This is a genomic window from Erythrobacter sp. EC-HK427 (assembly GCF_902498745.1).
Classification (GTDB): Bacteria; Pseudomonadota; Alphaproteobacteria; order Sphingomonadales; family Sphingomonadaceae; genus Alteraurantiacibacter.
This window is the reverse complement of the sequence record NZ_LR701479.1, coordinates 2817721-2873111: the sequence shown is the minus strand read 5'-3', so window position 1 is coordinate 2873111 and position 55391 is coordinate 2817721. Positions and strand designations below refer to the sequence as shown.

Below are 55391 nucleotides of genomic sequence, written 5' to 3'. Positions count from 1 at the left end.
CTTTATGTCGAGGCGGTGAAGTAGCAGGGCTTTTGGCATTGGCCGCAAGCTGCGGGACGCAATCCCTGCGTTTCAAGGCGAAAAGCGCGCCATGACCAACACCGAACTCTCCGACGAAGAGCGCTGGCAGATCGCGCTCGCCAAGGATCGCCGTTTTGATGGCGCATTCGTAACCGGCGTGCATTCGACCGGCATTTACTGTCGTCCGTCCTGCCCCGCACGCGCTCCGCATCGCAAGAACGTCCGTTTTTATGCCACGCCTGCCGAGGCCGAGGCGGCGGGCCTGCGCGCGTGCAAACGCTGTTCGCCAAAAACGCAAAGCGCGGAGGAAGCCTGTGTACTCGCCGCTATAGCCGCGATCCGCGCTGACGGGGCGATGACACTGGAGGCGCTTTCCGAGCTTACCGGTTATTCGCCGACGCATTTCCAGCGCCTGTTCACCCGCACAGTCGGCCTGTCACCGGCAGCCTTCGCGCGCGCCCTGCGCGAGGAGCGTGTGCGTGAGGCTTTGGCGGAAGGATCGAGCGTGACCGAAGCGCTCTATGCGGCAGGTTATTCTTCCCCATCGCGCTTCTATGCGGAGACGAAAGGACGGCTGGGCATGACTGCGAGCGACTGGAGCAATGGCGGCGAGGGCCGGGTGATCTATTGGAGCGTGGTGCCGACATCGCTCGGCGAAATGCTGGTTGCCGCGACCGATATCGGCGTGTGCTGCCTGAGCTTTGGCGAGGGCGAAGCCGAATTGCAGGCCCGCTTCCCCAAAGCGGAACTGCGCGAAGGCGGCGGGGCATTCGCTGCGCTGTTCGCGCGCGTAACCGCAGCAGTGGAAGACCCTGCTTCCTCGATCAGCGCCGACATCCCGCTCGATGTGAAAGGCACGGCGTTCCAGCAGAAATGCTGGGAGGCCTTGCGCACAATCCCGCCGGGCGAAACCCGCTCCTATGGTGAGCAGGCCGCGATGCTCGGCAATCCCAATGCCAGCCGCGCCGTCGGCAGCGCGAACGGCGCGAACAAGATCGCCGTGCTGATCCCCTGCCACCGCGTGGTGCCCGCGAGCGGCGGGGTAGGTGGCTATGCCTACGGGCCGGAGATCAAGCGCGAATTGCTACGGCGCGAGGGGGCCGGGCGGGCGGATTTGCTTGCATCCGGCGATTTGTTCGGCGACGAGCCGCCGCATGGAAAACCCCGATAGCGCAGGCGATATCGCCAAAACGCAACCCCGCTCGATCTGGATTAGAGTCTGGCATTTCCCGCTGGTGGTGCTGGTGGTCGCAACGGCGATCATCGTTGGAACGGCTTTCGTATCGGCGGCAGTGGGGCAGGAACTGATCGCGCCCAATTTCGGGGAGAACACCGCGATCATCATGGGTGCACTGTTGCTCGTGACGCTGACCTTCCTTGTCTACAAGATCGGCGTCGTTCCGCTCGGCGCCAAGAAGCATGACGATCTGCCGGTCAACCGCGCGGCGCTGCGCGATACGGTTCTGGGATTCACAGGCGGCGCTGCTTTGATCAGCCTATGCGTCGGCCTCGCCGCGTTGGCGGGCGTTTATACGATCAGCGGGCCGGGTGGCTTTACCGACTGGGCCTTTATCCTCTTTGTCACAGGGCTTTACGCCGGGTTCTTCGAGGAATTGTTGCTGCGCGGCATCATTTTCCGCTGGCTCGAGGAATTCGCCGGAAGCTGGATCGCACTCGCCATTAGCGCGCTGGTGTTCGGTTTTGGCCATGCGGGCAATGACAATGCGACGCTGTTTAGCTCGCTTGCCATCGCTATCGAGGCAGGCATCCTCCTCGGCGCAGCCTATATGCTCACCCGCTCGCTGTGGCTGGCGATTGGGCTGCACGCGGGCTGGAACGTGGTGCAGGCGCTGTGGGGCGTGCCAGTGTCGGGCAACCCGGTCGACGGTCTGGTGCGCGCGGAGCTGGAGGGGCCGCCGCTGCTGGCAGGCGGCGGCTTCGGGCTGGAAGCGACGATCTTCGCGCTGGTCGTGGCGACAAGCGCGGGCGTGTGGATGCTGTGGAAGGCGCAGAAGGCCGGGCGCGTTGTGTCGCCGATGTGGAGCCGGAAGGAGGCGGGGATTACGTCCTACTAACCCCGCGCCCAGCCTTCTTTCGCAGGTTCTAGCGTCGTCAGAAACGCCTCCGCGCTGTCGAGATATTCGCGCTGCTTTTCTTCGCCCATCCGATCCCAGGTCGCGTAAATGCGGCCGATGCGATGGTTGCTTTCCAGCCGGTCGCGGTGGCGATCCATGAAGTGCCAGTAGAGCGGGTTGAAGGGGCACGCGCCTTCGCCCGTTTTCTTGCTCACCGAGTAACGGCATTCCTTGCAGTAATTGCTCATCCTGTTGATGTAATTGCCGCTGGCTGCGTAGGGCTTGCTCGCCAGTTTCCCACCATCGGCATACAGCACCATGCCGCTGACATTGGGCAGTTCCACCCATTCATAGGCATCGGCGTAGACGGCGAGGAACCAGTCCTGCACTTCGCGCGGGCGGATCCCCGCCAGCAGCGCGAAATTGCCCAGCACCATCAGCCGTTGGATATGGTGCGCGTGCGCGTCATCATGCGTCGACCGGACGCAATCGGCGAGGCAGCGCATATCGGTCTCGCCCGTCCAGTAGAACTCGGGCAGCGGGCGCTGCGCATCCAGCGCATTGTCGCTCTCCAGCCCCGGCATGAAGTGCCAGTAGAAGCCGCGCACATATTCGCGCCAGCCGATGATCTGGCGGATGAAGCCCTCCACGCTGTTCAAGGGCGCGGTGCCGTCGCGATGGGCTTGCTCTGCCCGGCGACACAATTCCAGCGGGTCGAGCAGGCCGAGATTGAGGCTGGTCGAGAGCATCGAGTGCCACAGATCATCCTGCCCGTGCACCATCGCATCCTGATAGGGGCCGAACTTCTCGATCCGCTCGGCAAAGAAGGCGTCGGCGGCGGCCTCCGCCTGTTCGCGGGTGACGGGCCAGCCGAAATTGTCGAGCGTGCCGAAATGATCGGGGAATTTCTCCGCAACCAGATCAATCACCTCCTGCGTGGTGGCATCAGGAGCAAAAGTGGGGCGCTTTGGCGCGTCCATCGCGCCTTTGGGCGGCTCGCGATTATCGTGATCGAGATTCCATTCGCCGCCCACCGGCGCGTCGCCATCCATCAGCAGGCCGGTTTTCTTGCGCATTTCGCGGTAGAAATTCTCCATCCGATAGGTCTTGCGCGTGCCTGCCCAATCGCGGAATTCGGGGATCGAGCACAGGAAGCGGTCATCGGGCAGGATTTCGATCGGGCAGGGGAATTTGTCCGGCCATTCCTCGATAGCCTGCTGCACCCGCCATTCGCCCGCCTCGACCACGTGGATGGAGCGCGGGGCATGGCGTTCGACGGCGCGGGCGACTTCGCCGGTGAAGCTGCCAGCGTTCTCCGCATCGGTCAGCCGCGTGTAATCGACCCTCCACCCCTCGGCACGCAATTCATCGGCGAAATGGCGCATCGCGGAGAAAATCAGCGCGATTTTCTGCTTGTGGTGTTTTACGTAGGTCGCCTCGTCCCACACCTCCATCAGCAGGATGACGGTATCATCCTTGGCCCTGCCGCGCAGCGAGGCGAGGGTGGTGGAAAGCTGGTCGCCAAGGACGGGGACGAGAACGGGGCCGGAAGTGGTACTGGTCATCCCGCTTCAAATGATTACGGGCGGCGCGTGGTTCCTGTCTGGCCACAGGAATCCGCACACCGCCCGTAGATTGGAGCGACTAAGGTGTTGAACGCTTAGTCCTGCTCGCAATCATACTCGGTGATCAGCGCCTCGAACTCCTCGCGCTCGGCATCGCGGGCCGCTTCGTCGAGATATTCGCCAGGATGATCGGGGCGCACCTGTTCGAGCAGCGGCGCGGTGTTGCCCTCGGCAAACTGGTCATACATCTTGCGGATAACGCACTGGCCTTCGCCCTGTCCGTCAATCCACTCGGCACCGACCACGCGGGCATCCTCGACCCGGTTTTCGGTAAGCAGCCAGTGCACCAGCGCCTGCCGCACATCACGATCATATGCGGCGTAGGAGAAGGCGGCTTCGAGAGCGAGGGTCGCATCCTCGTCCGGCTCAACCGCCGGATCAAGCAGGTGCGCCATGTAATAGCCGTAAAGCGGATAAGCGTGATCCACTTCCATATTGTTGGCTGCGGCGAAGCGGCGACGCGCCTCGGCGTATTGCGCGGGGTCTTCGAACGAGCGGCGCAAGGCGACATCGGCATAGTAGATGGCTGCGCCGGTCGATTCCGGATCGATTGCCATCGCGCGCTGGGCGAGAGCTTCGGCCTCGTCATAATTGCGCGCGTCAAATTCGGCTTCGGTCGCGGCGAGCAACACCGCCACGCTGTCCGGATACCGTTCCACGAGACCGCGGGCCACGCCGACCAGCCGCTCTGCCTCGGTTTCGTCTACTCCGCGCTTGGAACGGATCATCAGATCCATCTGCGCTTCTTCGGCCTCGGTCAGGCGGCGGATTTCCACCGCCGGCTCGGCTGCCACTGCATAGGGAACACGCAGAATGCGAGCACGGCCTTGGCGGAATTCTTCCAGCTCGGCCTCCAGCACATCGAGATCGCCGAAAGCACGGGCAGCGGCTTCCATGCGCGGCAAGCCTTCCGCGATGCCCTGCATGTAGGCACCCATCTGGCCACGCCGCTCGGGGTTCAGATTGAGATGGCTCGCAATCAGCCAGCCATGGGCATAGGTGCGCGCGACATAATAGCGGTCACGCCCCGGCGGCGGATCAAAAGTGGCTTCGAGATCGATCGAGACGGTTGCCAAGGAGGCGCTGCGCGCGGTTGGTACGTCGCCGATAACGAAGTGGTCCTCGTTGAATTCGAGGTTCGAGAAGAGCTCGGCAAAGCCCTCGCTATACCACAGCGGATAGGGTGCATCGCGATGCTGGAACATGAAATAGTGCACATATTCGTGGAACAGTACGCCGCGCGGATCGAGCTGCATTTCGCTTGGCATATCCTGACCACGGCTGCGGCCACGGCGGCGGTTCTGCTGGCGAGGGACGAAAGCGACCGCCCCGGTTGCGCGTGGGATAAAGAACCCGCCGACGCCGCTGTTGCGATTGCCTGCTGCAAGCGCGCTCATGTCCGATGTTTCGCCAAAGCGGAAAACCGTGAGCTTGCTCGATTCGGGCAGGCGCGCATCGTTGCCGACGCCGGTGAACAGGCTCAAAACCTCGTCCAACCGCTCCAAATCCTGCACGAATTCGAGCGTATCTTGCTCTGAATCCTCCGAATACAGGATGAAATGCTCGGATTCGGCGCGGTACCACTGCTGTGCCTGCACAGCCTCGGGCAATACCAGAATAAAAAACGCTACGGCGGCCAGAATGATGCGACTCATTTATGAATACTCCCAGTCCTAAGAGAGCGATCATATGGATTGAGCCGCTATGTGCAACACACCCTTTGGTATTTACCCGCGATTGAGCCAGAGCAGGTAGATTGCCGAGAGGACTATCCACCCGCCATCGAGTGTTTTGAGGCGCCGCGCACCCAGCCACAGGGCAATGGGCCGCGCGAGGAAGCCGCCTAGCGCTGCGGCGGGCCCGGCGAGCAGCACAACTTCCCATTGCAGCGTCGCATTCTCGATATGCCAGATCACCCCGCTCAGCATACTGATCGAGGAAATCAGACACGCTGCGCCGGTGCAGAGCAGCACCGGATAATGCCGGATAAAGAGGTAAAGCGCGACCAGCTCCCCGATCCCGACCGAGAACATTGCAGTCAGAATGCCGCCCGGAATGGCGATCAGCAGCAGAACGATCAGGTCGAACCGTTCGAGCCTGGCCTTCTCGGGCTTGTGGCGGTTCACGGTCCATGTCGTTGCAATCAGCGCGCAGCCGAGCACGATGGAGAACGCCTTGTAACCCATCAGCACCGCATTCTGGTCCAGCGTGGCGAAGCGTTGCGTCAGCAGCATGGCGGGCAGCGACAAGGCAAGAACGGCAAAGGCGGCGGTGAAGAAATCGCGCACGCCAACGCGCGCATGGCCCGGTTCCGGTGCGGGCTGGTGCAGCAGCCGGTCTGTCCAGCGCAGTGCACCCATCGTCATGCCGAAACACTGGATCGCCATGGAGACACCAACCACTTGCAGCGGTTGCAAATCCATCACACCCCATTCGCGCAGGGCATTGAAAACGGGCACGAAAACCACGCCGCCGCCGGTTCCCGAAGTGTTGGCGATAATCGCGCCGAGCACGCCGACAAAGGGCAGGAACCACAGCTGTACTAGCAGAGCAGGGCTGTAGGGCACCACGGCCCAAAGCGCTGCCCACGCGCCCGCCAACACTAGCGCGCCGACCAGCACAAGCCTTCCGGGGGGAGGCTGGCTCAATCGAGATTGGGGCGAAGCCACCGTTCAGCTGTCTCCATATCGACCCCGCGCCGCGCCGCGTAATCTTCCAGCTGGTCGCGCCCGATGCGGGCAACACCGAAATACTCCGCTTCGGGGTGGCCGAAATAGAACCCGCTTACGGCCGAAGTCGGCAGCATCGCGAAATTCTCGGTCAGTGTCAGGCCGGTATTGGCTTCGGCATCGAGCAAGTCGAACAGGATGGGTTTAAGCGAATGATCGGGGCAGGCCGGATAGCCCGGCGCCGGGCGGATGCCGCGATATTCTTCCTTGATAAGCTGCGCGTTGGTGAGGTTCTCGTTCGGTGCGTAGCCCCACAGATCGGTGCGCACGTGCTGGTGCAGCCGCTCGGCAAAGGCCTCGGCAAAACGGTCGGCCAGCGCTTTCAGCAGAATGTCCGAATAATCGTCCTTATCCGCCAGAAAACGCTGCGAATGCGGTTCGATCCCGTGGATGCCGACGGCAAATCCGCCGATCCAGTCGCCCGCCGGATCGATAAAGTCGGCAAGGCACATATTCGCGCGGTCGCGCGACTTGCGCACTTGCTGGCGCAGGAACGGCAGCACGACGTGCTCTTCGCGCCGCACGCGGTGGATGGTGACATCATCGCCATCGCGCGCGCAGGGCCAGAGGCCTGCAACGCCCTTCGCCGTCAGCCATTTCTCGCCGATGATCTGGTCGAGCATGGCATTGGCATCGGCGAACAGCTGCGTGGCGGTTTCACCGACCACTTCGTCTTCCAGAATTTTGGGATAGGTGCCGTGCAGTTCCCACGCGCGGAAGAAGGGCGTCCAGTCGATGCAGTCGCGCAGGTCTGCCAAGTCCCACGCGTCGAACACATGGACACCCGGCTTGGCGGGTGGTGCGGGCTTGTCCGAGAGATAGGCGTCGTAATAATTTGCCCGCGCTTCTTCGAGGGTAAGCAGCACGCTCGGCGTCTTGCCTTCGCGGGCGAGGCGCACTTTCTCGTATTCGCCGGCCACTTCGCCGACATAATCGTCTTTCTGCGTGTCCGAGAGCAGCTTCGAGGCGACACCGACCGCGCGGCTGGCGTCGAGCACGTGGATGACGGGGCCGGGATATTTCGGATCGATTTTGAGCGCGGTATGCACCTTGCTGGTGGTCGCGCCGCCGATCAGCAGCGGAATGGTCATGCCCGCCCGTTCCATTTCCTCTGCCACTGTCACCATTTCATCGAGCGAGGGGGTTATAAGGCCGGAGAGCCCGATAATATCGACCTTCTCGGCTTTGGCAGTTTCGAGGATTTTGGACCACGGCACCATCACGCCCAGGTCGATCACGTCATAGCCGTTACATTGCAGCACGACACCCACGATATTCTTGCCGATATCGTGCACATCGCCCTTCACGGTCGCCATGATGATCTTGCCCTTGGATTTGCGTTCTTCCTCGGGCAGCAGGTCTTTCTCGGCTTCGATAAAGGGGATGAGGTGGGCGACGGCCTTTTTCATCACGCGGGCGGATTTGACGACCTGCGGCAGGAACATCTTGCCGCTGCCGAACAGGTCGCCGACCACGTTCATCCCGTCCATCAGCGGGCCTTCGATGACTTCGATAGGACGGCCCGCCGCTTGCCGCGCTTCCTCGGTATCCTCGACAATATGTGCGTCGATGCCCTTCACCAGCGCGTGTTCCAGCCGCTTGGTGACGGGGAGCGAGCGCCACTCCTGCGCTGCCTTCGCTTCGGTTTCGGTCGTGCCGCGATAGCTTTCCGCCAGATCCACCAGCCGCTCTGCCGCATCGGCGCGGCGGGCGAGGATCACATCCTCGCACAATTCGCGCAAAGTCGGGTCGATCGCGTCATACACGTCGAGCTGGCCCGCATTGACGATCGCCATGTCGAGCCCCGCCGGGATCGCGTGGTAGAGGAACACCGAATGCATCGCGCGGCGCACCGTTTCATTGCCGCGGAAGCTGAAAGAGAGGTTGGAAAGCCCGCCGCTGGTTTTGGCATAGGGACAGCGCGCTTTGATTTCCGCCACCGCTTCGATGAAGTCGAGGCCGTAGCGGTCATGCTCGGCAATGCCGGTGGCGACGGCGAAGATGTTGGGATCGAAAATGATATCCTCGGGCGGAAAGCCCTCGGCCACCAGCAGATCATAGGCGCGCCCGCAGATTTCGATTTTGCGCTCCTTGGTGTCGGCCTGACCCACTTCGTCAAACGCCATCACCACTACTGCCGCGCCGTAATCGCGGCAGACGCGCGCTTGTTCGAGGAACTGTTCCTCGCCTTCCTTCATCGAAATCGAATTGACGATGGGCTTGCCCGAAACACATTTCAGCCCGGCCTCGATGACATGGAACTTCGAACTGTCGATCATCACCGGAACACGGGCGATATCGGGTTCTGCCGCGATCAGTTTGAGGAAGGTCGTCATCGCTTCCACCGCGTCGAGCAGGCCTTCATCCATGTTCACATCGATGATCTGCGCGCCGTTCTCGACCTGCTGCCGCGCGACTTCGACCGCAGCGGGATAATCCCCCGCCATGATGAGCTTCTTGAACGCGGCGGAGCCGGTGACATTGGTGCGCTCGCCGATATTGACGAAGTTTGCCGAACTTGGGCGGGCGGAGGAATTCTGGGCCATTGGTAGTCCTTCTCCCCTCCCGCTTGCGGGAGGGGTCGGGGGAGGGCCTGTAAAGGGAGCGGCGCGCATCACAAGCCCTCCCGAAAGCAGGAGGGGGATTAGGCAGCGATCACAAAGGGCTCCAGCCCTGCGAGCCGCATCGTGTTGTCACCTTTGGGCACTTCGCGCGGAGCCACGCCCGCCACGCGCTTCGCCATCGCGGCGATATGCGCAGGGGAAGAACCGCAGCATCCGCCAAGGATGTTCACGCGGCCATGATCCGCCCAGTCGCCCACCAGGCTGGCGGTCGTCTCAGGCTGCTCGTCATATTCGCCGAGCTCGTTGGGCAGGCCCGCATTGGGATAGATCAGCAGCAGCGTATCGGCGATGGCGGACAGCACCTGCACATGCGGGCGAAGCTGCTCTGCGCCGAAGCTGCAATTTAGCCCGATGGTGACGGGATTGGCATGGCGCACCGCGTTCCAGAAGGCTTCCACCGTGTGTCCCGACAAATTGCGGCCCGACAGATCGGTGAGCGTCATGGACAGCATAATCGGCACCCCATCGTCATTTGGGCGGCCTAGGGCGTGCGACAATTGCCGCACCGCCATAATCCCGGCCTTGGCGTTCAGCGTATCGAAAATCGTTTCGATCAGGATGAAATCCGCGCCGCCTTCCACCAAAGCCTCGGCCTGTTCGCGGTAGACGCCGGTGAGGTAATCGAAATCGATCTCACGATAGCCGGGGTCTTCCACATCGGGGCTGAGCGAGAGCGTTTTGTTGGTCGGCCCGATGGCTCCCGCCACAAAGCGCGGACGGCCATCTTTCGCCGCGTATTCATCCGCCAGTTCGCGGGCGATGCGGGCAGAGGCGATATTGATATCGCGCACCAGATCTTCCGCCGCATAGTCGGCCTGGCTGATGCGGTTTGCGGAGAAGGTGTTGGTGGAAATCACATCCGATCCTGCATCCAGATAGGCGCGGGTGATATCCGCAATCACATCGGGGCGGGTGAGCGCGAGGATATCATTGTTGCCCTTCTGGTCGGCGTTCAGCCCCAGATCGCCGGCATAATCAGCCTCGGTCAGCTTGCGGTTCTGGATTTGCGTGCCGAAGGCCCCGTCAAAAATGAGGATGCGCTCTGCGGCTTGCGCTTTCAGGTCTTCGCGGCGGCTCATCGTGCTGCCTCCATGGGGCGTCGTCCGAGCATATGGCAGATCGCATAGGCAAGGTCGGCGCGGTTCAAGGTGTAGAAGTGGAACTGGCGAACCCCGCCAGCATAAAGGCGACGGCACAATTCGGCGGCGACCGTGGCGGCGACCAACTGGCGCGCGGCGGGGCGTTCGTCGAGGCCTTCGAAGAGGCCGTCCATCCATTCCGGAATGACTGCGCCGCATTGCCCGGCAAACTTGCGCGCCTGCGCCACATTGGTCACCGGCAGAATGCCCGGCACCATCGGCGCATCGATCCCTGCGGCTTTGCAGCTGTCCTCGAAATCAAAGAATTTCTCTGCGGAGAAGAAGAATTGCGTAATCCCGCGCGTCGCGCCTGCGTCAATCTTGCGCTTCAGATTGTCGAGGTCGGATTGCGGACAATCGGCATCCGGGTGCGTTTCGGGATAAGCAGCGACCGAAATCTCGAAATCGGCCACTTCCTTCAAGCCCGCGACCAATTCGGCGGCGTTGCGATAGCCTTCGGGGTGCGGCACGAACGGCGCGCCCGGTTCGCCCGCATCGCCGCGCAGCGCGACGATGTGGCGCACGCCTGCCTCCCAATAAGCCTCCGCAATCGCCTGCGTTTCCGCTTTGCTCGCATCCACACAGGTGAGGTGCGCGGCGGCGGGAATGCCCGCTTCTTTGATCAGCCGCGCCACCGTATTGTGCGTGCGTTCGCGGGTGGAGCCGCCTGCGCCATAGGTGACGCTGACAAATTCGGGCGCGAGCGGGGCGAGTTCCTGCACCGCTTCCCACAGCTTTTCCTCCATCGCCGCGGTTTTCGGCGGGAAGAATTCGAAACTGATGTCAATATCGCCCGGCAGGCCGCTGAACAGCGGGGTTTCGCGCGAGCGGCGCTTTTCCTGCGCTTCGTCGAGCGTCAGCGCGCCGGGGAACGGCGCGAGGGGAGGGGCAGAGCTCATAAGGCTACTTCTCTTTGTGTTGGTGCGGGAGAGGGATGCGCCAGCCGCGTGGCCGACCAGATTTTGACAGTCAATTCACGTCCGGGGACGGAAACGGGAGTAGCAGGCGCAAAGCCCGCTTCGGTTAGCAGTTTCGCCATGCCCGCGTCGGCAAAGCCCAGTCGCGCATGGGCGTGGCGGATGCGCAGATCGTCCAGCTCGTGCCGCGCCAGATCGACCACTGCAATGCGTCCGCCGGGGCGGGTGACGCGCGCCGCCTCGCGCAAAGCCAGCGCCGGGTCTTGCGCGAAATGCAGGACCTGGTGCAGCAGCACGGTGTCGAAACTCGCAGCGGGGAAGGGCAAATCGGTGAAGTCGCCCTGCTGCAATTCCACCCTGTCGGGCACCAGCGCCTGTAAACGGGCGCGGGCGACGCGCAGCATATCGAGGCTCTTGTCGAGCGCGACGATATGCTCGGCGTGTGGGGCGAGCAGTTCGGTGATCCGTCCGGTGCCGGTGCCGATATCGAGCAAACGGCCGAGCGGTTGATCGGCGAGCACGGCAAGCAGCGCCTCCTCGCTTGGCTTCTCGGGGCCGTGGATTTCGCGCAAAGTGTCCCACTCGTCGGCATGGTGAGCGAAATAGCGGTCGGCCTCATCCTCGCGCGCCTGCCGGATCGCGGCGAGGCGGGCGCGGTCGGTGGCGGATTGCGCAGCGAAAGCGGCATCTTCGCGTTCGGCAATGGCGAGCAAGCGGGCCAGTGCATCGCCCAGCGGGCAAGGCGCGGCTTCGCGCAGGAACACCGAATTGCCTTCCTTGCGTCGCTCGACAAGTCCCGCATCAACCAGCTTCGTAACGTGCTGCGAAACGCGCGGCTGGCTCTGGCCAAGCACCTGCGCAATCTCGCCGACGCTCAATTCCATCTGCGCCACCAGCCGCATCACGCGAAGACGCGACGCATCGGCAAGAGCACGGAAGGCGGGTTCGATTTGCATAGCTACATAAGCATATAACGGAATTGTTATATTGCTAGGGAAAATGTGGTTTCTTTGGAAACTTTGCTTAACTCCCCTCCCCTTGGGGAGGGGCTGGGGGTGGGGGTTCCACGCCAATTTGACGCCGTACCCCCATCCCAACCCTTCCCCAAGGGGAAGGGCTATTCGCCTCAAACGAAACTATACGGATCAATATCCACGCCAACGCGCACGCCCGGCGGGTGTTGCACCTTTGCCAGCCAGTCGCGGATCACCGCCTGCAAGTTCGCGGTGCGCTTTGCGTTGAGCAGCAGGCGGTAGCGGTAGCGGTTCCTGAGTAGCGCCAACGGCGCGGGCGCGGGGCCGAGGATCATGACGTCGTCCAGATGCGGGCGGGTGTCGCCGATGCGGTTGGCGGCCTCGCGGGCCTCGCGGTCATCCTCCGCAGAGACGACAATCGCCGCCCAGCGACCGAAAGGCGGCGCGCCTGCATGGCGGCGGGATTCGGTTTCCGCCTCGTAAAAAGCATCGCGGTCGCCCGCTTCCAGCGCCGCGATCACCGGCGCTTCGGGATGCCGCGTCTGGATCATCACTTCGCCGGGTTTGGAGCCGCGACCGGCGCGTCCGGCGACCTGTGCGACTTGCTGGTAAGTGCGCTCCGCCGCGCGCAAATCCCCGCCTTCGAGCCCCAGATCAGCATCGATCACGCCCACCAGCGTGAGTTCGGGGAAGTGGAAGCCCTTGGTGACGAGCTGCGTGCCGACGATCACGTCAATCGCCTTCGCCTCCGCCATGGCAACAAACTCCGCAGCCTTTTCGGGCGAACCCAGCGTGTCCGACGTCACCACCGCCACCCGCGCTTCGGGGAGGATTTCGGCGACTTCATCGGCAATCCGCTCCACGCCCGGGCCGCAGGCGACAAGGCAATCGGGCTCCCCGCACTCGGCGCATTTTTCGGGCGGCGCGGTCTCGTGGCCGCAATGGTGGCAGGCGAGGCGTTTGCTGAGGCGATGCTCGACCAGCCATGCGCTGCAATTGGGGCATTGGTAGCGATGCCCGCAATTGCGGCACAGCGTCAGCGGCGCATAACCCCGCCGGTTGAGGAAGAGCAGCGATTGCTCGCCCTTCGCCAGCCGGTCTTCGAGCGCGGTGCGCAAAGGCGCAGCGATCCACGCGCCGCGCCCCGGCTGTTCCTCGATCAGGTTGATGAGCTTGATAACGGGCAGCTCTGCCCCGCCATAGCGGCTGGGCAGGACGAGCTTCTCGTAGATCCCGCTATCGGCCATATGCAGGCTTTCGAGCGCGGGCGTGGCGCTGGCGAGCACCACCGGCAGCCCTTCAAAATGCGCGCGCATCACCGCCACATCGCGAGCATTGTAGCGCACGCCATCTTCCTGCTTGAAGCTGATCTCGTGCGCTTCATCGACCACGATCAGGCCGAGATTGGCGTAGGGCAGGAACAGCGCCGAGCGCGCGCCGACCACCACCTGCGCCTCGCCGCTGGCAATGGCGCGCCACGCGCGGCGGCGTTCGGTGCTTTTGAGCGAGGAATGCCAGACGATCGGCGCCGCGCCAAAACGGCTCTCGAAACGCGAGAGGAAGGCTTCGGTCAAGGCGATTTCGGGCAGAAGGACGAGTGTCTGGCGGTTGGCCTTGAGCGCCTCTGCCAGAGCCTCGAAATAGGTTTCAGTCTTGCCCGATCCGGTCACGCCGTCGAGCAGGAAGGGCGCGAACTTGGCCTCCCGCACCGCCTCCACCAGCCGCGCTGCAACGCGCTGCTGATCGGTGTTAAGATCGACCATGGCGTGTCCTGCCGAAGCGCGCGGGTAGGGGCGGTCGACATCGACTTCGACCGGTTCGAGCACGCCCTGATTCACCAGCCCGCGCAGTAGGCCCTCGGAAACGCCCGCAATGCCCGCAAGTTCGCGGATCGTGGCTTGCTCGCCTTCCAAGGCCTCTAGCGCCGCCTGCCGCTGCGGGGTGAGGCGTTCGGGCAATCCGCCGCTCAGCCGGTATTCGGTCATCATGGCAGGCCCACGCAAAGCGCCGCCGCTGGCGATCACCATGCGCGCGACCGAAGCCAGCGAGGCGATGTAATAGTCCGCCGTCCATTCGATCAGCCGCCGCAGCTCCGCCCGGATTGGCGGCACGTCGAGCACTGCCAGCAAGGGCCGCAGTTTGGCCTCGGGCACCGATTGCGCGGGGAGCCTGTCCTCCTCCCATACGATTCCCGTCACCTGCCGCGGCCCCAATGGCGCGACCACCACGCTGCCATGCTGCACCGCCATGCCATCGGGCACGCGGTAATCGAGCGGGCCCAACGCGGCGTTCATCACCAGTAGCCTGACGCGAGATATTGCCATCGCACCTATATGGTCGCCGTGCTAAGCCCGCGGCAAGAAGAGGACGCAAATTATGACCGAATTCACTGCCACCACCGCCAATCGCCGCCGCTTTCTGGCGGGCGCAGGAGCCACCGGCGCGCTGCTTGTGCTGCCCGGCTGCGAAAGCATGGGCGGGCTTAGCCTGACCGAAGCGGTGCGGCGGTTGCTGGAGCTTTCCAGCCAGCGCGCGTTCGACCGGATGTTGCAACCGGGCGGCTATTGGGACGAGCAGGTCGCCGCGATTGGCCTCAACAGCTTCCTTGGCGTGCGCGGCAATGCGGTTGCGAATTTCCTCACATCCACCGCGTTTCGCAACCGGCTGGAAGATGTCTTCGCGGCCATTGCCCTCGAAGGCTCGGAAATCGCGGCACCTATCGTGCTTGAAACGGTGCGTGGCATCGGCATCAACAACGCGCTTGCCATCGTCAATGGCGGGCCGACCGCGGCGATGGAGTTTCTGCGCGGCGAAATGGGGATGACGCTGGTGGAACTGATCGTGCCAGAAGTCGGCACTGCAATCCGCATCGCCAACGAACCGGTCGTACGCGATCTGCTGGCGAGCACGACCGGCGTTGATGTGGGCGGCATCTCGCAGAACATGGCGACCCGCATCGACAATGCGATCTGGCGCGAAATGGGGGTGGAAGAAGCCGCGATCCGCGCCAATCCGCGCGCCACCAACGATCCGCTCTTGATCGGCGTGCTGGGTGCGCGTAATTTGTAGCTACTCGCTAGGAAAAAGGGGGTTTCCATGCGCATTGGTATCGAGCTTTTAATGGCAACCGGATTGTTAGCAGTCCCGGCGATGGCCTTTGCGCAGGCGGGCGATCCGACCGCGACCCCCGATTTGAGCGAACTGAACAGCTTTAGCCTTGCCGACACCATTCGCGCAGAACCTGCAGCGGCGGATGAACCGGCTGACGCGCCTGCGGAATTTTCCTGCGAGTCGGCGCGGGCGGCGGCTGAGGCCAACCAGCCCGTTGGCCCCGAATTGGGCGAGAACGGGCAGGTCATCATTCGCCGGGTGAGCGCGTGCGAAGAGGCCGAGCAGGCGCAATACCGCACGCTCGCCAGCGCCCGCCCGGTGGATCAGCGCATCACCGTTGCAGAGGAAGAGCCCGAACTGCCGCCCAATTGCGAGCGGACACCCGACGGTATCCGATGTTCGGCAAGTGTAGGCAGCAGCCCCGAGCAGGAGCGCCGCGCCGCCGAATTGCTCAACGGCTTGCTGAACGACGACTAGGCGGCGCCTGGATCAGGCTCGCCTCAGAACGAAAATTCAATCCCGATGAGCGGCGCATGGCCTACCGTGTCGGGGCCGTTATCGTCGAAGTCCTGCTGCCGCAGATAGGCGAGGCTCAGTTCCAGATTGTCGCTGACTTCGTAGCCGACGCCGATCTGGGTGCGCAGGCCGGTGATCCCGGTGTCGCTGGTTGGGCTGGTACCGCGTAGCGTCCAGAACAATTCGGCATTCGCTTCTGCACTCCAGCGTCCGTCCTCGCCGAGCGGAAGCGCAATCCCCGCACGCGGGCGCAAGCGCAGGCCCATGCGGCCGTCATTGCCTTCGACAAACCGCTGTTCGGCGCGCAAGCGACCGCGCAAGATGCCGCTGCTGGCCGAAAGCTGCTGGATCGTGCGCACTTCGTCGCGTCCGCCATCGTTGAACCGCTGTTCGACCGCGCCCGCCAACGTCAGCCCGTCGGCCACATCCTGCTTCACCCAGCCGCGAAAGAAATAGGTGTCGACACGGCCCCGGTCCAAAGCGCGCAGACGTTGTGCTGTTTCCAGCTCGATCGCGGTGTCATCGTCGATCGAATATTCGACCGAGGGGTTGAGCCAAAGCTCGAAATCCTCGTCCAGCTCCTGTGCCTGAACAGACGCTGGGGCAGCAGCGAGAGACAGAATGGCAAAACCAAATGGCAAGCGCATGGGTAATCCTATGAGATGATGTTACACATAAAGTGATAGGACGCCGAAAGGCCCCCCTTGTTCCCCTGCGCTTTGCCAGTATGTCCGGCGCTGCAATTATGGCTGACGAATCTCCCCTTGACCGTTTCAAACAGGCGCTGACTGGCGCAACCCGGGCAATCGCGCGCGATGCGGAGGTGGAGCTGGGCTTCACTGCCGACAGCGCCTCCGAACAGGGCCGCACCGTGCGCGTACCGATGCCGCCGCGCGATATTCCGGCTGCTGCCGCGCGTGAGGCGCGGGGGTTCGCCGACGCCTTTGCGCTCAAGCTGCGGCATCATAATCCCAAGCTGCATATGGCGCAGCGCCCCGCCGATCCCGATGCCCGCGCCTGCTACGACGCGATCGAGCGTGCCCGGTTCGAAGCGATTGGCGAGCGGAACTTTGCCGGAATGCGCGACAACCTTGCATCGGTGCAGGAACGGCGCGTGGCGGGGAGCGACATTGCCCGCGCGCAGACTTTCGCTGACGTCCCGCTGCACACCGCGCTTGGCCTGATGCTGCGCGAGCAGCTGACCGGCCAGCCGGTGCCAGAGGCGGCGCGGGCAGGGGTCGATCTGGTGCGCGAGCATATCGAGAGCCGCACAGGCGATGATTTCGAGCGGCTGGGCGAGTTGCTTGAAGACCAGTCTGCCTTCCAGCGGCTTGGCCTCGATATGCTGCGCCATCTCGACATGATCCAGACCGAGGCCGAGCCTGAGGACGGCATGGATCTCGACCAAGACTCGGATGAAGACCAGGGCGAGGATGACGGCCCCGAAGAGGACGATCAGGGCGAGGATGCGGGCGCAGACCAGCCCGAAGTCCGCGCCGAAGGTGCCGATGGCGAGGAAGGCGAAGGCGAGGAGCAGGACGAAGCGACCGGGGACGAGAACCTTGCCGAAGGCGATCCGGGCGATGATGGCGAGGAGTTCATGCTCCCCCAACGCCGCAACGCGCCGTGGCAGGATTTGCCTGAAGGCTTCGAATACAAGGCCTTCACCACCGAATTTGACGAAGTGGTTGAAGCCAGCGACCTGTGCGATGCGGAGGAGCTGACGCGGCTGCGCGCCTATCTCGACAGCCAGCTTGCCGGGCTGCAATCGGTGGTGACACGGCTTGCCAACCGGCTCCAGCGCCGCCTGATGGCGCAGCAGAACCGCAGTTGGGATTTTGACCAGGAAGAAGGCCTGATCGATGCCGCGCGGCTCGCCCGCGTGATCGTCAGCCCCGGCCACTCGCTCAGCTACAAGGTGGAGCAGGAGCAGGACTTCAAGGACACCGTCGTCACCCTGCTGATCGACAATTCCGGTTCTATGCGCGGGCGCCCGATCAGCATCGCCGCGATCAGCGCGGACATTCTCGCCCGCACGCTGGAACGCTGCGGGGTGAAAGTGGAGATTCTCGGCTTCACCACCCGCGCATGGAAAGGCGGGCAGGGGCGCGAGCAATGGCTGAAGGACGGGCGTCCGCCCAATCCCGGCCGCCTCAATGATTTGCGCCATATCATCTACAAAAAGGCCGACGAACCGATGCGCCGCGCGCGCCGCAATCTCGGCCTGATGATGCGCGAAGGGCTGCTGAAGGAGAATATCGACGGCGAGGCGCTGCTCTGGGCGCACGAACGCTTGCTCACCCGCCCCGAAGACCGCCGCATCCTGATGGTAATTTCCGACGGCGCACCGGTGGATGACAGCACGCTGAGCGTGAATTCGGCGGGCTACCTCGAAGGGCACCTGCGCAAGGTGATCGAATGGATCGAAACGAAGTCGCCCGTGCAACTGGTGGCGATCGGCATCGGGCACGACGTGACCCGCTACTACAAGCGCGCGGTGACGATTATGGACGCGGAACAGCTCGGCGGGACGATTATCGAGCAACTGGCGGATTTGTTCGAGGCGGAGTGATGGGTGTGTCGCCAAGCCCCCGTTTCGTCATTCCCGCGCAGGCGGGAATCCAGCTTTTTCGTGTGAATCGCCAGCAATTGCAGTAAGCTAGTCCCCCGCCTTCGCGGCGGTGACGAGGGAAGGAAGAGTATTTTGGTTGAAACCGTAACCCTCTGGCGTCCCACCGGCCCTAAAGAACTCAAGCTCGTCGAAGAATCCGGCTGGAAAGCCTGGCCTCCCCGCTTGCCCGAACAGCCGATCTTCTATCCGGTGACGACCGAGGAATACGCGGCGAAAATCGCTCGCGACTGGAATGTCCCCGCCAGCGGCTCCGGCTATGTGACACGGTTCGATGTGCGCAAGGACTATCTCGACCAGTATGAGCCGCAGCTTGCTGGTGGCCGCGATCACGAGGAATACTGGATTCCCGCCGAGGATATCGACGCGTTCAACGCGGCCATTGTCGGCACAATCGAAGTTGTCAGGACGTTTCCCGAAGAATGAAAAAACTCCTCGCCCTCATCCTCCTCGTCGCCCTCCTATTCGGCGGCTGGTATATCGCCTCGCCATGGCTCGCCATGAAGTCGCTCGCGGATGCGGCGCAGGCGGGAGACACTGCCGCGCTGGAGGAGCAGGTGGACTTTCCCGCGCTGCGCGCTTCGGCGGCGGAGCAGATTACCGAGGCGGCGCGGCGGCAGCAGGCGGAGGGTGGTGTTATGGGCCGGATCGGCGGCGAGATCCTCCAGCGCGTCGGGCCGGAAATGACCGAGCGGATGCTCACCCCCGATGCGATGGGCAATGTCGTGATGGTCGGCGGGCTTGCGGCGGGTCTGCTGCCCGAGAGGCTGCGCGGGCAGGAGCTGAGCTGGGATGTGCAGCGCGACGGGCTCGACCATTTTACCGCCGAGGGGACTTTCGAGGACGGCTCGACCGGGCCCGACCTGATTTTCGCCCGCGACGGCATCGGCTGGAAGCTGACGGGATTCCGGCTGAATGATCCGGATGAACCACGCGAATAACCTCGTCATTGCGAGTGTAGCGAAGCAATCCAGTTCAGACGCTAGTTCGTGCATCCAAACGTTGTAACTGGATTGCCGCGTCGCCTTCGGCTCCTCGCAATGACGGTGGGAGGAGAATAGTTGCCCGCCACCGCTCCCCGCTCTAAGCGCGTTTCCGCAATGACCGACCTCAAACTCTTCAACTCGCTCACCCGGCAGATCGAGCCGTTCGTCCCCGTCCATGCAGGCGAGGCACGGGTCTATTCGTGCGGGCCGACGGTCTACAATTATCCGCATATCGGCAATATGCGCGCCTATGTTTTTGCAGACATTCTCGGGCGGACGCTCAGCTGGAAGGGCTACAAACTCAACCATGTCATCAACATCACCGATGTCGGGCACCTGACCGATGATGGCGATGCGGGCGAGGACAAGATGGAGAAGATGGCGGCGGAGAAAGCGCAGTCGATCTGGGACATCGCCAAGCATTACACCGAGGCCTATTGGGCGGACGTTAAGGCGCTCAATATCCGCCAGCCCGCGCATTGGTCGGTCGCCACCGATTACATCGACGACATGATCGCCTTTGCGGAGAGCATTGCGGAGAAGCACTGCTACGAGCTCGACAGCGGCCTCTATTTCGATGTGTCGACGGTGGAGGATTACGGGCGGCTTGCCGGCCGCCACGAGCAAGATCAGCTCGCAGAGGATGCTGAAGCGCATATGCGCATCGATCCTGTGAAAGATAAGCGAAATCCAGCCGACTTCGCGATCTGGCGCAAAACTCCGCCGGGCGAGACGCGGCAGATGGAATGGGATTCGCCCTGGGGCAAGGGCGCGCCCGGCTGGCACCTCGAATGCAGCGTGATGGGCGGCAAATTGCTCGGCTTTCCGTTCGATATCCACACCGGCGGGATCGATCACCGCGAAATCCACCACCCGAACGAAATCGCGCAGAACCAGGCCTTTTGCAGCTGTGGCGGGTTGTCTGAGGCGACCAATTCGGGCGCGAAAATCTGGATGCACAACAACTTCCTCGTCGAACGCTCGGGCAAAATGTCGAAGTCGAGCGGCGAGTTCCTCCGCCTACAATTGCTGATCGACAAGGGCTACCACCCGCTGGCGTATCGGATGATGTGCTTGCAAGCGCATTACCGCAGCGAGCTGGAGTTCTCGTGGGAGGGCCTGGACGCGGCGCTGGTGCGGTTGAAGCGGATGGTGATGGCGGTGGAGCGTGTTAACACCAAAGCACTTCCTGCTCAGCTTGATGTTGCCGCAGCGGTTGAGTCGCGCTTGATGCGTTTCGGCGAGGCGGTTGCAGATGATTTGAATACGAGCGTGGCTCTGACGCTTCTCGAAGGGACATTGGACGCGCAAATTGGTCATGCCACCGTTCTCGAGATGGTGCGAGAGATGGACTCCGTCCTCGGCCTGAACCTCCTCAACCTGACCCGCGCCGATCTCCGCATCCGTCCCAAAGCCGCAACCATCACCGAGGCCGAAATCGATGACGCACTAGACCGCCGCAAGGAAGCGCGTGCGACGAAGGACTTCGCCACCTCCGATGCCATCCGTGACGAGCTGGCGGCGAGAGGAGTCGAGGTAATGGATGGCGACCCGCTCGGCTGGGAGTGGAAGCTGGGGTAACTTGCGTTTCGATGCGGATGTGAATAATTGGTTTCATGCTGCAACGTATTCTTTGGCTCGTTCTTGCGCTCATCCATCTTGCGCCTGCCTTTGCGTTATTCCGGCCCGCGACCCTGACAGAGCTTTACGGCATTGCGGGGAGCGACCCTCTTTTCATGTTGATGCAACACCGTGCTGCGCTTTTCGCTGCGGTCTTCAGTGCCTGTCTGGTCGCTGCTTTTATGCCGGAAGTAAGGCGACTGGCCGTGATTGTGACTGCCATCAGCATGGTAAGTTTCCTTGTTCTGTACGTCATTCATGAATCGCCGGAGGCATATCGCACAATCGCTCTCGTGGATCTCGTTGGTCTGCCAATCTTGATTGTGGTGGCTTGGATGGCATGGCGAGCCTGATGAGCTAACCATCCTCCAACAGCAACAACTCGCACACCACCGTCAGCCGCGCGGGGTCGACCACTGACGCCACCTCCACCACCGCCGCATCGGCGACCAGCTGGCCGGGGATCGCGAATTCGTGTTCGGGCAGGAAAGCGATAAAGCACTCGCCCGCTTCCACCGCCTCTGTGCCCTCGAACACCAGCTCGACGCGGTGCCGCGCTCCGGCGAAGGTGATGCTGGCCCAGGCTTTTTCCGAATGCGCGGTAATGCGGCCATGCCCCCCTGCGAGCGCCAGCAGCACCCCGGCCAGCCTTTCGCGCACGCCCTTGCGGCCCGGTCGGGCGGGAGTGGGAGCAGGCTTGTTCTCAAAATACATCCGGAGTCTCCATATATGTGTTCATGAAATGTTCCACCCGTCTTTCCGTGGCAGCGCGGGGTGAGCGGCCGTTGCGCAGATCGAGCACGAAGCGCGGATCGCTGGTGGCGAGGCGACCGAATTTGGTTGGTGGCATTCGTGTGTGGCGCAGGAAAACCTCGATCTTGCGGATAAGCACGGCGTGAATCCCCTTCAGATGCTGTGAACCGATGGTGCGAGCGACTCGGCGGCGACTCGATGGATGTAAAACAGCGCGCGAAATCCTAGGCGATTATCCCCTTGCGACAAGTAAGGCTTTATGCTACATAATGAGCATGAGCAACAAAGGCCCCACCCTTCGCCAGTTTCAAGACCGCTTCCCCACGGAAGAAAGCTGTCTCGATCACCTTATGCGCGTTCGTTATGGCGACCGCCACGAATGCGATGGTTGCGGCAAGTCTGCCCATTTCTACCGTGTGAAGGCTCGCCGCTCCTACGCTTGCGAGTATTGCGGGCATCAAGTTTACCCCACCGCCGGAACGCCTTTCCACCGGACGCGCACCAGCCTGCGCGACTGGTTTTTTGTCATGTTCCTGTTCTGCACGAAGCGTAACGGCGTTGCCGCAAAAGAAGTCGAGCGCCAGATTGGCGTGACCTACAAAACCGCTTGGCGGATGTGTCACGAAGTCCGCAAATACATGGCGATGCTCGACGGTGACGAGCCGATTGGCGGCGAAGGACAGATTGTCGAAATCGACGAGACGTTTCTCGGCGGCTATGAAAAGGGTGGCTTTGGCGGCAAGGGCAAAACGGTTGTTCTGGGAATGCGCCAGCGCGGCGGCGATGTAGTCACCTGCGTTGTTCCCAACCGTCGCTGGGATACCGTTATCCCCCAGATCACGCAGCACGTTCTCCCGAATACCGAAGTCCACACCGACGAAATGAACGGCTACAGCCCGCTAGTCACCTTCAACGGCTATGAGCACCGCAAGGTCAAGCACAAGGCTAAGGAATACGTCTCCAAAGAGGGCGTGACCGTGAACGGGCTTGAAGGGTTCTGGGCGCAGCTAAAGCGTTCGATCAACGGGACACATATCCACGTCAGCCCGAAGCATCTTCCGAAGTATCTGGGCGAGTTTGAGTTTCGTCACAATCGCCGCCAGCGCCCGCAGACGATGCTTTCCGAGATGATGCTGGGATTTCAGCGTTAGGCCCCGCCATCGCCTTTAGGAGGCGGTCGAATTTGGTGTCATCATGCATCCCCAATACCTTCCGTTAAAACCTCGTGCCCAAGTAGACGCGCCTCTGCATTCAAACCCTTTTCAGTATCAATCTGAACCTTGGCCAAAGTGGGGAACTTGTATTCAGATCGAAGTTCGATGGCCAAAACGTATGTGCTATCCTCTTCAAGAGGTATCATTTCGCCTTCAAGGCATAAGAGAAATGGTTCAGGTGATACTTCATCACTCATATCTCTTTTAACCATCGTAAATTGGCAAACGTTGGTGGTCATATGAGAAACGTGCCCACCCTTGGGCAACTTGAATGCCTTCCCCAGCAATTCGTCTTTGCCGCTGTAACCTTCAATTCCCGCTAGAATTGCAGAACAATTGAGCAAGACGCTCCTGTGATCGTTTTGAAGTTGCGCCGACAGCGCCATTGCGACGGGCGTGCCATCTTCTTTTCCTCTGCGAGTGCCACGCGGGTTTTGGATGCGTAGTTTCAGCACCGCCTTCGGATATGGGTAGCTAAACTGGCTTTGCTTAGATTCGTCAAATCGGGAGCGCGGCAAAACCTCTACCTTTCTACTGGCGGAAGTGCTCGCAGTTGGCTTGGACTTGCCAAAACGCCAAAGCACATGATCCGCTAAAAAGTGGCGGGGCCGATAGTGCCACAAGGCGGCGCACACCCCTACAGCGGCCATAGCAACACCCAGCCAGAATAGAGCCACCCTAACCCAGTCGGGAAAAGCGTCGGGAGCAAAAGCGCTCATCAAGGCAAAACCACCAGACAACGGAAATGCGCTCCACCACGGGAGCTTAGAAAAAATCCCCATCCACCCGTCATATCACTGCCTTTCGAGATTCGGGAGTCGCGGATTGCGCTCCTGTGGATACTTGTCCGAAGGGGATAATCGCCAAATCCTACTTGTCTAGGAAAAATACATCGTGTAGGAAGGTTTTATTCACCACGGGTAGGAAACAGCATGGGCGCGCGGGAAATTCTGGCAGAGGCAGCACGCGAAAAGGGCACCAGCCTTGCCGCCCTGTCGCGCATGATCGGGCGTAACAATACGTATTTGCAGCAATATATCACCAAAGGCAGCCCGCGAAAGCTGGAAGAGGAAGACCGCCGGATGCTCGCGGCGTTTCTCGGCCTGGACGAATCATCGCTCGGCGGGCCGCAGGATAAATCCTATGACAAGCAGCGGGGCGGCGAGTGGATTGATGTGCCGCGGCTCGATATCGATGCCTCCGCCGGCCCCGGCGCGGCGGCGGCGCAGGAGATACCCTTCGATGCCTTCCGCTTCTCCAAACGCTGGCTGAAGGAACAGGGGCTGGACGGCGCGCGGCTCTCCGCCATCCGCGTTGTCGGCGATTCGATGGAGCCACTGCTGCGCGAAGGCGACGAAGTGCTGGTTGACCGCCGCGACCAGCCCTTCCGCGACGGCGTCCATGTGGTGCGGCTGGATGACAGCCTGCTGGTCAAGCGCGTCGCCAGCCAAGGGGCAGGGCGCTTCAGCCTGCTGAGCCAGAACCTCTCCTACCCGCCGATCCAGGTTGCGGCAGAGGATTTGCAGATCATCGGCCGCGTGGTTTGGAAAAGCGGGCGGGTTTAGCCAAGCGTCAGCTTGAAGCCGGTGTGCGTGGGCACAAACCCCAATCGCTCATAAAACCGGTGTGCGCCGCCGCGCTGGCGGTCGCTCGTTAGCTGGACGATGCCGCAGCCGCGCTCTTTGCAGCGCTCGACCGCCCAGCGCATCATCGCCTCGCCAATGCCTTCGCCGCGCCAGTCTGCCAACACGCGCACGCTTTCGATCTGCCCGCGCCATGCGCCGCGGCGGGAGACGCCGGGGAGGAAGCTCAGTTGGAAACTGCCGACGGGTTCGCCGTGCTGCTCGACGATGTAGAGCGCGTGGTTCGGGTCGGTGTTGATGGCGCGCAGGCCTTCCAGCGCCTGCTCCGCGTGGTCGGGGCGCAGATTGTCGCGCGCCGCGCCAATACCGTCCTCGTCCGCCAGCCGATCGAGGAAGGGCAGGTCGGCTTCGGTGGCATATCGATAGGTGAGCGGCTCCATTAGGCGATTGTAGGCGCAAGGCGGGCGCGCGTCATCACCAAGCCGCGCGTGAGAATGCCCGAAGCCTGTTGGGGAGGGCGCGCTTGTGTGATATTTCTCGCAGGATGAAAGCTATCGCCCCGATCATCGCCGCTGCTGCCGTGCTTCTGCCCGTCCCTGTCGCTGCGCAGAAAGTTCCCCCGCCGGCATACGGCACGCCAACCACGAACGGTGAATACAGCGACTTCGTCCGCGCGCTGCAATCGGCGCTGGCAGCGGGCGAGCAAGATGCGGTGATCGGCATGATCCGCCTGCCCTTGCGGGTGAACGAAACCTCCGATGGCCCGGTGCAGACCACCTATATCGAAAGCCGCGAAGACATCGCGGCGCGGTTCGACTGGCTGTTCGATACACCGCTGCGTGCAGCGATCATGGCGCAGGATCCGGACGACGTCTTCGCGCCGAGCGAGGGCGGGATGATCGGTAGTGGCGAAATGTGGTTTACCGCAACCTGCCTTGACGATGCGTGCGAGACGACGGGCCCGGTGCAGATTTTCGCGATCAACCGGATCGCGACGCCATAGCAGGCGCGGCAATGCCCCCTTGCATGACGCGCGCCGCCAAGCCACCTACGCCCGATGACAACCGCATCCCCCATAGCCAGTCCGATCAGGGCTGCCATTCTCCCCGTCACGCCGTTCCAGCAGAATTGCTCGCTGGTCTGGTGCACGAAAACGATGCGCGGTGTCTTGGTCGATCCGGGCGGTGATCTCGAAAAGCTGAAGGCGGGCGTCGCCAAGGCGGGGGTGACGCTGGAAAAAATTCTCCTCACCCACGGTCACGCTGATCATTGCGGGCAAGCGGGGATGCTGGCGAAGGAGCTGGGCCTGCCGATTGAAGGCCCGCATGAGGCAGACCGCTTCTGGATCAGCCGTCTCGATGAAGACGGGCCGCGTTTCGGCATGCGCTGCGAAGTGTTTGAGCCGACGCGATGGCTGGAAGATGGCGACACGGTGAGCTTTGGCGAGGTGACATTGGAAGTCATCCACTGCCCCGGCCACACGCCCGGACACGTGGTCTTCGTGCACAAGGGCCAGAACTTCGCCTGGGTAGGCGATGTGCTGTTCCAAGGCAGCATTGGCCGCACCGACTTCCCGATGAGCGACCACCAGAGCCTGCTCGACGCGATCACGCAAAAGCTTTGGCCGCTGGGCGATGATATCACCTTCGTGCCGGGCCATGGCCCGACCAGCACTTTCGGGCGAGAGCGGGCGAGCAACCCGTTTGTGGGTGATGCGGTGATGGGGAGGCAGTAGGCAGTAGGCAGTAGGCAGTAGGCAGTAGGGGTTTAGATCACCCGCACGCCTGCCAACACTGCTGCCACGCCTAGGGCGAGCAGGATCGGGATCGTGCACAGCACGCCCACCGTTCGCGCAAAGCCGGGGATTTCCGCGTCCATGCCGATGCCGTGGAAGATCCGTCCGGCGAGGAACAGGCCTGCGGCAACGCCCAGCAGCCAGCCCGAATGGCCGGTGATCTCCAGCGCGAAGATCAGGATCAGGAACAGCGGGGTATATTCGGTGAAATTGGCGTGCGCGCGCATGGCGCGGCCCAGCATCGCGTCGCCGCCATCGCCATGCGCGACCTTGCCCTTCATCCGCGCTCTGCCGCAGCGGATCGCCAGCCAGATATTGATGAACGCGGCCAGCCCCGCGCTCAGCAGTGTAATGTGCAGATCAAGCGCATCCAGATTTCCCATTGCAACCCCCGTCGGCAATATCCAATTGGGTTGTCATAGGTGTGAGGGCAGTGCTTGCATAGTTGCAAAACTTCGGTATAGCGCGCGCCTTCGCCGCATCCAAAGGGACGCATCAGCCGCGCTTGCGCGTTGGCTGGGCATCGCCTAGGGCGGCATCCGAAACGAACAGATGTATTGGAACAGGTGCCGCTATGGCTGTCCCTAAAAGAAAAGTATCGCCGCATCGCCGGGGCAACCGCCGGTCGCATGATTCGCTGAAGGTCGAAGCCTTCCACGAATGTTCGAACTGCGGCGAGCTGAAGCGCCCGCACATGCTGTGCAATGCCTGTGGCCACTATAACGGCCGTCAGGTTATCGAACCCAAGGGTCTCTAAGACCCTTCCGGTCTGGAAAAGGATTGAGCGCATGAGCCTACCGCGTATCGCGATTGATGCGATGGGCGGTGATGAAGGTGTGCGCGTCATGGTCAGCGGCGCGGCCCTTGCCCGCCGCCAGCATGATTCCTTCCGCTTCCTACTGGTGGGTGACGAGGCGCAGATCAAGCCGGTGCTCGACGAGCATCCCGGCATGGCCGCTGCCAGCGAAATCCTGCATTGTGACGAGGTTGTGGCGGGCGATGAAAAGCCCAGCCGCGCTATTCGCCGCGCCAAGACCACCAGCATGGGCCTTGCCATCAATGCGGTGAAGGAAGGCGAGGCGGCGGCTGCGGTCAGCGCAGGCAATACCGGCGCGCTGATGGCGATGAGCAAGCTTTCCCTGCGCACCATGCCGGGGATTGACCGCCCTGCGCTTGCCGGCCTGATGCCCACGCTCGGCGATAATGACGTGGTGATGCTCGATCTGGGCGCCAACACCGATTGCGATGCGCGCAACCTCATCCAATTTGCGATTATGGGCGCGGCCTATTCGCGCATTGTGACGGGCAAACCCGCCCCGCGCGTCCGCCTGCTCAATATCGGCACCGAAAGCATCAAGGGCACCGAGAACCTGCGTGTCGCGAGCCAGCGGCTGCGCGATGCGACGGGCCTCGCCATGCAGTTTGACGGCTTTATCGAAGCCGACAAGATCAATCGCGGCGAAGTCGATGTGGTGGTGACCGACGGGTTTTCGGGCAATATCGCGCTCAAAGCGATCGAGGGGTCGGCGCGCTTCGTCACCGATTTGCTCAAAACCGCCTTCACCAGCTCGTTCCGCTCGAAAGTGGGCTTTCTGGTCAGCCGCCCGGCGACCGAATTGCTGCGCCACCATCTCGATCCCAACAACCACAATGGCGGGGTTTTCCTTGGCCTTGGCGGCGTAATCGTGAAATCGCATGGCAGCGCCAATGCCAAGGGCGTGGCCAATGCGGTGCACGTGACCGCGCGCCTGCTGGAAGACGATATCACCACACGCATCGCCGCCGATCTCGCCGAGCTGGGCGAGGATGCCTTGCGCGATACGGGCAATGGCGCCGCTTCCGCTGCCGCCACGACTGGCGAAGCCGCCGAATGATCCGCTCGGTTCTGAAGGGCTGCGGCAGCGCCTTGCCTGCCAACTGCGTCAGCAATGCCGCACTGGCAGAGCGGGTGGACACGAGCGACGAATGGATCCGCGAACGCACCGGCATCACCCAACGCTATCTTGCGGGCGAGGGGGAGACGACCGGCTCGCTCGGTACCGCAGCGGCGCAGGCAGCGCTGGACGATGCCGGACTGACGATTGCCGATATCGACCTGATCGTGCTCGCCACCGCCACGCCCGACAACACCTTCCCCGCCACCGCGACTCGCATCCAGCACGCGCTGGGCGGCAAGGGATTTCCGGCGTTTGACGTGGCTGCAGTGTGTTCGGGCTTTCTCTACGCGCTTGGCACGGCGGATGCGATGCTGCGCGCCGGCATGGCCAAACGCGCGATTGTGATCGGCGCGGAAACCTTCAGCCGCATTCTCGACTGGGAAGACCGCACCACCTGCGTGCTGTTCGGGGACGGGGCAGGGGCCTTCGTGATCGAGGCGCAGGATGTGGCCGAAGACGGCCCCGGCATCCTCGCCACCCGCCTGCACGCGCAGGGCGAGCATGGCGATCTGCTGTATGTCGATGGCGGGCCGTCGACCACGGGCGAGGTCGGCAAGCTACGCATGAAGGGCCGCGAGGTCTTCCGCCATGCTGTTGTAAACCTTGCCGAAGTTCTGGGTGAAGTGCTGGATGAGGCCGGGTTTGTGCCCGCCGATATCGACTGGGTGGTGCCACATCAGGCCAACCAGCGCATCCTTGATGCCACCGCCAAAAAGCTGGGCCTGTCGGGCGACAAGCTGGTGGTGACGGTAGACCAACACGCCAATACCTCTGCCGCATCGGTGCCGCTCGCCTTCGATGTCGCCAAGCGTGACGGGCGGATCAAGCCGGGCGATCTTGTCATGCTCGAAGCGATGGGCGGCGGCTTTACCTGGGGCGCGAGCCTGCTGCGGGTATAGGATTTTTCCCAAATCCATGCGGGCAGACGGCTTGCGTTTACAAACACTCCTGTTCATAACCCCCGGCGTTCGGGTCGCGTTAAAGGGAGTTCAAACGCAATGGAATCAATGCGCTCGGTAGGGACGTTGACACGCGCTGACCTTGCAGATCTGATCAATCGCAAGATGGGTTTTTCGCGTGCGGAAAGCCTCGAGATGGTCGAAGCGATCATGGCCAAGATGTGCGATGCGATGGCTGATGGCGAGAATGTGAAAATCTCCGGCTTCGGCAGCTTTGTGCTGCGCGACAAGCGCGAACGCATCGGCCGCAACCCCAAGACGGGCGTTGAAGTGCCGATCACGCCGCGCCGCGTTATGACCTTCCGCGCCAGCCAGAAGCTCAAAGAGCGGATTGCCAGCGCCGGATGAGCGGGGCGGCCTCTTCCAGCGGGCCGCGCTTCCATGACGGTAAGGCTGTGGGCGCGATGCGCACCATTGGCGAGGTGTCGGCTGCCTTCAACATCAAGCCGCACGTGCTGCGCTATTGGGAAAGCAAGTTCCCGATGCTCGCCCCGCTGAAACGCAGCGGCGGGCGGCGGCTCTACCGTCCCGAAGATGTGGCGCTGGTGGAGCGGATTGACCGGCTGGTAAACCGCGAAGGCTACACGCTCAATGGCGCCAAGAAGGCGTTGCAGGGAGCGGCGAGCGCGGCTCCGGCTCGTTCTGCGATTGCCGCGTCGGTGAGTGCACAAACTGATGCTGATATGGATGCCGTTGCGCGACAATTGCGGTCAATTAGGGATCGTTTGTCGGCTGCATTGAGCGCCTAAGCTCGGAAGAATGCAAGCTTCCAAAAAGCCCTTCCCCTTGGGGAAGGGTTGGGATGGGGGTACGGGATCAAATTGGTGTGGAGCCCCCACCCCCAGCCCCTCCCCAAGGGGAGGGGAGAGACGGCCTAAACCGCCGCCAGCACCGCTTCCACACCCGGCTGCGCGTGCAGAATGCGCCGGTGGCCAAGCCCTTCGAGCTGCTGCAGGGCGACATTTCCGCCCAATTTCGCGAACCGCTCCGCCGCATCGAAGCGCACTTCGTGATCGTCGGTCGAATGGATGATCGTCAGTCTGTTGGGCAGGCCCGCCAGCAGCACATTGGCATCCATCGCGCCCAGATCGCCGCCAAACGGCTCCACCAGCAGTTCCTCGAACACCTGCTGCACATCTGGCGAAAGGCCGAGCGCGCGGGCAAAGTCCTCGGTCACATCGGCGAGCCTGTTGGGGGACGCGATGAACAGCAGGTGGGTTGTCTCCGAAAGCGCGGGGCTCAACTCGCTCACCAGCGCCAGCGTGGAAACCGGCCCGCCGAAACTGTGCGCGATCACGCGGTCTATCGGGCCGTAGCGGTTGGCGACCGCCAGCATGGTCAGCACGCAATCCATCAGCAGCGCGCGGCGGCCGGTGGAATTGCCATGCGCGGGCATATCGAACGCGACGACATCAAAACCGCGCGCGCGCAGCTGGTCGACCGTCGCCGTCATAAAGGCCGCCGTGCTGGTCCAGCCATGCACGAGCAGCGCGGTGCCCTGCCGCTGCGCCGCTGTGTGCGCGAAGAAATACGTGGCGATGCGGAAGCCGCGCACCCGCAAATCGGCCCGCTCGGCCTCGGCCAGCTTGGCCTGCGCCTTGCGCACCAGCCGCCGTTCGGCCTCCGTGCGGATGACCGGCGCCATGGGATAGGTAAACAGCGTGAGCGCGGCTCTGCCCGCAATCTGCGGGTTGGCCGATTCGAGCAATCTGAACAGCCTTTGGATCCGTTCCACGCTTGCCTCCTTGATGATAACGCCGTTATCATTGGCGCATGACAATGGACAAGGTCAAGAGCGCGCCGGTTATGCACAAGCGGGATCTCCTGGTCGAAGCGGCGGCCCATGCGCTGGAGGAACAGGCGGTCGAAGGCCTGACGGTGCGCGATGTCGCGCGGCGGGCGCAGCAGTCGACTATCGGGATTTACCGGCACTTCGCGGGCAAAGACGGACTGCTCGATGCTCTGTTTCGCCGGGGTTTTGCGCAATTGGGCGAGGCGGCGCGGGCGGCGGGAGAGCGGGAGGCGTCTCCGCGTGCGGCCGTTCTGGCCACCGCTGCCGAATATCTTGCGCTCGCCACAAGCCAGCCGCAGCATTACCGGCTGATGTTCGCGCCCGAGAGCGCGGGCTTCACCCCCGATGGCGAGGCGCGCGCGCATCTGCTCGACAATTACGCCAACTGGGTCGCGCTGGTCGCCCGCCTGCCGCTGCCACCGGGGGAAGACCGCCGCGTGGCCGCCGATCTGTTCGCGTTGGTGCACGGCCATGTCGCGCTGCGCGCCCAAGGCTACGGCCCGCCCGCAGCGCCGGAGGAATGGACACAGCGCATCCTGTCGAGCGTCGAGCGGCAACTCGATATGCTGACGGGGACAGCCGGGACGTAGCTACTGCGCCGCAGGCACTGCCAACAATTTGACGCTCACAGAGGCACAGAGGCACAGAGAGGTGGCGCAACCTCTCTGTGCCTCTGTGCCTCTGTGAGCGCCGATCTGCTTGCCTGCGGCGCAAGCAACCTCCTAGCTATCCGGTCCCAGTTCGGGATCGAGATCGCGCGGACGGGCGAAGTGGACCAGCTGGCCGCATCCCGCGTCCAGTTCCGCCCAGCTTTCAATGTCGAGTTCCAGCACCGCGTAGGACGCGGTCGGGTATTTCATCATCACTTCGTTGTAGAGCGCGTTCTCGCCCTCCACCGGCACCAGATCGAGCGCCAGTTCCTGCATCCCGGGATTGTGGCTGGCGAGCAGGATCGCATCGTATTCGTCGGGCATTTCGCGCAGCAGGCCCATCAGCGTGGGCGAATCGCCCAGATAGGCGCGTTCGCGGTAGGAGGTTTCTACCCCCAGATCGGCGGCTTCCAGCGTGCGCTTCACCCGCTCGGCAGGGCTCGCGAGGATGTGATCCCACTTCGCTCCGCTCTCGCGGATATGCTCACCCATCAGCGCGGCGCCGCGACGGCCACGGTCGTTCAGACCACGGTCGAAATCGCGCTTGCTCATATCGTCCCAGTCGGACTTGGCGTGGCGCAGCAGGCCGAGGCGTTTCAAGTGGGCTGATCCTCTTTGGTCGGGGCGGTTGCTCCTGAAACACCGCTGGCGACGCGTTGTAAAGCCTCGTCCAGCGATAACCGCGTTATCGGCACGCCTTTGGGGAAGGCGGAAAGCAGGCGGCTGGGGAAAGAGGGGGAGAGGACGATAAAATGCCCGCGATCATCGCGGCTGCGGATCAGCCGCCCGAAGGCCTGCGCCAACCGCCCGCGAATAATCGCATCGTCATAGGCGCTGCCGCCGTTTGCCGCGCGTCGGGCGCGGTGGAGGATGCTCGGCTTGGGCCAGGGGACTTGCTCCATCACCACGCAGCGTAGCGATTCACCCGGCACATCCACCCCGTCGCGCAGGGCATCGGTGCCGAGCAGGCTGGCGGACGGGTCGTCGCGGAAAATGTCCACCAGCGTGCCGGTATCAATTGGATCGACGTGCTGCGCGTAGAGCGGCAAGCCCGCGCGCGCCAGCCGGTCTGCAATGCGCCCGTGCACGCTGCGCAGCCGCCGGATCGCGGTGAACAGGCCCAGCACCCCGCCCCCGCTCGCCTCGATAATCCGCGCATAGGCACCCGCGAGTCCCGCCAGATCGCCCTTCTGCACATCGGTGACGATCAGCACTTCGGCATTGCTGGCGTAATCGAACGGGCTTTCCGCTTCGGCCAGCTTTGGCTGCACGGCGATATGCGGCGCGCCGGAGCGGGCGATGGCAGTGGCCCAGTCGCGCCCGTCCTCGCGCCGGTCGGTCAGCGTGGCGCTGGTCAGCATAACGCCATGCGCACTGTCGAGCACGGCATTGGCAAAGGGTTTCATCGGATCGAGGAAATGGCGGTAAAGGCCGATATCAAACTCGCGCGCATCGTTGCGATCCACCGCCAGCCAGTCGACAAATTCGGAGTCGGCCGGGCCGCCCAGCCGCCCGAGCAAGGCTTCCCACGCCGCCAGCGTATCGATCCGCCAGCTTAGCGAGAAACGCGCGCCTTCAATGCGGGCGCGGCCTTGCCCGTCGAGCCAGTCGGGCGGGTCTTCCAGCATCGCTTCCAGCCGCAGGCCGAGCTTGATGAGGGGCACACGGATCTTGCCCAGCGCCTCTGCCGCCGCCTGCGCCTTCTCGATCAGCCGCCCGTCCAGCCCTGCCGCCTCGGTCTCCAAGGCGTATCCCGCATCCGCCGCGCCGCTTTCGTCGCGCGCATAGGTCGCGGCGCGCACGGCGGCGAGCAGTTCCTCGATCTCGCCAGAGGGCGCGTTCTCGGCAATCCGCCCCAGCCAGCCATCGCCGGGCAGCGCGAGCGCAGCATCGCGCGCCGCCTCGATCGCTTCGCCGCCTGCCTCGTCATAGCTGGCGACATCGGCAAGACGCGCGGAAAGGCCGCGCCTGCGCCCCTTGCTGCCTTTCTCCGGCCCGATGATCCAGCGCCGCAGTTCGATGGCCTCCTGCCCGCTCAGCGCGGCGGAGAAGGTGCTGTCGGCGGCATCGAAAACGTGGTGGCCTTCGTCAAAAATGATGCGCGTGGGGCGCTGCGCATGATCACGGCCTCGCGCAGCATTGACCATCACCAAAGCGTGGTTGGCGATGACGAGATCGGCCTGCGCGGACGCTCGCGCGGCGCGTTCGATAAAGCACTTCCGGTAATGCGGGCAGCCGGCATAGATGCACTCGCCGCGCTGGTCGGTTAGGGAACGGATAGCGCGGTTGCGGAAGAGCGTGCCGAGCCAGCCGGGCAGATCGCCGCCGATCATGTCGCCGTCCTGGCTATAGGCCGCCCAGCGCGCCACCAATTGCGCCAGCACCGCCGCGCGCCCGCCGAAGCCGCCCTGCATCGCGTCTTCCAGATTGAGCAGGCAGAGGTAATTCTCCCGCCCCTTGCGCACCACGACCGGCTGGCTGCCGTCGCTGCGCTGTTCGGGCCATGCGCGGCGGCTTTCGGCGCGCAATTGGCGTTGCAGGTTCTTGGTATAGGTGCTGACCCAGACCGTGCCGGTCGCCTTCTCCGCCCAGAGCGAGGACGGCGCGAGATAGCCCAGCGTCTTGCCGATCCCCGTTCCCGCTTCGGCAAGCAGCAGGTGCGGGCGTGCATGCTTGTCGCGCGGCGCGAAGATGCTTCCCACGGCGCTGGCATAATCGCGCTGGCCTTCGCGATATTCCGCGCCTTTCCCGGTGAGGGCTGCCAATTGGCCCAGCACTTCGGCCTCGCCGAGTGAGACTTGTGCGGGCTGCGGGCGCTCGGCGGCTTCTTCCCATTCGGGCAGGCGCGAGAACAGCCATTTCTCCGCTATGGTGGGCTTGGCGACGTGGGGTTTCAGCACGGGCGCCCACGGCCAGCGCAGCCGGGCGAGCGAATCGAGGCTGCTCCATGCGCCTGAGCGCTCCGCCCAACCGGTATCTTCGCAATGTTCCAGCAACACGCCCGCAGCCATTTGCAGGAAAGCAGGCACATCCGCGCCATCCTCCGGCTCCTCCAGCCCCAACGCGTGCGCCAGCCCCTTCGGCGTCGGCACACAGAAGCGGGCAGGGTGGACGAAGGCGAACAGCTCCAACAGATCGAGCCCCGAGAGGTCGGGATAGCCCAATCGTGTCGCCACCAAAGGCGCGTTGAGGAGCAGGTGCGGTGTATCCGCCGCCGCCATCACCGCCTGCCCTGAGGATAGACCCTGCGTCACCCCGTTGGCGGTACGCACCCAGCTTCCGGCATGGCTGGCGTGGAGCGCGGGGAGGGGTAGCGGTTGGGCAGGCATCGCCGACCAATATTGCGCAAGAGAACGGAAAGTAAACATCGGCTTTGCGCCCATGCCCGATTTGCATTCCCGCTGCGCCTTCGCCGCACCATCGGGACGTTTCGGCGCGGCGCGGCACATTCTGAACAGTCGTTCATGCAAAGTGCAACAGGCTGCGACTATAACTGTCATCGTCATGCGTATGCCCCTTGTCCTGACTGCACTTGCTGCGGCGCTGCTGCCCTGCGCGCCCGCGTGGGCGCAGGAGACATCGCCGCCGCCGCCGATCGCGCCAAGCGATTTCCGCTTGCCACCGGGGGAGGGCACGCAGCCTGCTGCTGAAGGGCCGACGCTGGGTTCGCAGCCGGTGCGCGCGGCGACGCCGACGCCTGCGCCGACGGCTACGCCAAGAACTGCGCCATCCCAGACCCCGACGCGCGCCGCCGCGCCGGTCGAGGCTGCTTCGCCGCCCCGCTCGCAACCGTCGTCGCGCCCGACGGCTGCGCCAACGCTCACTGCTTCGCCCGATCCTGTGGCGGAGGCGGAAGAGGCCGCAGTTTCAGCGGTAGTCAGCAGGGTTGTGCCGGAGCGCGAGGCGGTGCCGGTGGAAGCGGGAGAGGCAATATCCGCGCCCGAAGTCCCGACCGCTGCTGTGCCCGATGCCGGAGCAACCAGCGACAGGTTCGGCTGGCCATGGCTCATGCTGCTTGGCGCATTGCTGGCGGCGGCATTCGGCTGGCTGCTTCTGCGCCGCCGCGCTTCCCCGCCGGCCGAGCCGGCTGCGCAAGTGCTGCCGCATTCCGAACCGGCACCCGCGCCCGCTGAACCCGCCGAACCCGCGCCCGAACCGATCCTCGAATTGCCGCAGCCGACCTTTGACCCCGCCAGCCTCGTCTCGATCCGCCCGCGCAGTGCCAGTCCTGCTCCCTCTATGCCCGCCACTCCGGCAGCCGGTAGCGGGCTCGTCACCACCAATCTCGCCGCGAAACTCCGCGCCGAGGCCGAAGCGCGCCGCATCGCGGCCGAGCGCGAGGCCGCCCGCCAGCGACCCGTGGTGAAGGGCAGCATCACCTTCGACTGGAGTTAGCCCCGCGCCTTCGCTCTTGCAGCAGACGCGGCTTTGCGCGAAGGGCTTGGCCCTATGTTTGACGCAGACCTGATCAACGCCGCCCGCACGTCCAAAGCCTGGCCCTTTCAGGAGGCACAGCGGCTCGCCAAACGCTATCCCGGCGGGAAGCCAGACGGCGCGCCGGTGCTGTTCGAGACCGGTTACGGCCCGTCAGGCCTGCCGCATATCGGCACCTTCCAGGAAGTGCTGCGCACCACGCTCGTTCGCAAGGCGTACGAAATCGTCGCGGCGGACAAACACGGCAACCCCGCACCCACGCGGCTGGTCGCCTTCTCCGACGATATGGACGGCCTGCGCAAAGTGCCCGACAATGTGCCCAACAAGGCCATGCTGGCGGAAAACCTCCACAAGCCGCTGAGCCGCATTCCCGATCCGTTCGAGAAGTTCGAAAGTTTCGCCGCGCACAACAATGCGATGCTGCGCGACTTCCTCGACCGCTTCGGCTTCGATTACGAGTTCGTCGCCAGTTCCAGCCAGTACAATTCGGGTGCGTTCGACGATGCGCTGCGGGGTGTGTTGCGGAACAATCAAGCGATCCTCGACATCATGCTCCCGACTCTTCGGGCAGAGCGCGCGGCGACTTACGCGCCGATCATGCCGATCAGCCCGACCACCGGCCATGTGTTGCAGGTTCCCGTAGAAGTCGTCGATGCCGATGCGGGAATAGTGCGGTTTACGGACGAAGACGGCGCGGTGATCGAGCAAAGCGCGCTGGGCGGGATGTCCAAGCTGCAATGGAAAGTCGATTTCGCCATGCGCTGGGTCGCACTGGGTGTCGACTACGAGATGTATGGCAAGGATCTGACCGACACCGGCGTGCAATCGGGCAAGATCGCCCGCGTGCTCGGCGGGAACAAGCCCGAGGGCCTGATTTACGAGCTGTTCCTCGATGCCAATGGCGAGAAGATTTCCAAGTCCAAGGGCAACGGCCTGACGATTGAGGAATGGCTGACCTATGGCAGCGAGGAAAGCCTTGGCCATTACATCTACGCCAACCCCAAAAGCGCCAAGCAGCTGCACGTCGGCGTGATCCCGCGCGCGGTGGACGAGTACTGGCAATTCCGTGCGAGCATTCCCGAGCAACCCGTTGACAAGCAATTGGGAAATCCGGCGTGGAACCTGCTCCGGGTGAAGGACGAAAGCGGCGCGCAGCCGCCTGTGGGGGCGGGCGATACGCTGCCGGTCACTTACGGCCTGCTGCTCAATCTCGTGGGCGTGCTTGGGGCAGAGGCTGACCGCGATCAGGTCTGGTCCTACCTCGGCAATTACGTCGAGGATGCGCGCCCCGAATCGCATCCCGATCTCGATGTGTTGGTGGGCAAGGCGCTCGCCTATAACCACGATTTCGTCGCCCCGACGCTCGTCAAGCGGGCTCCGGCGGCGAACGAGGCGGCGGCCTTGCGCGCGCTCGATGCGCGGCTCGCCGAGGTGCCCGCGGATATGTCGGCAGAGGATTTGCAGACCATCGTCTACGAAATCGGCAAGGTCGAAGCCTTTGGTTTCGAATCGCTGCGCGACTGGTTCAAGGCGCAATACGAAACCCTGCTCGGCTCCGCCCAGGGCCCGCGCATGGGCAGCTTCATCGCGCTGTATGGCGTGGAGAACAGCCGCAAGCTGATCGCCGAGGCTTTGGCGCGCTAAGGCCTAAACCCACGACTCCGCGCGGTACCACTTGGTGATGATGTATTTCGCCCCGGCAATCACCGGGCGGCCCGCGTGTAGCGTCTTGTGGTTCACCAGCCCGTTCGCATCGGTGTTGTTCCACGCCAGCAGAACGCCGGGCTTGGGCGCGAGCGAAATGCCGAGATCGACAAAATCGGTCGTCCCACCTGCCTCGACCTCGTTCAGGAACACCATCGTCGTGTAGCTGCGCTGCCCGCCGCGGCCGATTTCGCTGTCCCAATAGCTGGTGTTGGGATGGAACCAGTCGTGATGCGGTTTGAACTCCTGCCCCGGCAGATACCGCTGGCCCTGGATGTTCTCGCCAAATGCGGAATCGATATCCATCAGATCGTCGATCCGCCGGTTGATCTTCTTCACGAAGGGATCATACGGATCGACATCGCCCGAATAGCTTGTGCGATAACCGTCCGAATAATCGAGATCGAAGACCTGGCTGGGCCGCGCGGTCGCATCGATCAACTCGCACATCTTGGCGCATTCGGCGGGCGACATGAAATCGCCGACTGCGAACAGTTCCACCCCATCGACGGGCACCTTGTAGGCTTCCGGATTGGCTTCGAGCCGCTGGCGCACGGCATCGCCCACCCGCTTCAGCCGCGACTGGCCGTAATTCGCCGGATATTTGCTTTTTGCTTCGCTGGTCATCGGAGCGGCATCTTCCAAACTCTCGGGCGGGAGGCAAGCCCCAATAGATGCGCGAAACCCTCCGGCTCTGCGCTGAGAGCCGGAGGGCCATTGCCGGCCACTCGCGCCGACAATGTCGGGAGAGCGGCTTACCAGAAGAAGTCGTAGACCACGTCGACCACTTCGCCGGTGTAGATATCGACCAGCAGCACATCGTCGTAATAGCGTACCCAGCGATAGGGGCCGTAGACTGCGGGCAGGCGATACTGCCACGGATCGTTGATCCAGTAGCGGTCACCAAAGAACACGGTATCGAGGAAGAAGCCGATGCTCAGGCGGCGATAGCGGTAATCGCGGTAGGGCGCATAATAGCGGCCGATGCGATAGGTGTTCTGGTTGCGATAGCGGTACGAATTCCAGTCATAGCGGTTGTTGCGCCGCCAATCATTGCGATCCCACCGGCGGTAATCTTGGCGCGCATCGCGGCGGCCTTCGCGGTAACCGTCACGATAGGTTTCGCGGCGATCGACGCGGCGGTCATAACGGCGATCTTCGCGGCCGATGACCCGGCCCACGGCGCGTTCCTCGGCGCGATCTTGGCGGCGGTCTGCCCGGCGATCATCGCGGCGATCATCGCGCCGGTCCGCGCGGTCGTCCCGCCGTTCCCAGCGATTGTCACGGCGATCATCGCGCCGTTCTACACGGCGATCGGTCCGGCGTTCCTGCCGGGTATCGGCGCGACGTTCCTGCCGGGTATCGGCGCGACGTTCCTGCCGGGTATCGGCGCGACGTTCCTGCCGGTTATCCGCACGGCGCTCCTGACGGTTGTCAGCCCGGCGCTCCTGCCGGGTTTCGGCACGACGTTCCTGACGGTTATCGGCGCGACGTTCCTGCCGCCGCTCCACCGTGCGTTCGACCGCGCGGCGTTCCACCGTGGGGGTTTCGCGCGGGGCACGCCTCTGCTCGCCGCCGGTGGCATCGGAGCGGCGCTGTTGCCGTGCCTCACGGTTGCCGCCACGGCGTTCCTGCCGCGCTTCGCGGTTGCCACCGCGGCGTTCCTGCCGGGCACCCCGGCGATCCTGCCGGTCGTGCATTACGCTTTCGCTGGCATTTGCCGCAGAGCTGGTCTCGGCAGCGGCAGCCGGTGTGGCGGGAGCCAGCATCACGGCGGCGAGCGCGGCCATCGCGCTCGATTTCAACAGGTGTTCGAGTTGCATCGCAACTTCTCCCCAAAGTGACCAATTCCGCCCGAGTGCTGCGGCGCTGATACGGTTAACAACACACGGTTCCTATCGGGCGCTGCCTGACCGGTCTCTGAACCGCTTGCGTAGTCATTCGTTAAGGTTGGCTGCCCTCTGCCTGAACCAGATCGCGCTTGCCCCGCCAGCGCCCGGGCGGCATGGAGAGCGCCGCTATGGAGAGCTTTGCCGACATTCACGCCGATATCGAACGCCGCCTTGTCGAAGGCGCGCGCAGCCGCCATTCGCCCTGCCATCAGGCGGTGATTGCCACCAGTGATGCCGATGCGCGGGTGATGGTGCTGCGCGCCTATGATGCGGCCAGCCGCACGCTGCGCTTCCACACCGATGCCCGCTCGCCCAAGGCCGCGCTGATCGGCGGTGGAGAAAGCGGGGGCGCGCCGGTGGGCGTGCTGTTTTACGATCAGGCCGCACGCATCCAGCTGCGCTGCAAGGGCACCGGGCGGATCGAGACGAGCGGCCCTGTGGCCGATGCTGCGTGGGCGGCGAGCACCGAGTTCGCCCGCCGCTGCTATATGGGCGAGGGGCCGGGCGTGCCGTCTGCCACCCCCACTAGCGGGCTGCCCGACTGGATCGAGGGCCAACAACCCACCGAAGAGCAGGTTGCCCCCGCGCGCGGCAACTTCGCGGTGTTGCTGGTCGAGCTGGCGAGCGTCGACTGGCTGTTCCTTAGCAATGACGGCCACCGCCGCGCGGTGATCGACATGGCAAGCGGGCCTGATGAGACTGTCAGGGGGCGCTGGGTGACGCCGTAAGCCCCTGATTTCGGGGAACCTGTTACACCTGTTACACAGTCCTGGAGCAAAAAACACAGGCCGTGCTTCGCGCGCTGGCTGGATGGTGTGCGGTGTGGCTTGACCGGAAGACATGACCCGTCTGTGCGCGGGGTTGGGGCGTGTAGGACAGCGCGCATTGTTTGCCATTGGAGGGGGGGTGTGTTGGATTACGCTTTAGGTCGCCTTAGCTGCGTTTCGTCATTCCCGCGAAGGCGGGAATCCAGTAGCGTTTTGGTATGCTTCGCGAATTTCAGCCCTGCGTCTACATCATCGCGTCGAAGCGAAATGGCACGCTGTATATCGGCGTGACGTCTGATCTGGTTGCTCGCATCCACCAGCACCGCGAAGGACAGGTTGAGGGGTTCTCGCGCCAGTACGGCATCCACCGCCTCGTCTGGTTCGAGCAACACGCGACGATGGAGAACGCTATTCAGCGCGAAAAGCGGCTGAAGAAGTGGAACCGCGAATGGAAGCTGCGGCTGATCGAGGAAGGCAATCCCCGATGGCGCGATCTGGCCGGGGGCTTTGGATTTGAGCCGCTAGACTAACCCGCTCGTCATCCCCGCGCAGGCGGGGATCCAGAGCAACAAAGCGCCGAGGCCAAACTGGATTCCCGCCTGCGCGGGAATGACGAAGAGGTTATTGTTTATCCCCGTGGCATCCATGAGGCGACGTGGGGTACCCTAGTTTCCAGCGCGCGGATCGCCCAAGGACGGGGCTGAGCGCAAGACTTCGGCAATTGGCGAAATCCTGATCGCTAACGCCATTTACGCAGAAGTAATGCTCATCCTCCATAAAGCGTGGATGGCCAGATCCTTGCGTGACATTCTCTCTGTGGTCTTTCTCGGCACGTTCGTAGCCTTTGCCGGGATGATCTTTATCGCAGTAGGAAGGTTCGATTTTCTTTTAAGCGGACTCTTTGCAACAGCAGCAACGCTTTATGCAGCCTTCCGGGCGCGGAAGCCAATAATGGCCGACATAAAGCGAAACAAGGATGAGCGCATCGCCGCTGAAAAAGATGCTATGAACAGGGCAAGAGTACAGTCAAAAGAGAGCTTCGTGGCGGCGTGTAAGGAAGTCGCCCAGATGATGGCTAATCTTAGCGATGCCGATTTGTCTGTCTTCATCACGGCAGATCAATACCTGCGCGAGGAAAGTGAAATTTATCGCTTTCGATCAACCCAAGGAAGTCCGATTCACAATTTGTTGGTTGCGATGGCTGATGTGGGAATGACCAAGCCGATTAGAATGGCACGCTACGCCCCCGACGTTGAGATATCCCATGTCGAATACGAGCTGACAAAGTGGGCAAGGGAAGCCCTTGAACCGACTATATGTGAGGCCTTTAGGCTTCGCCAAGTTGGCTAGACCCCCTACCGACTCAACTTCTTATACTGCACCCGGCTAGGCCGATCCGCCGCATCACCAAGGCGCCGCCGCTTGTCTTCCTCATAGGCCTCGAAGTTCCCCTCGAACCATTCCACATGGCTGTCGCCTTCAAACGCCAGAATATGCGTCGCCAGACGGTCGAGGAAGAAGCGGTCGTGGGAAATCACCACGGCGCAGCCCGCGAAGTTTTCGATCGCATCCTCCAGCGCCGACAAAGTTTCCACGTCCAGATCGTTCGTCGGTTCGTCCAGCAGCAACACGTTGCCGCCCTGCTTCAGCATCTTGGCCATATGCACGCGGTTGCGTTCGCCGCCCGACAATTTGCCGACATTCTTCTGCTGGTCCGTGCCCTTGAAGTTGAACGCGCCCACGTAAGCGCGGGTGCTGGTGTCGTGGCCGTTGACCTTCATGTAGTCCAAACCGTCGGAGATTTCCTCCCACACGTTCTTCTTCGGGTCGAGGTGGTCGCGGCTCTGGTCGACATAGCCGAGGCGCACGGTTTCGCCGATTTCCACGGTGCCGCTATCGGGCTGTTCCTTGCCGGTAATGATCTTGAACAGCGTCGATTTGCCCGCGCCGTTGGGGCCGATCACGCCGACAATGCCGCCCGGGGGCAGCATGAAGGACAGGTCTTCGAACAGCAGCTTGTCGCCATAGGCCTTGGAAATGCCCTTGGCTTCGATCACCTTGCCGCCGAGGCGTTCGGGCACCTGGATGACGATCTGCGCCTTGCCCGGCTTGCGGTTGCCCATTTCCTCCTGCAGCTGGTCGAACTTGCGGATACGCGCTTTCGATTTGGTCTGGCGGGCGGCGGGGGTTTGCCGCATCCATTCGAGCTCGCGCTGGAGGGCCTTTTGCTTGCCCGATTCCTCGCGGTTTTCCTGATCCAGACGCTTGGCCTTCTTTTCCAGATAGGTCGAGTAATTGCCTTCATACGGATAGTAGGAGCCGCGATCGAGCTCCAGGATCCAGCCCACCACATTGTCGAGGAAGTAGCGGTCGTGGGTGATCATCAGCACCGCGCCGGCATATTCCTTCAGGTGGTTTTCGAGCCACTTGACGCTTTCGGCATCGAGGTGGTTGGTCGGTTCGTCGAGCAGCAGGATATCGGGCTTCTGGATCAGCAGGCGGGTGAGCGCGACGCGGCGCTTTTCCCCGCCCGACAGGCTCTCCACGCCGCTATCCGAAGGCGGGCAGCGCAGGGCCTCCATCGCCACTTCGAGCTGGTTGTCGAGCGTCCACCCGTCCACTGCGTCGATCTTGTCCTGCAGCTCGGACATTTCCGCGCCTAGCGCATCGAAATCGGCATCGGGCTCGCACATTTCGGCGCTGATCGCGTTGAAGCGGTCCACCATGTCGGCGACTGCACGCGCGCCGTCTTTCACGTTTTCGAGCACGGTCTTGCTCTCGTCCAGCTCGGGCTCCTGCTCCAGATAGCCGACGGTGATGTTCTCGCCCGGCCACGCCTCGCCGGTGAAATCGGTGTCGATCCCCGCCATGATCTTGATCAGCGTCGATTTACCCGCGCCGTTGGGGCCGACAATGCCGATTTTCGCGCCGCGATAGAATTGCAGATTGATGTCATGCAGCACCGGCTTTTGCGCGCCGGGGAAGGTCTTCGTCATGTTCTTCATGACATAGGCGTATTGAGCGGCCATCGGGCGGGTCCTTCGTATCGGTCTATCAGTGGGAATGTGTTGCGGGCGCAGATAGGGTTTTGCGCGGCGGGGGGCAAGCGGCTTGGCGGCGTTGGAACACTCTGCGCTCTGCGCGATTGAGGCAGGATGACAATTGCAATTATCGGTGCCGGAATGGCGGGCCTTGCCTGCGCCACGCGGCTGGCGGCGCAGGGACGGGCGGTCACGGTTTTCGACAAGGGACGCGGTCCGGGCGGTCGGATGGCGACACGCCGCGCCGAGGTGGCGGGCGAGACGCTGCATTTTGACCATGGGGCGCAGTATTTTACCGTCCGCGATGATCGCTTCGCTGCGCAGGTGCGGGAATGGGAAGCAGCGGGCGTGGTCGCCCGATGGCCGGCGGCGGGCGAGGGCGCGTGGGTCGGCACGCCGGGCATGAACGCGCCGATCCGGGAAATGTCTCGTGCACAAAACGTCGTGTTCGGTGTGCGGATCGAAGCGATTTCCCGCGTGAGAGAGAGCTGGCAACTGCGGGGCGAGGGCGCGCCCGATATGTTGTTCGACACCGTGCTGATCGCGGTTCCGGCAGAACAAGTGGGCGCGCTCGCCCTGCCGCATTGCCCGCCACTGGCGCAGCTGGCCACCAATTCCGTCTCTGATCCGTGCTGGACGCTGATGGTGGCCTTTGACGCACAGCTCGACGCGCCCGACACACTGCGCCATGCCGGAGCCATCGGCTGGGCAGCGCGCAATTCGGCCAAGCCGGGGCGTTCGGGGGCAGAGTGCTGGGTCATCCAGGGATCACCCGAATGGAGCCGCGCGAATCTGGAGGAGGACGCAGCGCACGTGACCCGCCTCCTGCTCGAAGCCTTCGCCAACGCCGTGGGCGCGAGCCTGCCGCCCGCGCGCCACACCGCCGCGCATCGCTGGCGCTACGCCATGAGCGGCGGCGCAGGGCTGGGTGCTTACTGGGACGCAGAGCAAAGGCTGGGCGCTTGCGGCGACTGGTTGCTCGGCCCGCGGATCGAGAATGCCTTCCTGTCGGGCGACACGCTGGCCGAAAGGGTGCTGGGCGATGGGTGACGTTACCGTCTGGTATGACGGCGCGTGCCCGCTCTGTCGCCGCGAATTCGCGCTGATGCGGCGGCTCGACCGGCGCGGAGCGATCACTTTTGTCGATGTGAGCGCGGGCCAGCCCGAAAGCTGCCCAGTGTCGCAGGAGGAACTGCTCGCCCGTTTTCATGTGCGGGAGAACGGCCAAATCCTATCCGGTGCGGCGGGCTTTGCGGCGATGTGGCGGGCGATCCCGTTGCTCAAGCCCTTCGGCCATCTGGCGCGGCTGCCAGTGCTGAGTAGTCTCTTCGAAATGCTTTACCGGCTCTTCCTCCGCATCCGCCCACGCTTGCAAAAGCTGGTGCGTCAATGATCGGGCACCCGCAGCCCGAACCCGTCCAGCCGGGACAGGAAAGCGTGTGGGATTATCCGCGCCCGGCAATTGCAGAGCCAACGCCAGCGCACATCGTGATCGAGCACAACGGCATGACAATCGCCGACACGCGGAATGCAGTGCGCGTGCTTGAGACCAGCCACCCGCCCAATTACTACATTCCGCCGCAAGATATTGCCAAGGGCGTACTCCGCCGTGCGGCTGGGTCTTCCATGTGCGAATGGAAGGGTGCGGCAAAGTATTGGGACGTGGTTGCGGGTGACGACGTGCTTGGGCGGGTCGGCTGGAGTTATGCCAGTCCGACGGCGGGATTCCGCATCCTGAAAGACTATCTCGCCTTCTACGCCGCACCGTTTGACCGCTGCATGGTGGATGGCGAAACCGTCACCCCGCAGCCGGGCGAATTCTATGGGGGCTGGATCACCAGCAAGGTGGCCGGCCCGTTCAAAGGCATTCCCGGCAGCCGTTTCTGGTAAGGGCTTGGCAGGTCGCCTGCTCTGGCCTAGCCTCTTCCCCGATGAAGACACTGACTCTCGCCCTCGCCGCGCTTTCGCTCGCCATTCCCGCCACTGCCCAGGCCCAACGTTATGACAGCCGTTACGGGCTGGAACCCGGCGCGCATGACGAAATTGCGTGGGATTTCCTTGAAGGTCTCACCACCGAAATCGGCCCGCGTCTGGCGGGTACGCCCGAAGAGGCGGCGGCGCGCGCATGGGCGATGGACTGGCTGCGCGCGCATGGCTTCCAGAATGTCGTCAACGAGCCGTTCCCGATCCAGACATGGGTGCGCGGGGAAGAGCGCGGGCATATCACCGGCCCGTTCCCGCAGAATGTGGTGTTGACCGCCTTGGGCTTCTCCGGCGCGACTCCGCCAGAAGGGCTGACCGGCGAGGTCGTCTATTTCGAGAATATCGATGCTCTGCGCGCGGTGCCCGATGGCAGTCTGGCGGGCAAGATCGTCTATCTCGGCCACGCCATGCGGGCGACTCAGGACGGTTCGCACTACGGATATTTCGGCCAGCCGCGCCGACAGGGGCCGGGGATTGCCGCGCAGAAAGGCGCTGCGGCGATCATCATCCGCTCGGTCGGTTCAGACAATGACCGCGTGGCGCATACCGGCGCGACGAGCTGGCCTGCGGGCGTTGCTCCCATCCCCGCCGCCGCGCTGAGCAATCCCGATGCCGACCAGCTGGAGCGGATATTCGAGCGGACGGACGGCCCGGTGACAATGGATCTGCTGCTCACCCCGCGCCATCTGGGCGAGACGATGAGCGGCAATGTGACCGCCGAGATTATCGGGCGCGATCCTTCGCTGCCGCCGGTGCTGCTCGCCTGCCATCTGGATAGCTGGGACAATTCGACGGGCGCGATTGACGATGCTTCGGGCTGCGCCATCGCCGCTACGGCTGCTTTGCGCGTTGCCGAGCAAGGCCAGCCGCTGCGCACCATCCGCGTGCTGTTTGCAGGCGCGGAGGAAACCGGCCTGTGGGGCAGCGCCGCTTACTCTGCCGCCCATGCGGACGAGGAAATGGGCGTGGGGCTGGAAAGCGATTTCGGCGCTGGCCTGATCTGGCGGCTGGAGACCAATTTCTCGCAATCCAATCCGCTGCTGTTCCAACGGCTGAGCGAGGCGGTGACGCCTTACGGTGTGGTGCCCGCGCCGCAGCTGGTGGCAACCGGCGGCGCTGATCTCAACATCATGCGCGATCAGGGTGGGCCGATTATCGATCTGCAGCAGGACGGCACCCGCTATTTCGATCTGCATCACACGCCCAACGACACGCTCGACAAGGTCGATCCGATGGAGCTGGCGCAGAATGTCGCGGTGTGGACGGCGGTGGTGCAGGTGCTGGCGAACGAGCCGGGCGATATTGCCGGGCCGGGGATTGTCGCGGGCGAGTAGCAGCACAATCGCGCACTGAATGGCTTGCAGCGCGGGCGGCTTGGCTTTAGGGGCACAGCTCGCATTGAAGGGTGGGTGCATCCCGCCACCTGATGGCTCGGGGGCCTGTAGCTCAGTTGGTTAGAGCTGGCCGCTCATAACGGCTAGGTCGCGGGTTCGAGTCCTGCCGGGCCCACCATCCTTCATGCGGGAAAATCGGTCGGGGAGTGGCGCAGCCTGGTAGCGCACCTGTTTTGGGTACAGGGGGTCGCAAGTTCGAATCTTGTCTCCCCGACCAGTTTTTGTGACTCGAAGCAGTCCGGGGGACGGTTTCGGCCAAAAACTCGCAAGCGATAGCGCAGCGCCATGCGCCGAAACCGTCCGGGGCTTGTTTCGAGTCAATGCTCTCCAACCACTATGAGCTCGGAGCCGACAGCAGCCCTAATCAAGTGCATTCTGGGAGCGAGAGCAGATTGTCGTTCCACTTCCCATCAGCATAAGTTCGAAGATACTTACCATTCGGCCCATCGACTACTCCGATGTCACCTCGATTGCCATCGACGAGCGTGTAAAACGAATTGTTCCCAGCTTCGATTGACTCAATTACTTGCTGTCGTGTCCATTTCCAACCAGCACCGCCGAGGTGGGTTATCCCCTCGTACTGATTTTGGCGAGGTTGCTTGTTGATGCAGGTAACTTGCGCGTCGGCCATTGAGATCTCCTTACCTTCTGGCTCGATGCTAGACCAACGCCGGAACAAAGCAAGGACACCAATCCATTTTGGATCAATCTCCTATTTCACTGCCCGCACACTCTCGCGCTCGACCAGCTTGACCGGAGCGCGCATCTGCCGCGCGGTGCCTTCGCCTTCTGCCAGCCCGAGCGCGGCCTTCGCCAGCAGCAATCCCGCCTCGCGGAAATCGGGCTCCACCGTGGTCAGCGGCGGATTGCTGTGCGCGCCCGAGCCGAGCCCGTCGAAGCCGATCACGCCCACCTCGTCCGGCACCTGTATTCCGCGCGCCGTCAGCGCCTCCAGCACGCCGAAAGCCATCGCGTCGCACGAACAAAAGATGCCGTCAAAGGCCATTCCGCTATCGAGCAACTTGGCGACCGACAGCCGCCCCTGCTCGGCGCGCAAGGGAGCCTCGGCCCACACCGGCGCGGCGCTTTCCAAGCCGTGTTCCGCCATCACCGCGCAATATCCGTCATACCGTTCGCGGAACTGGTTCTGCGTTTCCGAGGTGTCACCGATAAAGGCGATCCGCCGGTGTCCGCCTGCCAGCAGCCGCTCTACCGCGAGCTTCGCGCCCGCATGATTGTCCGAATCCACCCGGTCATGATCGGTATAGGGTGATCCCCAGCACGCGACTTCGGGCCGGCCGAGGATCGGGCGGTGATATTCCCACGCCGCATCATTGGTGCTGGTGCCCAGCAACACGATGCCATCGGCCTGCCGCGTTTCGATATAGTCGCTGTCGAAATGGCATTCTTCCGACTGGAAGCTGACCAGCGCCTGATACCCCAGCTCGGATGCTGCCGCGCAGGTGCTGCCTAGCAGATTGTAGTGGAACGGGTTGATCTCGGTCGCGCCCTTGCCGGGGCGGGTGATGACGATGATGGCGATGGTGCGCGTCTTGCCGCTGCGCAGCCGCGCGGCGCGGGCATCGACGCGGTATCCCAGCGCATCGGCGGCTTCGCGCACGCGCGCCCGCGTTTGCTCGGTAATCGAAGGATCGCCCGAAAGCGCCCGCGATACGGTGGACTGGTTCACGCCAGCCCGCTCCGCCACTTCGAAGGAAGTTACCCTGTGCATGGGATGTCCGCTTAACCCTCTCTCTTGCCACAGTTTAGCGCGGTTGGACGCAAAATCCAGCCGCCACCGGCACGCCGGGGAAAAGTCAGCGGATTACCGTCATCATCACATCGGCGACGCTGGAAGGTTTGACGCCGCGCTGCTCGCAATAGGCGAAGATCCGCCGCCACCAGTCGTAGAGGTCGTCAAGATCCTCCTCGTTGCGGACATAGGGGGTGTTGCCGGGCGAGAGCGACGGGCTGTGGAACGAAAAGACGAGCAGCGGCGCGCCATCGTCCAGCGCAATGTCGATCCCGCGAATGGCCTCATCCGCGCTGGTGCCTTCGGGGGTGAGCGGAACCCGTTCCAGCAAACCGGCGCGCGAGAGCAAGCCGCGCATGGCGGGCGCGCGCCAAAGCCGGGGGTAAATCGTCTCGCCCTGCCGCCGCAGCAGACCCCAGAAGGATGTGGTGAGCGGCAGTTCGAGCAGCGTCTTGGCGTCGTCGAGCCAATAGGGATGGATCGGAAATCCGCGATAATCGGGCCCGCCTGTGGCCGAGTAGTCGAATTTGGGGCGCACCGAGCTATCAATGGCGATGCCGTTCTCGGCCAGCAATTCGGCGGTGTTTGGCCCCAAGCCATAGCGGCCCGCACGATAGATCAGCGGCACCGTGCCGAAATTCTGTTCGATCCGGTCGCGCAACTGGCGCAGTTTTGCGGCTTCCAAATCGCGCGGCAGATTGCCCGCGAAGGAATTGGCCTGTGTCACCTCCTCCTCGTGCGGAGGGTTGACCCATGGGTGTAGCTGCACCCCGATCTCCGCGCGACCTTCGGCCAGCGGCGTGCGCAGGATGTCCGCTGCCAGCGGCGAATTGGCGATGGGCCAGTCGACCAGATAGATCGGCACCACCCGGCTTCGCTCGCAGAACTCCTGAAATTTCTGCAATCGGCTGACGTGCTGGGTACTCTGGCTGTCGCGCGCGAGAGGCTTGTCCCAGTCGAATTCCTCTTCGGTATCGACGGTCAGCAGGAACCGCGGGATGCGATCTCTGAACCGGGCACGGTGGTCCGCCGAGGGCTTGTCAATCAGCCTGCGCATCGCCTTTGCGGCACTCCATCATTATTGGCGGGCTGTTACCCGCTCGCACGTCCCGAGCCCGCGCTAGAGTCGCCATCGCTGGCGGTCAAGGCGGGCAGGGCGAGTGTTATCCGATTTAATTTACAAATTAGTGTGCCTCCCGCATTTTCTGCCTCCGCCTGCGCCAGCTTGAAGGCGAAGGCCGGGCCGAATGCGCCCGCGCTGACCGCGCGCGGACGGCCTGTGTCGGGTGTTTCGGCGGCGGCGCCTTCGCGCATGGACTGCGGCGCATCCATTTCCAGCGTTATCGTCCCGTCCTTGCTGGTGAGCACCAGAGCGGCATCCTCGCCCGGAGACAGCGCCGCCGCCGCGCTTGCCAGCAAACGCCAGCACATCGCCATAACCTCGCCGCGTTCGATCCCGACGGCGAACGCGTCACCGCTGACATTAAGCGAGAACCCGGCATTGCGCGGGCGCAAGACCCCTTGCAGGCGCTCCACCGTCTCGGCGACGCATTGCCGCATATCGGATTGACCTTCGCTCAAGGTCAGTGCGCCGCTTTCCAGCTTTACCAGCCGGTCAACCTCGTCAAACCCGGCGAGCAATTTGGCTGCATCGACCGCGATCGCGGCGGCGTGGGCGCGGTATTCGTGCGGGGCGGGGCCGAACAGTTGTTGCTGGATGATCTCGGCAAAGCCCTGGATCGCGTTTACCGGTGTGCGCAATTCGTGCAGCACTTGCCGCATCCGGTCGCCATGGCTGTCGGTCTGTTCGGCTTCGGCTAGGATCGGGCGGCGCAGGCATCCGCGATAGCCGGCAAAGGCGCGGGTCTGCGGATCGAATAGCGGCGCGGCATCGATGCGCCATTCGCCGCCAAGGTCGGTCATCAGCGCGAGCGTGACGGGAGCTGTCCAGACAGGCTGGCGGTCGGCGAAGGCCTTACGCGTTTGCAACTGCGTATGCACGATGGCGGTATCGCGAGCTCCGGTGAGGCGCAGGCCGACGAGCAGAGCCGCCAGCGGCTCCTCCGCCCAGATGACTTCGCCTGCCGCATCGGCGCGGAATTCGATGCTGGTGACAGGCGCCTGCGGCTCCTCGTCATCGAGCGGCAGGCGCGGGGCGACCGGACGCGCGCCGCGTGTCTCACGGAAAGCCGCAATCCGGCGCAGCAGCGCACCGATTTCCTCCTGCGCGCCGGTTGCAGGCGCGGTCTCCGCTTCGACCTCCTGCGACAATTCGAGCGGTGGTGCTTCACGCGGCGCATTGTCTTTGGCCGTAATGCGTGCGCCGCCCGAGGAATCGGGCAGAACCAGATCGCGGACGCCTAGCCGCGCCAGCAGGTCGCGCACCTTGGGCGAGAGATCGCGCCTGTGGCGAAGGAAGCCGCGCGAATTGACCGGAAGATCGGGGATGATGGCGAGCCATTCCTCCTCGTTCAGCCGCGCGGTCGCCATGGCGGAAGCGGCGGGCTTGGCGTCTTGCGTGGCGAGGAAATTCACCAGCCGCACGTCTCGCAGCCGCAAACTGCCTTCGCGCAAAATGCGCGATTGCTCTTCCTGCGGGATAGCGTCACCCAGTTCGCCCAGCCGGGCATAGGCACGGTTGAGCAAATCCGCATCTGCACCTTCGGGCGACGTGCCCAGCAAGTCCAGCAACTGCCTGAACTGCGTGCGCAATCCACCTTCGCTATCTGCGCGCATTCGCAGCACAGTGGCAAGGCGATCGTCGAATTGCATCAAGGCTCCGGCGGATAGGGGGCTAAGGGCGTCCACTATCCGCATAGACCGCTTGCCGCGCGCAAACATTCGTCTTGCCAGCCGCGTTGCAAAAGGGGACAGTTGCGTGCATAAACAACAATCGGTCCGTTATTTGTCATAAAGCGTGCCGGATATTTCCTGTCACAAGGGTTGTGCCCGGAAAAACGCAATGGGAGCAGAGGGGCGAATGGCTACTCTCGATTCAATCGATCGCAAGCTGCTGGCCGAGTTGCAGGCAGAAGGCCGCGTAACCAATGTCGACCTTGCCAGCCGCGTCGGCCTGACCGCGCCGCCTTGCCTGCGCCGCGTGCGCGCGCTGGAGGAAGAAGGTGTCATCCGCGGCTACCACGCCGATCTTGACCCGTCCAAGCTGGGCTTTGCGATCACCGTGTTCGCAATGGTGAGCCTGCGCAGCCAGGCCGAGGAAGACCTGAAGGCCTTTGAAGACCATATAAAGGCGCTGCCCGAAGTGCGCGAATGCCATATGCTCAATGGCGAAATCGACTTCATCCTGAAAGTCGTCAGCCGCGATCTACAAAGTTTCCAGGAATTCCTGACGAGCAAACTGACGCCCGCCCCCAATGTGGTGAGCGTAAAGACCTCGCTGACCATCCGCACCGCCAAGCACGAGCCGGGTGTGCCGATCTGATCGCCCAAAGCTATGTAGCGAATGCGCTCTAGATCCCTATGGGGCGCAAGATTTCAGCATAGTATACGAATGCGTGAGGCTGTTCGTTTCGCATGTGCTGCATTACCAATCACTTGTGAACACAGGGGACTTCGCTTCGGGCGAAGGCCAATAACCCTTGGTCGCCGGGAGATTGCTGGAATGCCGAAATTTCGTCATCGTTTGTTGCTGGCCTGTGCTGCGTTGCTGACCGTTCCAGTGGGAGCCTATGCGCAGACCGTAGCGGTTGCCGCCGAGGAGGTTGAGACCGACGCGTTCTGGCGCAACGCGACGATCTATTTCCTCATGACCGACCGCTTTGCCAACGGCGATCCGTCGAATGACCGCGCCTATGGTCGTCAGCCCGATGGCGATACCTTGCGCTCCTTTATGGGTGGTGACATCGCGGGGATCATCCAGAAACTGGAGGCAGGATACTTCCGTGATCTTGGCATCACCGCCATCTGGACAACCCCGGTGATCGAGCAGGTGCGCCAGCCATTCTCGGAATTCGGACGATCCTACGCCTTTCATGGCTATTGGGCGCGCGACTGGACTAAGGTGGACGATGCCTATGGCACCGAAGCGGAATTTGCCCGCATGGTGGAACTGGCGCACCAGCAGGGAATCCGTGTGGTCGTGGACGTGGTGGTGAACCATGCCGGGCCACCCTTCGAAACGGGCGATCCCGCTTGGCCTTCGGATTGGGTGCGCAGCGGGCCAGATTGCGATTGGCAATCTTTTGCTGGCGTAGCGACCTGCCAGATCGTGCCGGCGCTGCAGGATATCCGGACAGAATCCGATATGCCTGTCGAGGTGCCGGAACACCTGCTTGCCAAATGGCGCGAGGAGGGCCGGCTGGAGCAGGAGCTTGCCGAGCTCGACGCCTCTTTCGAACGCACGGGCTATCCCCGCACACCCGCCTATTATCTAATCAAATGGAACACAGACTGGGTGCGCGAATATGGCGTTGATGCATTCCGCATCGATACCGCAAAGCACGTTGATCCAGAGGTGTGGGCTGCGCTGAAAGCAGAGGCTGAACTGGCTTTTGCCGAGTGGAAGGCAAACAATCCCGATGGTGTGCTGGATGACAGCGGCTTTTATATGTTTGGCGAGGTGTTCAACTTCGGTGCCGCTGGTTTCCAGCATGCGGTTGCCGGAACGCGTGACTATGATTACGGCGATATGCACGTCGATTTCTTCGATTTCGGTTTTGACGGCCTCATCAATATGGGTTTTGCCACCCATGCGCGCCTTCCCATCCCCGACTTGTTCCAGCTTTACGCCAATGAAACCAGCGGGCCGCTGCGTGGGGTGGGTCTGGTGAACTATATCTCTTCGCATGACGACCAGTCGCCGCTCGATCCGAGGCGCGAGAATCCGTACGAAAACGCCATCAAGCTAATGCTCGCTCCGGGTTCCGCACAAATCTACTATGGCGACGAATTGAACCGCAGCCTGGTGGTCGAAGGTGCGGTTGGCGATGCGACCTTGCGTTCGTTCATGAACTGGGATGCACTGGAAACCGAAGCGGGGCGGTCAATCCTTCAGCATTGGCAGCGGCTCGCCCGCTTCCGGCAGCGACACGTGGCGATTGGCGCCGGGTCGCATACCGAGCATTCATGGTCTCCCTACGTGTTCTCGCGCACGCTGGGTGAGGACAGGGTTGTTGTCGGACTCGCCGATCAGGCGTTTGGCGCGCTTGATGTGCACGGCGTGTTCGCCGACGGCACGCGCCTGCGCGAGGCATATTCGGGTGAGGAGGTCAGCGTTGTTGGCGGCGGCGTGCAGTTCGCTACCCCGCGTTCCATCGCTTTGCTTGAGTTGGCCGGAGAATAGCGGATCGCGGCAGCCGCCAGAGCTTACCCCTCCCGCGTCTCCAGCCAGTCTTCCAGCCATTTGATCGTGTAGTCGCCGCTGATCACATCATCCTGCCGGATCAGTTCCTGGTGCAGCGGGATGTTGGTCTTCACGCCTTCCACCACCATTTCCTCCAGCGCTCGGCGCAGGCGCATCAGGCAGCCTTCGCGGTTGCGGCCGTAGACGATCAGCTTGGCGATCATCGAATCGTAATAGGGAGGGACGGAGTAACCGGCATACAGCCCGCTATCGACGCGCACGTGCATACCGCCTGCGGGGTGGTAATAGCTAATCTTGCCGGGAGAGGGCGCGAAGGTGAACGGGTCTTCGGCGTTGATCCGGCATTCGATGGCGTGGCCTTTGAATTCCAGATCCTCCTGCGCCACGGACAGCTTCTTGCCATCGGCAATGCGGATCTGTTCGCGGACCAGATCGACCCCGGTGATCGCCTCGGTGACGGGATGTTCCACCTGCAGGCGGGTGTTCATTTCGATGAAGTAGAACTTGCCGTCTTCCCACAGGAATTCGATCGTGCCAGCGCCGCGATAGCCCATATCGGCCATGGCTTTGGCGACGATGCCGCCCATCCGCTCACGCTCTGCGGGCGTGATGACGGGGGAGGGTGCTTCTTCCAGCACCTTCTGGTGGCGGCGTTGCAGCGAGCAGTCGCGCTCGCCCAGATGGATAGCGTTGCCTTCACCATCGCCGAAGATCTGGAACTCGATATGCCGCGGATTGCCGAGATACTTCTCGAGATACATGGTGTCATCACCAAACGCGGCCTTGGCCTCGCTCATCGCGCGCTTAACGAGCGGTTCCATCGATTCCGCATCGGGAATGACCTGCATCCCGCGCCCGCCGCCGCCCGCAGCGGCCTTGGCGATGACCGGATAGCCGATCTCGTCGGCGATCCGCCGCATCTCGTCGAAGTCCGAAATTGCTCCGTCGGAGCCGGGCACCAGCGGCAGGCCGAGCGCACCGGCGGTCTGCTTTGCCTGCACCTTGTCGCCCATGGTGCGGATATGTTCGGGCTTGGGGCCAATCCATTTGATCCCGTGCGCTTCGACAATATCGGCGAATTGCGCGTTTTCGGAGAGGAAGCCGTAGCCCGGATGGATCGCATCGGACTGGGTAATCTCTGCTGCCGAAATGATCGCCGCGACGTTCAGATAGCTGTCCTTGGCCGCAGGCGGGCCGATGCATACGGCATGGTCGGCCAACCGCACGTGCATCGCATCGGCATCGGCGGTGGAGTGCACCGCCACCGTCTCGATGCCCATCTCATGCGCGGCGCGATGGATGCGCAGCGCGATTTCGCCGCGATTGGCGATCAGGATACGCGAAATGCCCATATCCGCCCCTTAGCCGAGCACGACGAGCGGTTGGCCAAATTCCACCGGCTCGCCATTGCCGATCAGCACCGCTTTCACCGTGCCATCCTTGTCGGCGGC

57 protein-coding genes and 2 tRNA genes (2 of these 59 only partly in view) are annotated in these 55391 nt (G+C 63.0%); 33 read left to right on the top strand and 26 right to left on the bottom strand.

All coding sequences use genetic code 11. The features are described from left to right. The 3 genes from GC121_RS14020 to GC121_RS14010 all read left to right on the top strand — a co-directional run. Positions 1–24, top strand: the final stretch of a protein-coding gene (locus tag GC121_RS14020) for a methyltransferase domain-containing protein (RefSeq protein WP_151975302.1). It extends 669 nt beyond the left edge of the window; only the last 24 of its 693 coding nucleotides appear in the window; its start codon lies beyond the left edge, outside the window; the stop codon is at positions 22–24. A 67-nt stretch (positions 25–91) separates the two neighbouring features. Then, a complete protein-coding gene (locus tag GC121_RS14015) occupies positions 92–1192 on the top strand; it encodes a bifunctional transcriptional activator/DNA repair enzyme AdaA (RefSeq protein WP_151975301.1) in 1101 nt (366 codons plus the stop codon). Then, entirely contained in the window at positions 1176–2096 is a 921-nt protein-coding gene (locus GC121_RS14010; protein WP_199857881.1) for a CPBP family intramembrane glutamic endopeptidase, read from the top strand. Before GC121_RS14015 ends, GC121_RS14010 begins: the two co-directional genes overlap by 17 nt. Here GC121_RS14010 and GC121_RS14005 read toward each other — a convergent pair. The 8 genes from GC121_RS14005 to GC121_RS13970 form a co-directional block, all read right to left on the bottom strand. Continuing rightward, a complete protein-coding gene (locus GC121_RS14005; RefSeq protein ID WP_151975299.1) occupies positions 2093–3661 on the bottom strand; it encodes a cryptochrome/photolyase family protein in 1569 nt (522 codons plus the stop codon). The two genes, GC121_RS14010 and GC121_RS14005, sit on opposite strands and share 4 nt — an antisense overlap. Before the next feature lie 95 nt (positions 3662–3756). Beyond that, the gene (locus tag GC121_RS14000; protein ID WP_151975298.1) at positions 3757–5376 is read right to left on the bottom strand and encodes a hypothetical protein; all 1620 of its coding nucleotides are present in this window, start codon (positions 5374–5376) and stop codon (positions 3757–3759) included. 72 nt (positions 5377–5448) lie between these two features. Then, a complete protein-coding gene (locus tag GC121_RS13995) occupies positions 5449–6369 on the bottom strand; it encodes a sulfite exporter TauE/SafE family protein (RefSeq protein ID WP_199857880.1) in 921 nt (306 codons plus the stop codon). After that, positions 6366–8996 carry a methionine synthase gene (metH, locus tag GC121_RS13990; RefSeq protein ID WP_151975296.1) on the bottom strand — a complete coding sequence of 877 codons (2631 nt, stop codon included), beginning with the start codon at positions 8994–8996 and terminating at the stop codon, positions 6366–6368. Before metH ends, GC121_RS13995 begins: the two co-directional genes overlap by 4 nt. A gap of 98 nt (positions 8997–9094) precedes the next feature. Then, complete coding sequence (locus tag GC121_RS13985; protein WP_151975295.1) at positions 9095–10153, bottom strand: homocysteine S-methyltransferase family protein; 1059 nt, start codon at positions 10151–10153, stop codon at positions 9095–9097. Beyond that, positions 10150–11112, bottom strand: a complete 963-nt coding sequence (gene metF, locus GC121_RS13980; RefSeq protein WP_151975294.1) for a methylenetetrahydrofolate reductase [NAD(P)H] — start codon at positions 11110–11112, stop codon at positions 10150–10152. Before metF ends, GC121_RS13985 begins: the two co-directional genes overlap by 4 nt. Further along, positions 11109–12086 (bottom strand): metalloregulator ArsR/SmtB family transcription factor, encoded by a 978-nt coding sequence (locus tag GC121_RS13975; RefSeq protein WP_151975293.1) that lies wholly within the window; start codon positions 12084–12086, stop codon positions 11109–11111. The genes metF and GC121_RS13975 overlap by 4 nt, the downstream gene beginning before the upstream one ends. Positions 12087–12256: 170 nt before the next feature. Then, positions 12257–14422: a primosomal protein N' gene (locus GC121_RS13970; protein WP_151975755.1), complete on the bottom strand. Its 2166-nt coding sequence runs from the start codon at positions 14420–14422 to the stop codon at positions 12257–12259. Between the two features lie 58 nt (positions 14423–14480). Here GC121_RS13970 and GC121_RS13965 point away from each other — a divergent pair, with 58 nt between their 5' ends. Together GC121_RS13965 and GC121_RS13960 are read left to right on the top strand one after the other, a co-directional pair. After that, positions 14481–15173 (top strand): DUF4197 domain-containing protein, encoded by a 693-nt coding sequence (locus GC121_RS13965; RefSeq protein ID WP_151975291.1) that lies wholly within the window; start codon positions 14481–14483, stop codon positions 15171–15173. 27 nt (positions 15174–15200) lie between these two features. Further along, positions 15201–15692 (top strand): hypothetical protein, encoded by a 492-nt coding sequence (locus GC121_RS13960; protein ID WP_151975289.1) that lies wholly within the window; start codon positions 15201–15203, stop codon positions 15690–15692. Positions 15693–15715: 23 nt separating this feature from the next. Here the strand turns inward: GC121_RS13960 and GC121_RS13955 are convergent, their stop codons facing one another. After that, the gene (locus GC121_RS13955) at positions 15716–16378 is read right to left on the bottom strand and encodes a DUF2490 domain-containing protein (protein ID WP_151975287.1); all 663 of its coding nucleotides are present in this window, start codon (positions 16376–16378) and stop codon (positions 15716–15718) included. Between the two features lie 98 nt (positions 16379–16476). Between GC121_RS13955 and cobT the strand changes: the two genes are divergently transcribed. The 5 genes from cobT to GC121_RS13930 all read left to right on the top strand — a co-directional run bounded on the left by cobT (position 16477) and on the right by GC121_RS13930 (position 21319). After that, a complete protein-coding gene (cobT, locus tag GC121_RS13950; RefSeq protein ID WP_151975285.1) occupies positions 16477–18303 on the top strand; it encodes a cobaltochelatase subunit CobT in 1827 nt (608 codons plus the stop codon). 132 nt (positions 18304–18435) lie between these two features. Further along, positions 18436–18786, top strand: a complete 351-nt coding sequence (locus tag GC121_RS13945) for a hypothetical protein (protein ID WP_234421276.1) — start codon at positions 18436–18438, stop codon at positions 18784–18786. Beyond that, positions 18783–19301, top strand: coding sequence for a DUF2939 domain-containing protein (locus GC121_RS13940; protein ID WP_151975281.1), 519 nt, complete (start codon positions 18783–18785; stop codon positions 19299–19301). The genes GC121_RS13945 and GC121_RS13940 overlap by 4 nt, the downstream gene beginning before the upstream one ends. Before the next feature lie 159 nt (positions 19302–19460). Then, positions 19461–20927, top strand: coding sequence for a cysteine--tRNA ligase (gene cysS, locus GC121_RS13935; RefSeq protein ID WP_151975279.1), 1467 nt, complete (start codon positions 19461–19463; stop codon positions 20925–20927). A 35-nt stretch (positions 20928–20962) separates the two neighbouring features. After that, positions 20963–21319, top strand: a complete 357-nt coding sequence (locus GC121_RS13930; RefSeq protein WP_151975277.1) for a hypothetical protein — start codon at positions 20963–20965, stop codon at positions 21317–21319. A 4-nt stretch (positions 21320–21323) separates the two neighbouring features. Here the strand turns inward: GC121_RS13930 and GC121_RS13925 are convergent, their stop codons facing one another. Together GC121_RS13925 and GC121_RS13920 are read right to left on the bottom strand one after the other, a co-directional pair. Continuing rightward, positions 21324–21680, bottom strand: coding sequence for a hypothetical protein (locus GC121_RS13925; protein ID WP_234421275.1), 357 nt, complete (start codon positions 21678–21680; stop codon positions 21324–21326). Continuing rightward, complete coding sequence (locus GC121_RS13920) at positions 21670–21858, bottom strand: hypothetical protein (protein ID WP_151975275.1); 189 nt, start codon at positions 21856–21858, stop codon at positions 21670–21672. Before GC121_RS13920 ends, GC121_RS13925 begins: the two co-directional genes overlap by 11 nt. Positions 21859–21994: 136 nt before the next feature. Here GC121_RS13920 and GC121_RS13915 point away from each other — a divergent pair, with 136 nt between their 5' ends. Beyond that, positions 21995–22870, top strand: a complete 876-nt coding sequence (locus tag GC121_RS13915) for an IS1595 family transposase (protein ID WP_151975273.1) — start codon at positions 21995–21997, stop codon at positions 22868–22870. 41 nt (positions 22871–22911) lie between these two features. Here the strand turns inward: GC121_RS13915 and GC121_RS13910 are convergent, their stop codons facing one another. Continuing rightward, the gene (locus GC121_RS13910) at positions 22912–23652 is read right to left on the bottom strand and encodes a hypothetical protein (RefSeq protein ID WP_151975271.1); all 741 of its coding nucleotides are present in this window, start codon (positions 23650–23652) and stop codon (positions 22912–22914) included. A gap of 213 nt (positions 23653–23865) precedes the next feature. Here GC121_RS13910 and GC121_RS13905 point away from each other — a divergent pair, with 213 nt between their 5' ends. After that, a complete protein-coding gene (locus GC121_RS13905; RefSeq protein WP_151975269.1) occupies positions 23866–24498 on the top strand; it encodes a LexA family transcriptional regulator in 633 nt (210 codons plus the stop codon). Here the strand turns inward: GC121_RS13905 and GC121_RS13900 are convergent. Continuing rightward, positions 24495–24956, bottom strand: coding sequence for a GNAT family N-acetyltransferase (locus GC121_RS13900; RefSeq protein WP_151975267.1), 462 nt, complete (start codon positions 24954–24956; stop codon positions 24495–24497). The two genes, GC121_RS13905 and GC121_RS13900, sit on opposite strands and share 4 nt — an antisense overlap. A gap of 104 nt (positions 24957–25060) precedes the next feature. Between GC121_RS13900 and GC121_RS13895 the strand changes: the two genes are divergently transcribed. Next, positions 25061–25519, top strand: coding sequence for a hypothetical protein (locus GC121_RS13895; protein WP_151975265.1), 459 nt, complete (start codon positions 25061–25063; stop codon positions 25517–25519). Between the two features lie 54 nt (positions 25520–25573). Continuing rightward, positions 25574–26251 (top strand): MBL fold metallo-hydrolase, encoded by a 678-nt coding sequence (locus tag GC121_RS13890; RefSeq protein WP_305038612.1) that lies wholly within the window; start codon positions 25574–25576, stop codon positions 26249–26251. A 32-nt stretch (positions 26252–26283) separates the two neighbouring features. Here the strand turns inward: GC121_RS13890 and GC121_RS13885 are convergent, their stop codons facing one another. After that, a complete protein-coding gene (locus tag GC121_RS13885; RefSeq protein WP_151975263.1) occupies positions 26284–26694 on the bottom strand; it encodes an MAPEG family protein in 411 nt (136 codons plus the stop codon). A gap of 191 nt (positions 26695–26885) precedes the next feature. Between GC121_RS13885 and rpmF the strand changes: the two genes are divergently transcribed. The 5 genes from rpmF to GC121_RS13860 all read left to right on the top strand — a co-directional run bounded on the left by rpmF (position 26886) and on the right by GC121_RS13860 (position 29956). Continuing rightward, complete coding sequence (gene rpmF, locus GC121_RS13880) at positions 26886–27068, top strand: 50S ribosomal protein L32 (RefSeq protein ID WP_082126465.1); 183 nt, start codon at positions 26886–26888, stop codon at positions 27066–27068. Between the two features lie 31 nt (positions 27069–27099). Continuing rightward, the gene (gene plsX / locus GC121_RS13875) at positions 27100–28185 is read left to right on the top strand and encodes a phosphate acyltransferase PlsX (RefSeq protein WP_151975261.1); all 1086 of its coding nucleotides are present in this window, start codon (positions 27100–27102) and stop codon (positions 28183–28185) included. Then, positions 28182–29147, top strand: coding sequence for a beta-ketoacyl-ACP synthase III (locus GC121_RS13870; RefSeq protein ID WP_151975259.1), 966 nt, complete (start codon positions 28182–28184; stop codon positions 29145–29147). Before plsX ends, GC121_RS13870 begins: the two co-directional genes overlap by 4 nt. A 108-nt stretch (positions 29148–29255) precedes the next feature. Continuing rightward, complete coding sequence (locus tag GC121_RS13865; protein WP_234421337.1) at positions 29256–29555, top strand: integration host factor subunit alpha; 300 nt, start codon at positions 29256–29258, stop codon at positions 29553–29555. After that, positions 29552–29956 (top strand): MerR family transcriptional regulator, encoded by a 405-nt coding sequence (locus GC121_RS13860; RefSeq protein WP_151975257.1) that lies wholly within the window; start codon positions 29552–29554, stop codon positions 29954–29956. The genes GC121_RS13865 and GC121_RS13860 overlap by 4 nt, the downstream gene beginning before the upstream one ends. A 125-nt stretch (positions 29957–30081) precedes the next feature. On the opposite strand, the gene GC121_RS13855 is transcribed toward GC121_RS13860, so the two are convergent. Further along, positions 30082–30942: an alpha/beta hydrolase gene (locus GC121_RS13855; protein ID WP_151975255.1), complete on the bottom strand. Its 861-nt coding sequence runs from the start codon at positions 30940–30942 to the stop codon at positions 30082–30084. A 38-nt stretch (positions 30943–30980) separates the two neighbouring features. Here GC121_RS13855 and GC121_RS13850 point away from each other — a divergent pair, with 38 nt between their 5' ends. Further along, the gene (locus GC121_RS13850; RefSeq protein ID WP_151975253.1) at positions 30981–31589 is read left to right on the top strand and encodes a TetR/AcrR family transcriptional regulator; all 609 of its coding nucleotides are present in this window, start codon (positions 30981–30983) and stop codon (positions 31587–31589) included. 132 nt (positions 31590–31721) lie between these two features. Here the strand turns inward: GC121_RS13850 and GC121_RS13845 are convergent, their stop codons facing one another. Both GC121_RS13845 and GC121_RS13840 read right to left on the bottom strand, forming a co-directional pair. After that, on the bottom strand, positions 31722–32249 hold the full coding sequence (locus GC121_RS13845; protein ID WP_151975251.1) for a histidine phosphatase family protein: 528 nt from the start codon (positions 32247–32249) through the stop codon (positions 31722–31724). After that, on the bottom strand, positions 32246–34978 hold the full coding sequence (locus tag GC121_RS13840) for an ATP-dependent DNA helicase (RefSeq protein WP_151975249.1): 2733 nt from the start codon (positions 34976–34978) through the stop codon (positions 32246–32248). The genes GC121_RS13845 and GC121_RS13840 overlap by 4 nt, the downstream gene beginning before the upstream one ends. A gap of 175 nt (positions 34979–35153) precedes the next feature. Here GC121_RS13840 and GC121_RS13835 point away from each other — a divergent pair, with 175 nt between their 5' ends. Together GC121_RS13835 and GC121_RS13830 are read left to right on the top strand one after the other, a co-directional pair. Next, positions 35154–36044 (top strand): hypothetical protein, encoded by an 891-nt coding sequence (locus GC121_RS13835; RefSeq protein WP_151975247.1) that lies wholly within the window; start codon positions 35154–35156, stop codon positions 36042–36044. 54 nt (positions 36045–36098) lie between these two features. Continuing rightward, on the top strand, positions 36099–37727 hold the full coding sequence (locus GC121_RS13830; protein WP_151975245.1) for a lysine--tRNA ligase: 1629 nt from the start codon (positions 36099–36101) through the stop codon (positions 37725–37727). Positions 37728–37730: 3 nt separating this feature from the next. Here the strand turns inward: GC121_RS13830 and GC121_RS13825 are convergent, their stop codons facing one another. Both GC121_RS13825 and GC121_RS13820 read right to left on the bottom strand, forming a co-directional pair. Further along, positions 37731–38414, bottom strand: coding sequence for a 2OG-Fe(II) oxygenase (locus GC121_RS13825; protein WP_151975243.1), 684 nt, complete (start codon positions 38412–38414; stop codon positions 37731–37733). 128 nt (positions 38415–38542) lie between these two features. Continuing rightward, a complete protein-coding gene (locus tag GC121_RS13820; protein ID WP_234421274.1) occupies positions 38543–39610 on the bottom strand; it encodes an RcnB family protein in 1068 nt (355 codons plus the stop codon). Positions 39611–39792: 182 nt separating this feature from the next. Here GC121_RS13820 and GC121_RS13815 point away from each other — a divergent pair, with 182 nt between their 5' ends. From GC121_RS13815 to GC121_RS13805, 3 genes are all read left to right on the top strand, one after another. Beyond that, positions 39793–40407, top strand: a complete 615-nt coding sequence (locus tag GC121_RS13815) for a pyridoxamine 5'-phosphate oxidase family protein (RefSeq protein ID WP_151975241.1) — start codon at positions 39793–39795, stop codon at positions 40405–40407. 257 nt (positions 40408–40664) lie between these two features. Further along, positions 40665–40976 carry a GIY-YIG nuclease family protein gene (locus GC121_RS13810; RefSeq protein WP_151975239.1) on the top strand — a complete coding sequence of 104 codons (312 nt, stop codon included), beginning with the start codon at positions 40665–40667 and terminating at the stop codon, positions 40974–40976. Positions 40977–41244: 268 nt separating this feature from the next. Beyond that, the gene (locus tag GC121_RS13805) at positions 41245–41796 is read left to right on the top strand and encodes a hypothetical protein (protein WP_151975237.1); all 552 of its coding nucleotides are present in this window, start codon (positions 41245–41247) and stop codon (positions 41794–41796) included. 5 nt (positions 41797–41801) lie between these two features. Here the strand turns inward: GC121_RS13805 and ettA are convergent, their stop codons facing one another. Next, positions 41802–43475: an energy-dependent translational throttle protein EttA gene (gene ettA, locus GC121_RS13800; protein ID WP_151975235.1), complete on the bottom strand. Its 1674-nt coding sequence runs from the start codon at positions 43473–43475 to the stop codon at positions 41802–41804. A 126-nt stretch (positions 43476–43601) separates the two neighbouring features. Between ettA and GC121_RS13795 the strand changes: the two genes are divergently transcribed. The 6 genes from GC121_RS13795 (at position 43602) to GC121_RS13770 (ending at position 47081) form a co-directional block, all read left to right on the top strand. Continuing rightward, positions 43602–44537, top strand: a complete 936-nt coding sequence (locus tag GC121_RS13795) for an NAD(P)/FAD-dependent oxidoreductase (RefSeq protein WP_151975233.1) — start codon at positions 43602–43604, stop codon at positions 44535–44537. Beyond that, complete coding sequence (locus GC121_RS13790; protein ID WP_151975231.1) at positions 44530–44880, top strand: thiol-disulfide oxidoreductase DCC family protein; 351 nt, start codon at positions 44530–44532, stop codon at positions 44878–44880. Before GC121_RS13795 ends, GC121_RS13790 begins: the two co-directional genes overlap by 8 nt. Further along, the gene (locus tag GC121_RS13785) at positions 44877–45377 is read left to right on the top strand and encodes a DUF427 domain-containing protein (RefSeq protein WP_151975229.1); all 501 of its coding nucleotides are present in this window, start codon (positions 44877–44879) and stop codon (positions 45375–45377) included. Before GC121_RS13790 ends, GC121_RS13785 begins: the two co-directional genes overlap by 4 nt. Positions 45378–45418: 41 nt before the next feature. Then, positions 45419–46804 (top strand): M20/M25/M40 family metallo-hydrolase, encoded by a 1386-nt coding sequence (locus tag GC121_RS13780; RefSeq protein WP_151975227.1) that lies wholly within the window; start codon positions 45419–45421, stop codon positions 46802–46804. 101 nt (positions 46805–46905) lie between these two features. After that, positions 46906–46982: transfer RNA gene (locus GC121_RS13775), tRNA-Ile, on the top strand. 22 nt (positions 46983–47004) lie between these two features. Beyond that, a tRNA-Pro gene (locus GC121_RS13770) sits at positions 47005–47081 on the top strand. 147 nt (positions 47082–47228) lie between these two features. Here GC121_RS13770 and GC121_RS13765 read toward each other — a convergent pair. From GC121_RS13765 to GC121_RS13750, 4 genes are all read right to left on the bottom strand, one after another. Next, positions 47229–47495, bottom strand: coding sequence for a DUF3892 domain-containing protein (locus GC121_RS13765; protein WP_151975225.1), 267 nt, complete (start codon positions 47493–47495; stop codon positions 47229–47231). A gap of 81 nt (positions 47496–47576) precedes the next feature. Further along, on the bottom strand, positions 47577–48596 hold the full coding sequence (locus tag GC121_RS13760) for a LacI family DNA-binding transcriptional regulator (RefSeq protein ID WP_199857877.1): 1020 nt from the start codon (positions 48594–48596) through the stop codon (positions 47577–47579). A gap of 85 nt (positions 48597–48681) precedes the next feature. Continuing rightward, entirely contained in the window at positions 48682–49674 is a 993-nt protein-coding gene (locus GC121_RS13755) for a polysaccharide deacetylase family protein (RefSeq protein ID WP_151975223.1), read from the bottom strand. Positions 49675–49709: 35 nt separating this feature from the next. After that, positions 49710–51389 (bottom strand): HAMP domain-containing sensor histidine kinase, encoded by a 1680-nt coding sequence (locus GC121_RS13750; protein WP_199857876.1) that lies wholly within the window; start codon positions 51387–51389, stop codon positions 49710–49712. A gap of 208 nt (positions 51390–51597) precedes the next feature. Here GC121_RS13750 and GC121_RS13745 point away from each other — a divergent pair, with 208 nt between their 5' ends. Both GC121_RS13745 and GC121_RS13740 read left to right on the top strand, forming a co-directional pair. Further along, the gene (locus GC121_RS13745) at positions 51598–52059 is read left to right on the top strand and encodes an Lrp/AsnC family transcriptional regulator (protein ID WP_151975219.1); all 462 of its coding nucleotides are present in this window, start codon (positions 51598–51600) and stop codon (positions 52057–52059) included. Between the two features lie 180 nt (positions 52060–52239). Next, a complete protein-coding gene (locus tag GC121_RS13740) occupies positions 52240–53919 on the top strand; it encodes an alpha-amylase family glycosyl hydrolase (protein WP_151975217.1) in 1680 nt (559 codons plus the stop codon). Positions 53920–53942: 23 nt separating this feature from the next. Here the strand turns inward: GC121_RS13740 and accC are convergent, their stop codons facing one another. Both accC and accB read right to left on the bottom strand, forming a co-directional pair. Beyond that, the gene (gene accC, locus GC121_RS13735) at positions 53943–55292 is read right to left on the bottom strand and encodes an acetyl-CoA carboxylase biotin carboxylase subunit (protein WP_151975215.1); all 1350 of its coding nucleotides are present in this window, start codon (positions 55290–55292) and stop codon (positions 53943–53945) included. A gap of 9 nt (positions 55293–55301) precedes the next feature. Beyond that, a protein-coding gene (accB, locus tag GC121_RS13730) for an acetyl-CoA carboxylase biotin carboxyl carrier protein (protein ID WP_234421272.1) crosses the window boundary here: on the bottom strand, positions 55302–55391 show its end. It continues 429 nt past the right edge of the window; only the last 90 of its 519 coding nucleotides appear in the window; the start codon falls outside the window, past its right edge; the stop codon is at positions 55302–55304.

Excerpts from the sequence above, each read along its gene's own strand:
- metF (WP_151975294.1), bottom strand. The coding sequence starts at position 11,112 with ATGAGCTCTGCCCCTCCCCTCGCGCCGTTCCCCGGCGCGCTGACGCTC.
- cobT (WP_151975285.1), top strand. The coding sequence starts at position 16,477 with ATGGCTGACGAATCTCCCCTTGACCGTTTCAAACAGGCGCTGACTGGC.
- GC121_RS14005 (WP_151975299.1), bottom strand. The coding sequence starts at position 3,661 with ATGACCAGTACCACTTCCGGCCCCGTTCTCGTCCCCGTCCTTGGCGAC.
- GC121_RS13860 (WP_151975257.1), top strand. The coding sequence starts at position 29,552 with ATGAGCGGGGCGGCCTCTTCCAGCGGGCCGCGCTTCCATGACGGTAAG.
- GC121_RS13925 (WP_234421275.1), bottom strand. The coding sequence starts at position 21,680 with ATGTATTTTGAGAACAAGCCTGCTCCCACTCCCGCCCGACCGGGCCGC.
- GC121_RS13870 (WP_151975259.1), top strand. The coding sequence starts at position 28,182 with ATGATCCGCTCGGTTCTGAAGGGCTGCGGCAGCGCCTTGCCTGCCAAC.
- GC121_RS13900 (WP_151975267.1), bottom strand. The coding sequence starts at position 24,956 with ATGGAGCCGCTCACCTATCGATATGCCACCGAAGCCGACCTGCCCTTC.
- GC121_RS13760 (WP_199857877.1), bottom strand. The coding sequence starts at position 48,596 with ATGCACAGGGTAACTTCCTTCGAAGTGGCGGAGCGGGCTGGCGTGAAC.
- GC121_RS13975 (WP_151975293.1), bottom strand. The coding sequence starts at position 12,086 with ATGCAAATCGAACCCGCCTTCCGTGCTCTTGCCGATGCGTCGCGTCTT.
- rpmF (WP_082126465.1), top strand. The coding sequence starts at position 26,886 with ATGGCTGTCCCTAAAAGAAAAGTATCGCCGCATCGCCGGGGCAACCGC.
- GC121_RS13740 (WP_151975217.1), top strand. The coding sequence starts at position 52,240 with ATGCCGAAATTTCGTCATCGTTTGTTGCTGGCCTGTGCTGCGTTGCTG.
- GC121_RS14010 (WP_199857881.1), top strand. The coding sequence starts at position 1,176 with ATGGAAAACCCCGATAGCGCAGGCGATATCGCCAAAACGCAACCCCGC.
- ettA (WP_151975235.1), bottom strand. The coding sequence starts at position 43,475 with ATGGCCGCTCAATACGCCTATGTCATGAAGAACATGACGAAGACCTTC.
- GC121_RS13820 (WP_234421274.1), bottom strand. The coding sequence starts at position 39,610 with ATGCAACTCGAACACCTGTTGAAATCGAGCGCGATGGCCGCGCTCGCC.
- GC121_RS13930 (WP_151975277.1), top strand. The coding sequence starts at position 20,963 with ATGCTGCAACGTATTCTTTGGCTCGTTCTTGCGCTCATCCATCTTGCG.
- GC121_RS14000 (WP_151975298.1), bottom strand. The coding sequence starts at position 5,376 with ATGAGTCGCATCATTCTGGCCGCCGTAGCGTTTTTTATTCTGGTATTG.
- metH (WP_151975296.1), bottom strand. The coding sequence starts at position 8,996 with ATGGCCCAGAATTCCTCCGCCCGCCCAAGTTCGGCAAACTTCGTCAAT.
- GC121_RS13810 (WP_151975239.1), top strand. The coding sequence starts at position 40,665 with ATGCTTCGCGAATTTCAGCCCTGCGTCTACATCATCGCGTCGAAGCGA.
- GC121_RS13815 (WP_151975241.1), top strand. The coding sequence starts at position 39,793 with ATGGAGAGCGCCGCTATGGAGAGCTTTGCCGACATTCACGCCGATATC.
- GC121_RS13965 (WP_151975291.1), top strand. The coding sequence starts at position 14,481 with ATGACCGAATTCACTGCCACCACCGCCAATCGCCGCCGCTTTCTGGCG.
- GC121_RS13795 (WP_151975233.1), top strand. The coding sequence starts at position 43,602 with ATGACAATTGCAATTATCGGTGCCGGAATGGCGGGCCTTGCCTGCGCC.
- GC121_RS13840 (WP_151975249.1), bottom strand. The coding sequence starts at position 34,978 with ATGCCTGCCCAACCGCTACCCCTCCCCGCGCTCCACGCCAGCCATGCC.
- GC121_RS13910 (WP_151975271.1), bottom strand. The coding sequence starts at position 23,652 with ATGAGCGCTTTTGCTCCCGACGCTTTTCCCGACTGGGTTAGGGTGGCT.
- GC121_RS13745 (WP_151975219.1), top strand. The coding sequence starts at position 51,598 with ATGGCTACTCTCGATTCAATCGATCGCAAGCTGCTGGCCGAGTTGCAG.
- GC121_RS13960 (WP_151975289.1), top strand. The coding sequence starts at position 15,201 with ATGCGCATTGGTATCGAGCTTTTAATGGCAACCGGATTGTTAGCAGTC.
- GC121_RS13765 (WP_151975225.1), bottom strand. The coding sequence starts at position 47,495 with ATGGCCGACGCGCAAGTTACCTGCATCAACAAGCAACCTCGCCAAAAT.
- cysS (WP_151975279.1), top strand. The coding sequence starts at position 19,461 with ATGACCGACCTCAAACTCTTCAACTCGCTCACCCGGCAGATCGAGCCG.
- GC121_RS13780 (WP_151975227.1), top strand. The coding sequence starts at position 45,419 with ATGAAGACACTGACTCTCGCCCTCGCCGCGCTTTCGCTCGCCATTCCC.
- GC121_RS13830 (WP_151975245.1), top strand. The coding sequence starts at position 36,099 with ATGTTTGACGCAGACCTGATCAACGCCGCCCGCACGTCCAAAGCCTGG.
- GC121_RS13885 (WP_151975263.1), bottom strand. The coding sequence starts at position 26,694 with ATGGGAAATCTGGATGCGCTTGATCTGCACATTACACTGCTGAGCGCG.
- GC121_RS13905 (WP_151975269.1), top strand. The coding sequence starts at position 23,866 with ATGGGCGCGCGGGAAATTCTGGCAGAGGCAGCACGCGAAAAGGGCACC.
- plsX (WP_151975261.1), top strand. The coding sequence starts at position 27,100 with ATGAGCCTACCGCGTATCGCGATTGATGCGATGGGCGGTGATGAAGGT.
- GC121_RS13955 (WP_151975287.1), bottom strand. The coding sequence starts at position 16,378 with ATGCGCTTGCCATTTGGTTTTGCCATTCTGTCTCTCGCTGCTGCCCCA.
- GC121_RS13985 (WP_151975295.1), bottom strand. The coding sequence starts at position 10,153 with ATGAGCCGCCGCGAAGACCTGAAAGCGCAAGCCGCAGAGCGCATCCTC.
- GC121_RS13825 (WP_151975243.1), bottom strand. The coding sequence starts at position 38,414 with ATGACCAGCGAAGCAAAAAGCAAATATCCGGCGAATTACGGCCAGTCG.
- GC121_RS13895 (WP_151975265.1), top strand. The coding sequence starts at position 25,061 with ATGAAAGCTATCGCCCCGATCATCGCCGCTGCTGCCGTGCTTCTGCCC.
- GC121_RS13890 (WP_305038612.1), top strand. The coding sequence starts at position 25,574 with ATGACAACCGCATCCCCCATAGCCAGTCCGATCAGGGCTGCCATTCTC.
- GC121_RS13790 (WP_151975231.1), top strand. The coding sequence starts at position 44,530 with ATGGGTGACGTTACCGTCTGGTATGACGGCGCGTGCCCGCTCTGTCGC.
- GC121_RS13850 (WP_151975253.1), top strand. The coding sequence starts at position 30,981 with ATGACAATGGACAAGGTCAAGAGCGCGCCGGTTATGCACAAGCGGGAT.
- GC121_RS13755 (WP_151975223.1), bottom strand. The coding sequence starts at position 49,674 with ATGCGCAGGCTGATTGACAAGCCCTCGGCGGACCACCGTGCCCGGTTC.
- GC121_RS13915 (WP_151975273.1), top strand. The coding sequence starts at position 21,995 with ATGAGCAACAAAGGCCCCACCCTTCGCCAGTTTCAAGACCGCTTCCCC.
- GC121_RS13835 (WP_151975247.1), top strand. The coding sequence starts at position 35,154 with ATGCGTATGCCCCTTGTCCTGACTGCACTTGCTGCGGCGCTGCTGCCC.
- GC121_RS13750 (WP_199857876.1), bottom strand. The coding sequence starts at position 51,389 with ATGCAATTCGACGATCGCCTTGCCACTGTGCTGCGAATGCGCGCAGAT.
- GC121_RS14015 (WP_151975301.1), top strand. The coding sequence starts at position 92 with ATGACCAACACCGAACTCTCCGACGAAGAGCGCTGGCAGATCGCGCTC.
- GC121_RS13940 (WP_151975281.1), top strand. The coding sequence starts at position 18,783 with ATGAAAAAACTCCTCGCCCTCATCCTCCTCGTCGCCCTCCTATTCGGC.
- GC121_RS13865 (WP_234421337.1), top strand. The coding sequence starts at position 29,256 with ATGCGCTCGGTAGGGACGTTGACACGCGCTGACCTTGCAGATCTGATC.
- accC (WP_151975215.1), bottom strand. The coding sequence starts at position 55,292 with ATGGGCATTTCGCGTATCCTGATCGCCAATCGCGGCGAAATCGCGCTG.
- GC121_RS13785 (WP_151975229.1), top strand. The coding sequence starts at position 44,877 with ATGATCGGGCACCCGCAGCCCGAACCCGTCCAGCCGGGACAGGAAAGC.